The sequence below is a fragment of the Acidithiobacillus ferriphilus genome (assembly GCF_028215975.1).
GTDB lineage: Bacteria > Pseudomonadota > Gammaproteobacteria > Acidithiobacillales > Acidithiobacillaceae > Acidithiobacillus > Acidithiobacillus ferriphilus.
The window spans coordinates 799,607-856,765 of record NZ_CP116458.1 but is presented as its reverse complement, the minus strand read 5'-3'; the positions used below and the strand labels follow the sequence as shown (position 1 = coordinate 856,765).

The window sequence follows — 57,159 nt, the reverse complement described above, 5'->3', positions numbered from 1 at the left end:
AGGTGTCCGGCTTCCATGGGGCCGCCGGAGACAAATACCGTGGGCACGTCACAACGCAGCGCGCCCATGATCATGCCGGGCACGATCTTGTCGCAGTTGGGGATACAGATGAGCGCGTCCAGATGATGGGCCTGCACCACCGTTTCGATGGAGTCCGCAATCAGTTCACGGCTCGGCAGCGAGTAGCGCATACCATCATGACCCATGATGATGCCATCATCCACGCCGATGGTATTGAACTCGAAGGGCACCCCCCCCGCCGCGCGGATATTCTCCTTGACGATGCGGCCGAACTCCTGCAAATGCACATGACCGGGAATGATATCAATATAAGAATTCGCCACCCCGATGAAAGGTTTATCCATATCCTGATCGGTGACACCGCAGGCCTTGAGTAGGGCGCGGTGGGGGGTGCGTTCAAAGCCTTTTTTGATCATATCGGAGCGCATGGAATCCTCGTGGCAAGTTCAGCGGGGGATGCATCGCGTGGATAGCACCCTGATAGCGGCGCGACAGGGTGCAGAGTAAAAGCACACTGACCGTCTGGTTAGTGCCTAGAGTATAGGGCCAAGTGGGAGACAGGCCAAGAAGCGGACATTCAACCTTGCGGCGCAGCAGGCGCTGGCCGCAACCACGCATCCCATATCGCCAACAATACGGCCAGCAGCACCGGCCCCAGGAACAGCCCCAGGACACCGAAGGCGAGAATGCCGCCCAGCACCCCGAAGAACACCAGCAAAAACGGAATCCGTACCGCGCTGGAAATCACCAGCGGGCGAATCAGGTTATCAATCCAGCTCACCACCAGCGCACCCCACAGAGCCAGCCCTAATCCCGCCCAGATGTCGCCCTGGAAGAGCAGCCAGAGACTTGCGGCGCCCCAAACCAGGGGTGTACCGAAAGGAATAAAGGAAAACAGCAGGGTGATGGTGGCCAGTAATACCGGCGCCGACAGTCCTGCCACCGCGTAACCCACTCCCGCAAGGACTCCCTGCGCCACCGCAGTCGCCAGAATGCCGTAAATCACCGCACGGATGGTGCTGGCCGCCGTCCGCAGATAAGCGTCGCCCCGCTGTCCCAGCACCTGACCGACAAAACGGCGCAACTGATCCAACAGTAATTCACCATGCCGGTAGAAGAAAAAGGCGGTGATGAGAACGAGCATAAGCAAAGCGCCGAAACGCCCGATCCCGCCCGCAATACTGCCCAGCCGCCCCGCCCAGGCGGAGAGGTCGGGAGACAACGCGCCGGGCATCAGTTTCGCCTTCCAGGAGGCAGGAATCTGGGCGAGCAGATCGTGCACCCAAGGTATCCGATTCAGCCTTGCTTCCAGGGTCGTGTGTGCATCCTGGCTGGCGAGGTCGGTCAGTAGATGGTGCAACTCCGTCCCCAGAGTGATACTCAGAAAAAGTACGGGAAGAATAGCGATCAGCGCCAGCATGAGGGTAGCGCCTGCTGCTGCCAGCACGGGCGACCAATGTCGGCGCATAGGACCAGCCAGCGGCCAGGTCGCGTAAACGAGAATGGCCGCCCAACCAAGGGCCGGCAAAAAGGGAGAAAGGATTTTCCAGATCAGAGCAAAAAAAAGAACGGCGGCGAGCAATTGGCCGGAGGCGAAGCGCAGATCGCGAACCGTCAGATCCGCGAGGCGCATCGTGATCTAACGCCGCGCGACGCCGCTTTCTCGCGCGGCAACGGTCACCGCGCCAGAGACCCGCGATCGTAGGCGCGGGTCCAGCGGCTTGGGGATAATGTACTCGGGACCAAAAGCCAGACCTTGCGGCGCAGTCAGCCCGTAAGCGGCCTGCACCTCATCCGGCACATGCTCCCGCGCCAGCTTCGCCAAAGCATCCACGGCCGCCAGCAGCATGGGCTGGTTGATCTGCCGGGCCCGGCAATCCAGCGCGCCGCGGAAGAGGAAAGGAAAACCCAGCACATTGTTGACCTGATTGGGCATATCCGAGCGACCCGTGGCGACAATGGCGTCAGGACGCAGGCGCCGCGCTATGGCGGGGTCTATCTCAGGATCGGGATTGGCGAGTGCAAAAATCACTGGCTTGGGCGCCAGCATCGGTAACGCCGCTTCCGGAATAGCACCGCGCACAGAGACGCCGATGACCACATCGGCACCGCGCAACATCGCCGCCAGATCCCAGTCCTGGGGTGCCGTCGCAAAGGGTTGATGCCATTGGGTAAGGTCTCTGCGTCCGCTGTGCAGCACGCCGTGCAAGTCGCTCAGGAAGATATCAGCCACGCCCAGCGCCCGCAACATCCGCGCAATGGCAATCCCGGCGGCACCCGCACCCACAATAGCGACCTTGACGCGACCTAACTCCTTACCCTGCAACTCCAGTGCATTCTGCAATGCAGCGGCCACGATCACGGCCGTACCATGCTGATCATCGTGGAATACGGGGATGTTCAGCATGGCCTGCAAAGCTTCCTCGACCTCAAAACAGGTCGGAGCGGCGATGTCTTCCAGATTGATGCCGCCAAAACCGGGGGCGATGGCCGCCACCACGTCGATGAGATGTCCGGCATCGCGCGCCTGCACTTCGATATCAAAAGCATCGATATCCGCGAAGCGCTTGAAGAGCAGTGCTTTGCCTTCCATGACCGGCTTGCCCGCCAGCGGTCCGACGTTGCCCAGACCAAGCACCGCCGTACCATTACTGACTATGGCGACGAGGTTACCCTTCGCGGTGTAGTCGTAAGCCTTGTCCGGATCGGCAACAATCTCCCGCACCGGAGCCGCGACGCCTGGCGTGTAGGCGAGAGACAGATCTTCCTGGCTGCCGCAGGGCTTACTCGGTATGACCGAAAGCTTACCCGTTGGCGCGCGGGCGTGATACTCCAGCGCCCGTCGCCCCAAATCTGCCTGGGCATCGGTCTCCGTCATGGCGAGTTACTGACCGCCGTAACGCTTGCGGAATTTCTCTACCTGACCAGCGGCAGAAACGGCGCGCTGCTTACCAGTGTAAAAGGGATGGCATTCGGAGCAGAGGTCAATGTGCAGGTCGCGACCCGCGGTCGAGCGCGTCTTGAAGACGTTGCCGCAACTGCAGGTGACGGTAATTTCTGCGTACTTGGGATGAATATCGGTTTTCATGGTAGCTACTCTCGGGGCCTCGATACAAAGAGGCGAATTATAGGGATGGACAGGGCAGGCGTCCAGCGGGTCCGCTTAACGGTTCATGGAGTCAAAAAACTCCGCGTTTGTTTTGGTACCACGCACCTTGTCGAGCAGGAACTCCATGGACTCCACCGGATCCATGGGTGCCAGCAGCTTGCGCAGCACCCACATTTTGCTGAGCATGTCGGCCTGGACCAGCAGTTCCTCCCGACGCGTACCGGATTTATTGAGATTGATGGCCGGATAAGTGCGTTTCTCAGCAAGACGGCGGTCGAGGTGGACTTCCATATTACCGGTACCCTTGAACTCCTCGAAGATGACTTCATCCATCTTGGAACCGGTTTCCACCAGGGCCGTGGCAATAATGGTCAGACTGCCGCCCTCTTCGATATTACGTGCAGCGCCGAAGAACCGCTTGGGCTTCTGCAGCGCGTTGGCGTCCACGCCGCCAGTCAGCACCTTGCCGGAGGATGGCACCACCGTGTTGAAGGCGCGCGCCAGACGGGTAATGGAGTCGAGCAGAATGACCACATCGTGTTTGTGCTCGACCAGGCGCTTGGCCTTTTCCAGGACGATCTCTGCAACCTGGGTGTGGCGCGTCGCCGGTTCATCAAAGGTGGAGGAGACCACCTCGCCCTTCACGGAACGCTGCATTTCCGTCACTTCTTCCGGACGCTCATCAATGAGCAGCACGATCAGATAGCATTCAGGATGATTGGCGGTGATGGCGTGGGCGATCTGCTGCAGCAACACCGTCTTCCCCGTTTTAGGCGGGGCGACGATCAGACCGCGCTGGCCCTTACCGATGGGTGACACCAAGTCAATGATCCGCGGCGCCATTTCGCCGTAGGGGATATTGTCGGATTCCAGACGCAGTCGCTCTTCGGGGAACAGTGGCGTCAAATCGTCGAAGTTCACCTTGTTGCGGGTCGCTTCCGGCGCTTCGAAATTGATGCTCTCCACCTTGAGCAGCGCGAAATAGCGCTCCCCCTCTTTGGGAGGGCGAATCTGCCCGGAAACCGTGTCCCCGGTCTGCAGATGAAAGCGCCGCACCTGCGAAGGCGAGACATAGATGTCATCCGGTCCTGCCATGTAGGACCCGGAGGCTGCGCGCAGAAAACCAAAACCATCCTGCAAAATTTCCAGCACGCCCTCGCCGTAAATGGCATCCCCGTTGCGCGCGTGCGCCTTGAGAATATTGAAGATGATTTCCTGCTTCTTCTGGCGGGCGGTGCCCTCTAACCCCATTTCCTGACAGATCACGGCCAACTCAGCGGCCGTTTTGCGCTTAAGATCGGTCAGATTCATCGCCGAAGCGCCGGGTGCCGGACAAAGCGTATTATCGTCTTCGTCGTCTAGCAGAATGTCTTCGTTGGGGAAGGACTTGGGTATCCGGGGAGATTTACGGCGAGGACGTGGTGTATTCAAAGTTGGCTATCCAGGAATGTGGTCAGCTGGGCTTTACTCAGAGCACCCACCTTGGTAGCTTCAAGCTTGCCCGCCTTGAAGAGGAGCAGCGTGGGAATACCGCGAATGCCGTACTGAGGAGGAGTGGCGGGGTTTTCATCAATGTTAAATTTGGCAACCTGCAAACGGTCGGCATACTCGCCAGCGACCTCTTCCAGGATGGGGGCGATCATCTTGCAAGGTCCGCACCATTCGGCCCAGAAATCGACCAGGACCGGTTTAGAGGACTTCAGTACATCCGTTTCAAAACTGTCATCCGATACATAAAGAATAGCGTCACTCATTGGAGAGGGCTCCTCAGTCAGTTGGGTACAACGCTTTGGTGGACATTCATTGAGATTTTTATCATTTCGGGGGGGTTTAAGCCGGGACCACATGCGCCGGATGGCGCCCATAGATAAGCACTTCTTTCAGTCCATAAGGTGGTTGAAGGATAGCACGATAAAACTGGGATGCAAGAGCGATGAGCGGTCACTTTAAAGTTAGGATTTCAAGCCAGTAAGAGTGGCGGAGAGAGAGGGATTCGAACCCTCGATGGAGTGTTTAGCCCCATACTCCCTTAGCAGGGGAGCGCCTTCAGCCGCTCGGCCATCTCTCCGGTAGCACGATTCTAACCGGTGCCGGGGCTGAGGTCAAAACCTGACGCACCGATGTTAGCCCAAAGCACCCCGTAACTGGAGCAATCCCCTCCGCGTTGCTACACTGAGGACATGCTCAATGAAAGCTCCCGTCTGTTGCTGCAACAACAATTTCTGGAACGCTTCAGCGGACGCACGATCATTGTGCATCGTGGGTTCCCGGAACACTTCCTCCGCGAACTGCTTGAGCAAGCCGGCGGTGGCGGACATTTCCGAGTGGATGTCCGTATTCCCGAGAGCACGCCACCAACACCTATCGAATGGGTGGTGCATCGCTTCGTGTTACCGCTCTCCCTACCCCTGCCACTGCTCATCCGGGTCGATGCTGACGCACTCTATCTGCGTCACCTGATGCATGACAATATTGTTGGTCACCCCAGCGAAATCCTCTGGATGCTGGACACCATCCGCGAACGCCATCACGCTCGACTTGATCGCCAGCAAGGCCGCTACGCCGTCAGCATGGGCATGGCCGTGCAAGACAACGATGTCGACTACAGCTTCAACAATGACTGACACTCTCGACGACGCTGCACTGCTGCGTTACGCGCGTCAGATTCTCTTGCCGGAAATCGATATCGCCGGACAGCAGGCGCTGGCCGCCAGCCGGGTACTGATCATCGGCATGGGTGGCCTGGGCTGCCCCGCCGCCCAGTATCTCGCGGCCGCAGGCGTCGGCAACCTGACCGTCTGCGATGGGGATCAGGTCGAACTCAGCAATCTGCAACGCCAGATTCTCTATAGCGAAGCCGACCTGGGACGTCCCAAAGCGCGGGCCGCACGCGATCGGCTACGTGCCATGAACCAGCAGATCCGGGTCGGCGCCTGGACGGAATCAGCACAATCCGAGTCTCTTGCCGCGGCGCTGGACACCCACGATCTGGTGCTGGACTGCACAGACAACTTCAGCAGCCGCCACGCCATCAACCGTGCCTGCCGTAACGCTGGCAAGCCTCTGGTCAGTGCTGCGGCCGTCCGCTGGGAAGGCCAACTCGCCGTCTTTGATTTTCGTGTGCCGGAAAGCGCCTGCTATGCCTGTCTCTACCCGGACGGCATGGAGGACACCGAAGATACCTGCTCACGTAGCGGCGTCCTTGGCCCGCTCCTCGGCGTGCTCGGCGGTATGCAGGCGGCAGAAACCATCCGCCTGCTCTGCACGGGCCATTCCCCGCTAGCCGGGCAGCTCCTGCTGGTGGATGCGCAAAGCTGGCAGTGGCGGCAGATCGCCCTGCGCCGCGACCCGGCCTGCGGCGTCTGCGGGTGAAGCGCCTGAAACTGCCACGCACCCTGGCCAACGCCCTGCTTGCAGACCTGCAATCCGGTGTTGGCGAAGGACTTATCGGCGCCCTCGCCGACGTGCCCGTCTCCGTCTATCCCTGTCAGCCAGCGCACTTTGCCGCAGCGCTCGCGTTGATCCGGTCCCGTGGCGAAACATCTTTCGCACGTTACGCTCACGCCGCAGCGCCCATCGCGGACAGCGTCCCCACCGGCACGTCCTATCAGATATTACTGGCTGCGGACATCAAAGGGGTGATCATCCTCCGCGCCTTCACCCGCGCGGAGGATGGCGCGCGCTGGCAGGAACTCGACATCGAGCTCGACCATGACTGACACTTCAGAGTTTTCCGTGACATCTTTCAACATCCAGGTGGGCATCGGCTCCCATCGCGCCCGGCACATGTTCCTGCACGGCTGGAAATATGTGATGCCGCACGGCCAGAGTCTGCGCAACCTGGAGCGGATCGCCATGATTTTGGAGGAAACCGACATCGCTGGACTCAACGAGGTCGATGCCGGCTCTTTTCGCAGCCAGTATGTCAACCAGGCGGGTTTTCTCGCTGACCGCGCCCATTTCCCTTACTGGGCGCAACAACGTACCCGTGACTTTGGCGACTTCGCCCAGCACAGCAACGGCATTCTCTCCCGCTGGCCCATTGAAGAGACCATAGCGCATTCCCTGCCGAGCTTCATGAAAGGGCGCGGCATGCTGGAAAACCGGCTCAATGTTGGCGGAAGAGCACTGACAGTGATCATCACCCACCTCGGCCTCAGCCGTCACGCGCGCCTCAGTCAGATACGCGATCTCGCCCAACGCCTGCGCGGACGTCCGAATCTCATTCTCATGGGCGACCTGAACTGCACGGCACGTTCCCCGGAAATACGCCTGCTCCTCAACGAAAGTGGGCTGCAGGCGCCACCCTGGAGCCCGCCTACTTTTCCCAGTTGGTCACCGCGCTTTTCCTTCGATCACATCCTCTGCAGCCCTGACCTGGAATTTACGGCGATTGCAACCGTCACCGAACCGCTCTCCGATCATCTCGCGCTCAAGGCGAAACTGCGCTGGAGCTCGGCGGCAGCGGCAGATGCAAAGCCCCAGTGACGGTAAAAGGTACCCGCATATCGAGCATGCCGGTCACCAGATAGCCTTTGATGGTATAGGGGAGCCCGGCCCCAGCGCTGACACTGCCGAGATCCCCCAGCAATGGCAGAAAATTGCCCGTGACCGGTATACTCACCGTGGCACTGCCGTAGGCGGGCACATCGACCGGCTTATCCAGCAAACCGTAAGCCACCTGCCGATCCTGCACATACAGACGCGCCTCCCCCGCCTTGGCATGGAGCGCGCTGTCATTGGGGTTGCTGACCTTGAGCGACAGCAAAAATGTCTGCGCCACCAACCCCACCGACTCCGGCTGGATACTCAGCAACTGCAGCTCCGGATGGTGCATAGGAAACGCGCTGCAGGCGCTGAGCGGCAGCGCGACCAGCAGCAGCGTGGGCCAGCGCCGAAACCATTGGGTGAAGCCGAAGCTTCGTGCAACAATAGTCATCCGTGTACTCCTGCGAACGTCAGTCGCCGAGTATAACCTAAGGAATGACCGAGAAAAGCCCAGACCCGCCATGACGGAAAGTAACGCACAACAACCCCACTGGGAACGCGACGGTCAGACGCTGCGCCTCAGCGGGCGCTGGACTCTGCGGCGTCTCGGCGGCAATTTCGCGGCGCAAGAAGCGGCGCTGCGGAACATAAACCCGGAAATAGTGTGGGATCTCTCCGCCATTGAGGCCCTCGACAGCGCCGGGGCCATCCTGCTCTGGCAAGCCTGGGGCGGCCAGTTGCCGGGAAACATCCGGATGGAGGACCAGCATCGCAGTATCTTCGCCCGTCTGGCGCAGGTTCCGCCGGTTACCGCCCCACCCCGGCGCCCCTGGCAGTTTCTTGACCGGCTTGGTGCATTCCTGATCGAAACGGGACACGACCTCTGGGGACTTTTTCTGCTCATGGGCGCCCTTTTGCTGGAGTTCGGGCGCGGACTGCGCCACCCGCGCAGCTTTCCGTGGCGCGAAATCTCCGCCACCATCGTCAATACCGGTCCAAACTCGCTGCCCATCCTCACCCTGATCGGCTTCCTCATCGGCGTGGTGATTTCTTTTCAGTCGGCCTCGACCCTTGCCCAATACGGTGCCAATATTTATATCGTCAATATTGCCGGCCTGAGCATTCTGCGCGAGTTCGGGCCGTTGATTACCGCGATCATTCTTTCAGGGCGTTCCGGCTCCGCCTTCACCGCGCAAATCGGCGGCATGTGCGTCACCGAAGAACTGGACGCCCTACGCACTTTCGGCATCCCCCCGATCCGCCGCCTGATTCTGCCCAAGGCCATCGCCCTGGCGCTGGTCATGCCGCTGCTCGTCCTCTGGACCGACATGGTGGGACTCTTCGGGGCCATGCTCGTGGCCAAAATGGAGCTCGGCATCAGTACTGGTTTCTTTATCGAACAAATGCCTATCGTGGTCCCCAGTTTCAACCTGTGGCTGGGCATTGCCAAAGGCGCGATCTTCGGTATTTTGATTGCGTGGATCGCGGGTTTTCATGGCCTCAAGGTGAAACCCAACACCACCAGCCTGAGCCGGGAAACGACCAGCTCGGTAGTCATGTCCATCACCCTGGTGATCCTCATCGACGCAGCCCTTGCCCTGGTTTTTGCCAATACGGGAGGTGGCGGCTGATGACCCGCCCCAACGCCATTATCCTGACCGATATCGCCACTCGGTTCGGAACCCGCTGGATCCAGCGGCATCTTGATCTGACCATACATTGCAGCGAGATACTGGCCATCGTCGGCGGCAGCGGTACCGGCAAAACCACCCTGCTGCGCGCCATGATGGGCCTCGTCCCCATCGCTGAAGGGCAAATGATCATTCTTGGCAAAAATCCACACGCGCTCAATCTGCGTGAACAGATTGCTCTACGCCAGCGCTGGGGAGTGCTTTTTCAACAAGGTGCCCTGTTCAGCGCCCTGACGGTTTTTGAAAATATCGCCTTTCCTCTGCGCGAGTGGGGCCATTTGACCCGCTCCGAAATCAGCGATCTGGTAGCCCTGAAGCTGCAAATGGTAGGTCTACAGCCCAATGACGCTTGGAAATTACCTGCAGAATTATCGGGCGGAATGGTCAAGCGGGTCGCCCTCGCCCGTGCGCTGGCGATGGAGGCGGAGATTCTCTTTCTCGATGAGCCCACCTCTGGACTCGACCCCATCGCCGCTGCCGAATTTGACGCCCTGCTCCGCCAAGTCCACCGCGACATCGGTTTCACCGTTGTCATGATCAGCCATGACCTCGACAGCCTTGCCGCCACAGCGGATCGCGTCGCAGTGCTTGCCGATGGCAAGGTACTGACGGTTGGGCCGCTCACCGAGATCCAGCAGGTGGATCATCCTTACATCCGCGAGTTCTTTCACGGGGAGCGCGGCGAACGTCTGCTGACCAGTCTCCGCGCCACCGGCGAATGTTAAGTGCCAAGCCCTGATTTCAATCCGCTGCCGGAACGACCTTCCCATCTCCCCAGCGCCGTCCGATTCGGTTCGGCAGGCCCAACTGATCCAGAATCCTCGCCACAATGAAATCCACCAGATCTTCGATTTTTTGCGGGCGATGGTAAAAACCGGGGCTCGCTGGCAAAATCCGCACCCCCATCCGCGCCAACGTCAGCATATTTTCCAGATGAATCGTGGAGATGGGGCTTTCACGGGGCACTAGAATGAGTTTCAGGCCTTCCTTCAGCATCACATCCGCGGCGCGCTCAATCAGATTCCTGGACAGCCCGTGGGCGATGGCCGCCAGTGTCCCTCCGGAACAGGGACAGACCACCATGGCCTGCGCCGCGTTAGAGCCGGAGGCCACCGGGGAGAACCAGTCGTCCTGGGCATAAACGGACAGCAAGTCCGGCTCGGCGCCGAACCGTTCAGTGAGAAAACGGGTTACGGCCTCCGCCGTAGACGGGAGTTCCAGATCCAGTTCTTCACGGCAAACAATCCGCGCCGCATCCGATATCAGCAGATAGACCCGCGTCCCGGCGGTCAGCAACACCTCCACCAATCGCATCCCATAGGCCGCCCCGGAAGCACCGGTAATGGCCACACAAATCCGCTCCTGATGTCGCCAATCTTCCATTGCCGCTCCTATTGAACCGGGTTACGATTTTGCCGATGAACTTCGGCGGGCGAGACGTTCCAACAAGCGTTCGTGAATCCCACCGAAAGCGCCGTTACTCATAATGAGCACCTGATCCCCCGCGTGCAATTCTGCATCCAGCGCCCGTAAGAGTGCATCCATATCCGCGTAAAGCTGCGCGGCAGAGCCCAGTGCGGTCGCCACATCCCAACCGATATCTGCGGGGGCATAGGCAAACACCCGATCCGCGCCCTGTAGGCTATGCCCCAGCGTCTGTCGGTAGACCCCCATCTTCATGGTATTGGAGCGCGGCTCCAACACTGCTACCAGGCGGCCCTCCCCCGCCATTCGCCCACGCAGGGCCGCAATGGTAACAGCGATGGCCGTGGGGTGATGGGCAAAGTCGTCATACACCGCCACGCCGGCTGCTTCACCGCGCAGTTCCAGCCGCCGCCGCACCCCCTGAAAGCTTTGCAAGGCTGCGCAACCAACCGCCAGCGGCACCCCGGCATGACGGGCGGCCAGCAAGGCCGCCAACGCATTCTCGGCATTGAAGGCCCCGACCATCCCCCAACTGACCCGGCCGCGCTCCACGCCCTGCTCCAGCACGGTAAAACGACCGCCATCCGCGGTATCGAGCCGTACCTGCCACTCGCCTTCTCCGGCAAAACGTTGCAGGGGCGTCCAAGAACCGCGCTCCAACACCTGTTTCAGTGCCGGCGCCGCATCGTTCATGATGATCGCGCCCGTACCCGGCACGGTGCGCAGCAGATGGTGGAACTGGGTGACGATCGCCTCCAGATCCGGGAATATATCGGCATGATCGTACTCCAGATTATTGAGAATCAGCGATCGCGGGTGATAATGCACGAATTTGGAGCGCTTATCGAAAAAGGCCGTATCATACTCATCCGCCTCGATCACAAAAAAAGAACTGTTCGTCAGCCGCGCCGACACCCCAAAATTACGCGCTTCACCACCGATGAGGAAACTCGGATTGAGCCCCGCCTCCTGCAAGATCCAGGTCAGGATGGAGGTCGTCGTGGTCTTGCCGTGGGTGCCTGCCACTGCCAGTACCCAGCGGTTTTGCAGAATCTCCCGCGACAACCAGGCCGGAGCGGAGTCATAGGGAATCTGTCGGTCCAGCACGGCCTCCACGCAGGGATTACCCCGCGACAGGGCATTGCCGATGAGTACCAGGTCGGGGGCAGGGCTCAGTTGGGCGGGATCATAACCCTCATGGACTGTAATCCCTTCCCGTGCCAGCAGGTTGTTCATGGGCGGATAGGTACGGCTATCCGAACCCGTTACCTGGTGCCCAGCCGCCCGCGCCAGCAGCGCGATGCCCCCCATAAAGGTCCCGCAGATACCGAGAACGTGAATATGCATGGAGCGGCAGGCCTAGTGCATGGTGCTGCGCGCCGGCGCGCCGAGACGTTGATCCAGCGCCTGGTTGGCCAACTCGTAGAGTGCGTTGAATTTTTCCAGGAGCTCCTGATAACGGCTCATCATCTCCGTCTCCCCGGCCAGCACCGGGTGATCGTCCAGAGAGCGTGCCAGCATATCGCGGGCCATACTCAGACGTTCCACCACCTCAAAATAGGCCCAGCCGTCTGGCGGCTGGGCGCTGGCCGCCGCGATCTCCTGTTGGCAGTACCAGATCAGCGCCGCCCGCGTCACCGCCTGCGCCGCCGTCGTCTCTTCTGCCTCGGTCAACTGCCATTCGTGGCTGACCGGCTCTTGCCAGTCCATATAGACGTGCCAGCGCTGGCCGTTCTCATCCACCACGAACTCCAGACGCACTCCCACGCCCTGATCGCCAAGCCGAGCAATCAGACGCTCCGCTTCGTCCCAATCTCCCGCATAGTCGGGCAGCACACCGCCGGGCACTGCACCCATGACCAAGCGCTCCACTGTCTCGATAAATTCCTCGTCAAGAGGTGCTGTGCGCGCGTATTCCAAGGCATCGTTGCTACTCAAAGAACAGACCATCCACCGGACTGCTGGCACTGGCGTAAAGTTTGCGCGTCATGCGCCCGGCGCGGAAGGCTTTCCGCCCCGCTTCCACGCCCAGGCGCATGGCTTCCGCCATGAGAACGGGGTCCTTGGCCGCAGCAATGGCTGTATTCAAAAGAACGCCATCACAACCCAGCTCCAGGGCCACCGCCACATCAGAGGCGGTACCCACCCCCGCGTCCACCAGAATCGGTACGGTCGCCTGCTCCAGAATGATGCGCAGATTGTAAGGATTGCGAATACCCAGACCGGAACCGATCGGCGCTGCCAACGGCATCACCGCCACACAGCCCATTTCCGCAAAGGCCTTACAGGCCACTGGATCATCCACGCTGTACACCATTACCTCGAAGCCTTCAGAGATAAGGATATTGGCGGCCTCATAAGTTTGCCGCATGTCCGGGTACAGCGTTTGGGGATCACCGATCACTTCCAGCTTGACCAGCTTCCAGTCACCCAGTTCCCGGGCCAAACGGCAGGTGCGCACCGCGTCCTCTGCCGTATAGCAACCCGCCGTGTTCGGTAGAATGGTAAAGCGGTCTGTCGGCAAGAACTCCAGCAGATTGGGTTCGTCTTTATTTTGCCCCAGATTCACCCGGCGCAGTGCCACCGTCACGATCTCCGCACCGGCCGCATCTATGGCTGCCCGCGTCTCGGCAAAATCCTTATATTTCCCCGTACCCACCAGCAGGCGGGACTGGTACTCCCGCCCCGCAATCACCAAAGGATCTTTACGCATTGTGTTTATCTTTCACCTCAAAAAAGGGATTAGTGCGGAGATTCAGCCGCCGCCCACCGCCTGGATGATCTCCAGGCGGTCACCGGCCGCCAAAGTCACAGTGGCGTGCGTGCTGCGCGGCACAATTTCACCATTGCATTCAACGGCCACTCGACGCTCCGCCCAGCCGAGCTCCGCGAGCAACGCCCATACCGTCATCCGCTCCGGCACCTCGCGGGCCACACCATTTACCAGAATTTGCATGGTAGCGATGCTAGAACCTCACTGGGGGAGCGTCAAGCAAATGCCGTTCTTGCACTCCGGACACATCAATCCGCAAGGCAAACAATTCAGCCGGCGCAACCCAGTTTCCGGGCGTGATGCCGCAAATGGTCGGCCATAAAGGTCTGAATAAACCAGTAGGAGTGATCATAGCCCGGTTGCCGCCGCAAACGGAGTTGTTGTCCGGAAACCTCTGCTGCCGCCTGCAAAGCCTCAGGTTTCAGTTGCGTAGTCAGAAAAGGATCCGCGTCGCCCTGATCCACCAGTATCTCTCCAGGATAGGGGTGTTTACGCATCAGCATGCTGGCATCCCATTCCCGCCATTGCTCGCGGTCAGGCCCCAGATAATTCCCGAAAGCCTTTTCCCCCCAGGGCACCGCACCGGGGTTGCAGATCGGCGCAAATGCCGATACCGAGTGCCAGTATTCCGGGTTGCGCAACGCCAGCACCAGCGCTCCATGACCGCCCATGGAGTGCCCGAAAATACCACGGCGTTCAGCAGATGCAGGGAAATGTTCTTCAATGAAAGTTGGCAGCTCATGGTCCACATAACGGGCCATGCGGTAATTCCGGGTCCAGGGCAGCATTCTTGCGTTGAGATAAAACCCCGCCCCCACGCCGAAGTCCCAATGGTCGGAATCACCGGGGATGTTCAGTCCGCGGGGACTGGTATCACAGGCGACCAGCATCAGCCCCAGTTCGGCGGCCAGACGCTGTGCGCCAGCCTTTATCATGAACGTCTCTTCGGTACAGGTTAACCCCGCCAGATAATACAGGGCTGGGACCTGGGCGCCATCCAACGCCTGGGGCGGCTGATACACCGCGAAATTCATGGGTACCCCCGTGGCGCTGGACGCATGAATGTAATAACCCATGCGTCCAGCAAAACAGCTATGCTCCTCCCGCGTTTCTAACAGGGCCATCACGCCACCCCACGACAAATAGACTGCAGATACGTCAACTGCTCGACGTAGTCGCCGTAACGCATGTCGTCGTCGCGCAGGACGTTACAGTGGTTCCAGCGTTTTTGGACGATGCTGGCGATGTTCATGGTTTCTCCGGTCTAGTGGTCGTCATCTTTGAGCTCAGGCACGAGCGCAACGCCCAGGGCGAGAGCCGCCTCGTGGAGCCGCTTATCCAGCGTCGCAAGTCGCAGTTTCCGCCGCAAAGCCAGTTCCAGATAGGCGGCATCGTAAATCGTCAAACGGTGTTCCTCGGCAATACCCAGAGTAGCGGACCACGCTGCGGCATCCGTCTGATGATCTATCGTCTCCGGTAGCAGGCGCAGGTCGGGCACCAGTTCGCGCAATTCCAGCATGGTGATACGACCGCGCCGCGCGGCAGCCAGCAGCGCATTGCACACCTCCAACGCCCAATGCGCGGGAACGCAAATGCCCTCCCCCAGCAATCGCTCCCGCACCCGGTTGGCAGATTCGGCATCCTCATCCCGAAGATACCAAGCCAGGGTCATGGAGGCGTCGGCGACAAAAGACATCAGTATTTGCGTCCCGCGTCGATCAACTCGCGCAACGAAACACCGCCCAAGTCATGACCGGCCTGGAACGCCTTCATGCGCGCCACAGCGGCTTGCCTTTCCTCCAGCCCTTGACCCACGGGCGGGCGCAACTCAGCGACCGCCTGCCCATGTTTGGTGATAGTGAAACATTCCCCTTTGCGCACCCGCTCCAAAATCTCGGACAAATGCGTCTTCGCCTCATAGGCGCCAATCTCGGACATATCCGACACCCCTTCTTTCAACCAGCCTTAGACCAGTTTAATTGCGTATCGTTGGCGCCGTCAATATCATAAAACTCCGCGTACTCGAAGTCGTCGCGGCTCGATGCCGGGGTTGGATCATGTGAAGTTGGCGTTGACGCACTTGGGGGAAAAAGCACGCGTTCGTTATCCACTCTTTCCCTATCGCGCACTGCGCCGACGCGCTACAGTATAATCTGGATCTTGAGACATCAAAAACGCATGGAAGGTGAGGATCACCATGACTATTGGCCTGGCCCTTGGCAGTGGCGCCGCCCGCGGGTGGGCACATATAGGGGTGATAAGCGCGCTGAATGAGCATGGAATCGTACCGGATATCGTTTGTGGCACATCCATAGGCGCCCTGGTCGGTGCTTCCTATGTTTCCAATAATCTTGAGAAACTGGAAGAATGGGTGCGCTCACTGACAAAGCTTGAAATCGCCAAATTTTTTGCCTTCAACATGTCACTGAACGGTTTTGTCAACAAAGAACGGTTGCATTATTTTCTCAAAAAATATGTGGCTGATGATGCCTCGACAATAGAAGATATCGTTGCGAAAAAATATGCCTCGGTAGCAACCGATTTGCAAACCGGCAGCGAGATCTGGCTGATGACGGGTTCAATCCTGGAGGCCGTATTTGCGTCCATGTCCCTGCCCGGCCTTTTTCCGGCGGTAAAAAACGATGGTAAATGGCTTATAGATGGCGGAGTGGTGAACCCCGTTCCTGTATCTGTCTGCCGCGCACTTGGCGCCGATGTTGTTATCGCAGTAACATTGAACGACGATATCATCGGCAAGCGCCCTCAAAATAACCTGACCATAGAAACACAGGATGTCGGCGTTACCGGAAAAATATCAGACTTGGTCACGGCGTATACCGCCTCGGTATTTCCGGCGACAGGCGATAAGGAACAAGCGCCCAGCCTGTTTGAGGCCATCGCCGGTTCGGTCAATATTATGCAGGACAGGATCACCCGGAGTCGCATGGCCGGAGATCCTCCAGATATCCTGCTTTCTCCAAAACTGTCTCATATTGGCTTACTGGAATTTTATCGTGCCGGCGAAGCCATAACGGAGGGGGAGAAATGCGTGCAGAGAATGTTGCCGGAAATACAACATATACTGGGTATGCCTTAACGAGCGCGCGCGGACTATTCCGCGTTGCGAATCCAGCCCCCACCCAGCAGACGCTCACCCTGGTAACAGACGGCGGCCTGACCGGGGGTAACGGCGCGTTGCGGCTCGGGAAAGCGGAGTTCGGCCCGGGCATCGGGGAGCAGGTGCAGTATGGCCGGCTCGGCGCGGGAGCGGTAACGCAATTTTACGGTCACGGCATGGCTTTCGCCGGGCGACAAATCCACCAGCCAGTTGCACTCATCCAGACTGGCCGCACGGCGGTAGAGTTCATCCTCGCCGCCGACAATCACCCGGTTCTGCGCAGGGTCCAGCGCGAGGACATAGCGCGGCTGACCACCGCCACCGCCCAGGCCTCGCCGTTGGCCGACGGTAAAGTGCAAGGTACCCGGGTGATGGCCGATAAGCTGCCCGCGGCTGTCGACCATCTCCCCTTCCTGCGCCATGTCCAATCCGGCGTAATCCTCCAGAAAGCGGCGGTAGTCGCCGTCCGGTACAAAGCAAATGTCCTGAGAATCCTGCTTGGCGGCCACGGGCAGGCCGTGCTTGCGGGCCATGGCGCGCACCTCGTCCTTGTTCATGCCACCCACTGGAAAGCGCAGGCGGGGCAAAAGCGTCGCGCCGATGGCGAAAAGAAAATAGGATTGATCTTTGGCATCGTCGCGACCACGCAGCAGGGCGGCACCCGAGGGAGTTTCCGCCAAACGCGCGTAATGGCCTGTCGCCAGCACCGAGGCGCCCAGCTTCTCGCCTTCCGTCAACAGGGCATCAAATTTGAGAAATTGGTTGCAACGTGCGCAGGGGTTGGGTGTACGCCCGGCCTGATATTCGGCGACAAACACATCGACCACCTGACGCCGGAAGGCTGCACGGTAATCCAGCACCGTGTAGGGAATATCCAGACGGGCACAGACATCGGCGGCGTCTTCGATATCTTTTTCATCGCAGCAGCGGCTTTTCGGCCACAGGCGCATAGTCACGCCGGTGAGTTCGTAGCCCTGCTCCCGCATAAGAACGGCCGCAACAGCGGAATCGACGCCGCCGGAGAGCGCAATAAGGGCTTTTAAATCCGCCATAGCGCCACCTGACTCAGTCCTTCTCCGCCAGCCAGGCCATCTGGATGGCTTCGAGGATGCCCTCGCTGGACTTTTCTGCTTCGTCTTCAAAATCGGGGAGTTCTAATATCCAACGATGCAGATCGGTGAAACGCAGATGGGCCACATCGGCGTCCGGGTGGGCTTCATCCAGGGCAAGGGCCAGTTCCATGGTGTCGATCCAGCGCATCAGTGCCGCTCCTTTTCCAGATTGATGGTATATTTGGGGATTTCGATGACCAGTTCGGTATCGGTCACCTTCGCTTGGCAACTGAGGCGGGAGGTGGGCTCCAGACCCCAAGCCTTATCGAGGAGATCCTCTTCCTTCTCTTCCGCCGCTTCCAGACTATCGAAGCCCGCACGCAAAACCACATGGCACGTTGTGCATGCGCAGGACATTTCGCAGGCATGTTCAATATGAACATGGTTGCGCAGAGCTGCGGCAATGATGGTTTCCCCTGCTTCAGCCTCGAACTCCGCCCCTTCGGGACAGCTTTCCGGGTTAGGGAGGACGCGTATTTTAGTCATTCAATCTCCCAGATCGTCAATGGAACGGCCAGCGATACCACGGCGCAAGGCGTTATCCATACGCCGCTGTACTAGCGGTCCGGCGGCCGCCTCGACGGCTTCGGCAGCGGCTGTGATGGCATCCGCATCATTGCCGGACAAGGCAACAGCCAGCGCCGCATTGGCCTTGTCCACAGCCACGCGCTCTGTCGGCTCCAGCAGGTCCGCATCAGCAGCCAGCGCGGTCGCAAGGGCTTCACGCACGCGCGCGCCGTCCACTTTGGCCTCTGACAGGCGTCGCTTGACGACATCTTCTGCGCCATGTCTGAAAGAATCCTGCAACATGTTGGCGATTTCTTCATCATTCAGACCGTAAGACGGCTTGACGACGACTTCAGCGTGCACACCAGTACTCGCTTCTTCCGCGCTCACCGCCAACAGGCCATCGGCATCCACCTGAAAAGTGACGCGAATCCTTGCCGCACCGGCAACCATGGAAGGGATACCGCGCAGACTGAAGCGCGCCAGCGAACGGCAGTCCTGCACCAGATCGCGCTCACCCTGCAAGACGTGAATACTCATGGCCGTCTGACCATCCTTGAAGGTGGTGAACTCCTGCGCCCGCGCCACCGGTATAGGGGTGTTGCGGGGAATGATTTTTTCCACCAGCCCGCCCATGGTCTCCAGACCGAGGGACAAAGGTAACACGTCCATCAACAGCAGATCTTCGCGCTGGTTGCCCACCAGGGCATCCGCCTGAATGGCGGCACCCAGTGCCACCACCTGGTCGGGATCTATGTCCGTCAGCGGCATCTGATGAAAGAACTCCTCCACCAACGCGCGCACGGCGGGAACACGGGTGGCGCCCCCGACCAATACTACGCCGTCAATCTCATCCAGCTTCAAAGCGGCGTCCCGCAGCGCCCGCCGACAGGCCGGGAGGGTACGCTGGATAACGGGCAGAATCAGTGACTCCAACTGGCGGCGCGTCAGTTTCACCGTGAGCGCCGCGCGACCAGGCGGCGGCGGCAGCGCAACCATTGTTTCGTCAGCGCTGCTCAGCGCCTCTTTGGCGGAGCGCGCCTGCTGGAGGACCTGTCGCCGCCGGAGTGGGTCGGCGGTGTCACCTCCCCCCTCCTGCAGCAGCCATTCGGCCAGCGCATGATCCATGTCATCGCCGCCAAGAGCGGAGTCACCGGCAGTCGCGAGCACCTCAAAAACCCCCGCCTGCAGGCGCAATATGGAGATGTCGAAGGTTCCGCCGCCCAGATCGTAAATGGCAAAAACGCCTTCGCTGCCTTTGTCCAGCCCGTAGGCAACTGCGGCAGCCGTTGGCTCCGCCAGCAGGCGCAATACATTCAGTCCTGCCAGACGGGCGGCATCTTTAGTCGCCTGACGCTGGGCTTCGTCAAAATAAGCGGGCACCGTAATCACCGCGCCCTCCGGCTCGCCACCGAGGGTTTCCACTGCCCGTTCCTTGAGCACGCGCAATATTTCAGCAGACACTTCCACAGGTGACTTTTCACCGGCTATCGTGCGCAGGCGCACCATGCCTTCTCCAGAAACAAGGTCGTAAGGCAGGTGTCCGGCGAGGGTCTGCACATCGCGGTGACCACGTCCCATAAAACGCTTCACCGAAGCAATGGTATTGTGCGGATCCCGCCCGGCCGCGGCGACCGCCGGATAGCCGACACTGACCTCACCGCCACCGAGATAGCGCACCACCGAGGGCAGCAGATATTTACCCTCATGATCGCGCATAACGGTGGGCACCGCGGATAATACGGTGGCCACCAGTGAGTGGGTGGTCCCCAGGTCAATGCCAATCGCCAGCCGCCGTTGATGAGGATCAGCCGCTACGCCAGGTTCTGCAATTTGCATTAACGCCATGCCCTACCACCTTGATCTATATGTAGAAGCAGACTCAATTTAAAGCTGCTTGCCGGTTTAGGGTCGAGCAGTTCTGCCACTCAGACATTCTGTAACGACTCTTCGCTGCGGTCTATTTCGCCGATGAGTTTATCGAGAAATTGCAGTTCGCGCACCGCTGATCCCGCGGCTTCCAATTCTGTGCAAGGCAAGATGGCCAGCAACTCTTTGAGACGCTGCACCACCTTGGTCACGGCCTTATCCACTTCCTGACGCAAAGCCTCCATGCCAGGCAAATCCCTTGCCGCCATAATGTTTTCCAGGCGTTCACGATAGATCATTTGCGTCATCAGCAACTCAGGATCAGCCACCTTCACCTGCTCGCCCAGCGCATCCACACCCTGACATCGCAACAGATAATCCGCGCGCTTGAGTGGGTCCCGCAATGTGGCCAAAGCCTCGTTGAGGCGAGTACTCCATTCCAGGGAATAACGTCTTGCCGTCGGTTCCGCATGGGCGAAGCGATCGGGATGCAGGCCTTTTTGCAACGCAAACACCTGTGTACGCAGTGTCTGCATATCCAGATCATAAATTTCTGACAAGCCTGCCACCGTGAAAAGCGACAGATCAGCACGAAAAGGCTGCACGGCCCCGCAGGAAGCACAAAGTGCGGGGGGAGCGACCAGCTCTGCCCCGCACTGAAAGCAGGAATCCGCCATCAGGTCGTGAAGCTCTCGCCACAGCCACAGGCATCTTTCACGTTGGGATTATTAAAACGGAATCCCTCGTTCAGGCCTTCACGGGTAAAATCCAGTTCGGTGCCATCCAGATAAATGAGGCTTTTGGGATCCACAAAAAGACTCACATCATCATGGGAAAACACCAGATCCTCCGGGTTGGGGACGTCCACAAACTCCATGACATAGGACAGGCCGGAGCAGCCACTGGTTTTAACACCGACGCGAATACCCAGACCCTTGCCACGCTTGGCAATACTTTTGCGCACCTGCTGAGTCGCACTTTCCGATAAGGTCAGAGCCATGACGCTATCCTAGTGTGCCGCCTGGGCACTGGCCATTTCCGCAGCTGCGACCACTTGCGCGCTCCCCTGCTTGTTGCGGTAATCCTCGATCGCCGCTTTGATGGCGTCTTCGGCCAGCACGGAGCAGTGAATCTTGACCGGAGGCAGTTCCAACTCTTCGGCAATCTGACTGTTCCTGATGGTCATGGCTTCGTCGAGGGTTTTGCCCTTGACCCACTCCGTCACCAGAGAACTGGACGCGATGGCCGAACCGCAACCGTAGGTTTTAAACTTGGCATCTTCAATAATGCCCTGCCCGTTCACCTTGATCTGCAAACGCATCACATCGCCGCAGGCCGGCGCACCCACCATGCCGGTACCGACTCCGCTGTCGTCCTTGTCCATCGCCCCTACATTGCGGGGATTTTCATAATGATCAATCACTTTTTCACTGTATGCCATGACTATTCTCCTTTTGTAAGCGCCTCAATGCGCAGCCCACTGAATGCTATTGAGATCAATACCTTCCTGATGCATCTCCCAGAGGGGAGACAACTCCCGTAACTTGTCCACCTTCGCGGCGATGAGCCCAATGGCAGTGTCGATTTCCTCTTCCGTCGTGTAACGACCGATGCCGAAGCGAATGGAGCTGTGCGCCAATTCATCGGACTTACCCAACGCACGGAGCACATAAGAGGGCTCCAGACTGGCCGAGGTACAAGCCGACCCGCTGGATACGGCAATTTCCTTCAATGCCATGATCAGCGACTCGCCCTCCACAAAGGCAAAACTGATATTGAGGTTGTGCGGCACCCGATGTTCCATATTGCCATTAATATAAGTTTCTTCCACCCGTTCCTGAATACCCTTGAGCAACCGGTCGCGCAACTGGCGGATACGTTTGGCATCGCTCTCCATCGATTGTACGGCCAGTTCGGCTGCCGCACCCATGCCGACAATCTGGTGGGTAGGCAAAGTCCCGGAACGCATGCCGCGCTCGTGGCCACCACCATGCACCTGTGCCTCGACCCGCACCCGGGGCTTGCGCCGCACATAGAGAGCACCGATGCCCTTGGGACCATAAATCTTATGCCCCGACAGGCTCATCATGTCTGCCTGGATGGCTTCCACATCGACCGGAATCTTGCCCAGGGCCTGTACGGCATCCACATGGAACAATACCTTGTGCGCGCGCAGCATCTTGCCGATCGCTTCCATGGGCTGGATGACGCCGATTTCGTTGTTCACATACAGCACGGAGGCAATGATGGTATCCGGACGAATCGCCGCCGCAAAAGCCTGAAGGTCGACCAGACCATCTTCCTGCACCTCCAGATAAGTGATTTCAAAACCTTCACGCTCCAACTGGCGGCAGGTGTCCAGAGTCGCCTTGTGCTCCGTACGCAAGGTGATGAGATGTTTGCCTTTAGCGGAATAGAAATGCGCCGCGCCCTTGAGAGCCAGATTGGTTGCTTCCGTCGCGCCAGAAGTCCAAACAATTTCACGGGGATCGGCATGAATGGCATCGGCCACCTGCTGGCGCGCCTTTTCCACCGCTTTTTCCGCCGTCCAGCCGTAGGGATGGGAACGGCTGGCCGCATTACCGAAATCATGGGTCAGAAAAGGCAGCATCTGTTCCAGAACCAGCGGATCCACCGGCGTCGTCGCCTGATAATCCAGATAAATGGGACGATCCGGATTGATCAGCAAGGACTGCTCGCTGTTCAGTTCAATGATCTTGGGTTGATTCATTTCTTGCACCTCACGGTCTCAAGCGGTTTTATGCGTCGAATGCACAGATGTTTTGTCCATCATTCGAATCGGTACAAGCTGTGCCGATTCCTTATTCAGTTGCTGCTCCACCAGTTGTCCGAGGGTGATCCCAGCGAGAAATTGAGCAATACGGCCTCCCAACTCCTCCCACAGGTCATGGGTAAGGCACTGCTGCCCATCCCCTTTGCAACACTGCTGCGGGTCACCCCCACATTGGGTCGTGCTGATCGACTCATTGACCGCCTCGACAATATGCGTCAGCGGGATCTCCGAATCCGGCATGGCCAACCGATAACCACCGCCCGGCCCACGTACGCTTTCCACCAGGCCATAACGACGCAAGCGTCCAAAGAGTTGCTCCAAATAGGCCACAGAGATCTGCTGACGCTGCGCGATATCGGCTACCGTCACCACACCACCGCGCTGATTGAGCGCTAGATCCAGCATGGCGGTCACTGCGTAACGCCCTTTCGTCGTCAGTTTCATATTCGGTGCTCCTTTGCACGACATCCTACTATCTGTACTAAATTAGTCAAGTATTACCCGCCCGCGTTTCTTTCTTTTCTGGAATATCATTCTCCAGCCTGCAGACGACTTCCTCCACGGGCATCATCGCCTCTTGCGGTTGCAAACGCTGCACACCCTCCCGCAGTTGCGCAATCTCCGCATCCTGGCGATGCATGTGTTCCAGCATACACTCCACGGCCCGCGCCACCGGGTCCGGCATCGGCCCGGTCAAACCGTAGGCTTCGAAGTTATCCGTATGCTCACCCTTACTAACGACCCGCCCAGGGATACCCACCACCGTAGCCCCCTTTGGCACCGATTTAACGACCACCGCGTTCGAGCCAATCCGCGCATTATCCCCGACCGTAATAGGCCCCAGCACCTTTGCGCCGGCGCCGACAATGACACCATGCCCCAAGGTCGGATGGCGCTTGCCCGGTTGCCAGGAAGTACCACCCAGGGTCACACCGTGATAGAGGGTGCAATCATCACCGATTTCCGCCGTTTCACCGATTACGACCCCCATACCATGGTCAATAAAGAAGCGTTCACCGATCTGCGCTCCCGGATGAATCTCAATACCGGTCCAGAATCGGGAAAAAGCCGCCAGGCTGCGGGCCAGAAGACGCCAACGGCGGCACCAGAGGCCATGGGCCACGCGATGCAGGAACAGGGCATGGACGCCGGGATAGGTAAGCAACACTTCCAGACGGGTTCGCGCCGCCGGATCGCGCGCAAAGACTGCGTCGAGGTCACCCCGCCAGTGCCCACCCATCGTTAACACCTCCCACCTTAACCCGAGCCATCACCCAGCCCCGCATTAAAGACTATCCTGATCCTTTCTGTCTACTTTAGCAGCCCAGCGCTCGATTTCGGTGAGGATGCCGCGCAAAATATTCACCTCGTTCCGACTGGGTCCGGCACGATCAAAAAGACGACGCAGGCGACGCATCATGCGGGTTGCGCGCAAATCCTGAAGAAAACCGCTGCGGCGCAGCACATGCTGCAGGTGTCCGTAAAAGCCTTCCATATCCTCGACAGGGGCGGGCTGCTCCTCCGGCGGCGCTGCCGGTTGTGGCGAGCTCGTCAGAGCGGCGATATGGAGCTCATAGGCCAACACCTGCACCGCCTGCCCCAGATTCAGGGAATGATATTCTTCCGCCGTCGGGATATGCACCAGCACTTGACAACGATCCAATTCGGCATTCGTCAGGCCCGTCCGTTCCCGACCGAAGAGCAAGGCACAGTCCCCATTGCCCAGATCAGTTAAAATTTCCCCCGCGGCCTCCCGCGCGTTGCTGCTGGGCCATTGGATACGACGATCTCGGGCGCTGGTGCCATAGACTTTGTGGCAACCCTGCAAGGCCGTATCCAGATCGGCGCAGACCCGGGCAGTATCCAGAACATCTTCGGCCCCGGAAGCAAGGGCCGTGGCCTCTGGATCGGGGAAGAAACGCGGATTGATCAGCACCAGGTGGCGCAACCCCATCACCTTCATCGCTCGTGCCGCCGCGCCGATATTGCCGGGATGACTGGGTTCAACGAGGACGATACGCAAACCTTGCAAAGACGTCCCGATCACGTCCGCCGCCCGCGTCCGTGCGGCCATCGCCATTCTCCTTTATACTGATTCAACTTCGACTCCTCCTCGCACAAGGTTCCCATGCAGCATCCTATTCTCGTTACCGCCATTCGCGCGGCCCGCAAAGCTGGCGATATCATCAACCGCAGCTTCGACCGGGTCAATGAAATCAGCATCACCACTAAGGCGCACAATGACTTTGTCACTGACGTTGATCAACGCGCCGAGGCCGCCATCGTTGAAATCGTGCGTCGCGCCTATCCCGATCATGGGATTCTCGCCGAGGAAGGGGGGCGCATCTCCGATAAAGACTTCGAGTGGATCATCGATCCACTGGACGGCACCACCAACTTCATCCACGGCATGCCGCAGATCTGCGTCTCCATTGCCGTCCGCCACTTCGACCGTCTTGAGCACGCCGTCATCTACAACCCGGTGCATAACGAACTATTTACCGCCAGCCGCGGCAGTGGTGCCCACCTCAATGATCGCCGCCTGCGCATTGCCCAACGCAAGGATCTGGACGGTGCCCTGCTCGGCACCGGTTTCCCCTTCCGCGACTTTACTTACCTGGACACCTATCTCGCCACCTTCAAGGCTTTGATGTTGAAGACAGCGGGGATTCGCCGACCCGGTTCGGCGGCCCTGGACCTCGCCTATGTCGCGGCCGGACGTTATGACGGCTTCTGGGAATTCAATCTCAAGCCCTGGGACATCGCTGCCGGTGTGCTACTGGTGCAGGAGGCCGGCGGCGTCGCCACCGACTTCAGGGGTGATCAGGGCTATCTCCAAAACGGCAACATCGTCGCCGGTAATTTGCGGGTTCACGCCCAGATGCTGCACATCATCAGTCAGGAGATTAACAAAGCGGCTTCCTGATCCGGGTTGCCCGGCATTTGGACGCGAAAGTCCCGTACTCCTGGTCATCCCCCAAGGGCCTCCCTGATACGCTCCAGAAACAGCGCCGATGCCTCATCGATCATAGTCAGGTTGGGTTTTTTCGCGGCCATATCGACAGAAATAGCCGCCATCGCCTCCTGATAGCGAAAATATGCTTGCGCTATGGGGGTTATGCCTAAACCCAAACTGGCAACATGGCTGCTTACCGGGCTAACGGCGGCAATCTCTGCAAGAATGGCTGCGGGGATCATCGGAACCTGCATCAGAAGCGTTTTCATGGTGTCGCTGAAGCGTAAATGACAGGCGTATAGTCCGAGCAGTGATTTCGGTCCACGATAGGGAGCCGGGGTGTACGCCCGGAGCCAGGACAGCATTTCCGCGGCAAGCATGGGGCGCGCGATGGCGTACCCCTGCGCCTGTGATACACCGAGGGCACTCAGGGCATCCAGGATTTCCGGTGTTTCCGCACCCTCCGCCACGAAACCCACCCCCAAGCCCTGAGCGAGGCCCAGGAGGCTATGCACAAAATGCAGATTGTCCGGCCGTCGCGCCAACTCCCGCACGAAACTTTGGTCCAGTTTGATCTTGTCGATTGGTAGCTCCTTGAGCCGCAGCAGGGAGGAGTAGGCACTACCAACGTCGTCGAGGGCGAGACGCACGCCGGTCGCCTTTATTTCCAGGAGCCTTTGTCGAGCGCTGGCGATAGATAAAAAATCGCCATTCTCCAGTACCTCCAGGGTGATGCGTCCGGGATCGATCCCGGCCGGCCCGATGATTTCCGTCAGGCAATGCAAGCAGGCGTCATGGGTGAGGAGTTCCGGTTCCACATTGACGGATACGCTGAGTGGAAATCCCGCTGCTTCCCAGGTGGCCACATCCTGAACCGCTTGAGCGAGGACTGCCCGGGTAAGGGCGCGGCGCTCGTCTACCGAAAGAAACGATAGAAAACGGGCAGGAGCGAGGATTTCACCGGCGCCGTCCAGCAAGCGCACCAACGCCTCCATACCTACCACTTGACCATTTTCGAGATCAATGACGGGTTGGTAATGGACGCGCAAGCCTCCCGCAGCAAATAGGGTGCTCATGCTTCGCCGAAGGGCGGTCACGTCCTTGTCCGTATTGGCGTGATAATAGGTCCAGAATCGCTCCCGATTTCTCTTTGCTTCCTTGATGGTGTAGAGGGCTTGGTCCGCATGACGTAGCAGCTGATCAGGATCGCCGTCGTCGAAAGGGTAGAAGGTCAGCCCCAGACTCCCCCCCACGATCACACTGTCCCCGCCGGGAAGCGTAAAAGGTGCCTCGATGGCCTCCTGGATCCGGGCGAGGACCGACTCCAGGTCATCCATGTTTTTCAGGTCTTCGAAGACGAGGACGAATTCGTCACCGCCGAGGCGGGCCACGAAATCGGTCTGCCGCAGCGCTCTCTGGAGACGATCAGCAAAGGTGGTCAGCAGGACGTCGCCAGCGGCATGACCGTATTGGTCATTGATGGGTTTGAAGTTGTCAAGGTCCAACATGCCTATCGCCATTATCCGTTCATGACGAAGGGTGCGCGCCATGGCGTCCAGCAGTCGCGGAGATAGGACAGCGCGGTTGGGCAGCCCGGTCAGGGGATCGTGGTCGGCGAGCCAAGCCTGTTGGCCATGAACAGCGTCGAGGCGCGCCCGAAGATCGATCTCATCGAGGCCGTGGCTGAGGAGGCGGGCGATCCGCGCCAACAACCCCAGTATCGCCTCGTCAAAAACCCCGGTGCGATCGGTAATGACAACGAGGATGCCCCAGATCATCCCTTGTCGATAGATTGGAATAGCCGCGGAAGCACGCCAGCGGTGCCGTAGAAATAGATCGTTCAACGACGCCAGGGAAGGATCCGCCAGATAATCATTGCTAAAGTGCAGGCGTCCGCTCCGCCAGGCCCGGGCGGCAAGGCTCTGACCCTCCGGGGTGTCCGCCACGCTCAGATGGATGGAGTCGAAGGCTTGGGCACCGCGCCCCGCCGTAACGAGACATTTTATAACGCCTTCTTCATTGGGATGGCCGACCCAGGCCGCGCTGAAGAGATCGCTGATGGCAAGACGTCGACAGGTTTCCCTGAAAAGGTCCCGCTCGTTGCGCGCGCGCAGAAGGATATCCCCCTCGGCCATGAGTGCGTGATACAGGGTGTTGAGCCGCTCCAGGGTCTCCCGATGGACGGTCTCTTCCGCAATCAGATGCAAGCGTTCCAACGCGAGCCCCAGGACCACGGCGAGATGCGCGAGAATCATCTGCTGATCGGGGTGTCCAAAAAAGCCCCGCTCCCGACTCAGCAGCGCAAGGACGCTCCGGCTCCGTCCGCTGGAGTCGACCATGGGGATGGCGGCGTTGGAATTCCAGCCAAAAGGCCGGGCCTGCTCCTGCCACGGCCGCATGGAAGCGTCGCTGCCCCAGTCCGGTGTGACCTGCACCTTCTCGGTCCGCCATGCGCGCCCAGCCGGTCCCTGGCCTTGGGGCGTATCGTCGATGCTGACTGTGATGGTCGAGAGATACTCGGCCATACCTGCTCCGGCGGTCGCCATAATAACCATCTTGCCAGCGCTGTCCGGATACCCGAACCAGGCGCCGTCGACACCGTCTTCCCGAATGAGGAAATCCATGATCTGTTGGATCATCGCTGCTTCGGAATCCGCGCCGACCATCAAGTGGTCCAGGTGCAGGAGTAGGTTTCGAACATCACCGGAGCCCTCGGCATAGCCTTCAAGCTGCCAGGCCAGATCCTGCAACAGACGCGCCACCAGCAAAGAGCGCAGAAGGTGACGATCTCTCGCGGCAATTTCCGGCTGCTCTATTTGTGCCAGAAGATGGCGCCAGTACAAGGCGTAGCTGTCGGCCACCCAGGACGGCAGCACACCATGACGATAGTGGGTCCGGCCTGCCAAATGGGCGTCCGCGCGCCAGGATGCCTCCATTTCCGGGCTCAGGAGTAAACGCAGATGGCGTGCCTGCGCCGTGCGCAGGTGTTGGTAACGTTCCGGGGAAAGCCGGTTCAATACCTGCGCACGCTCGGGAATAGCCTCCAGCGTCCGATAAAAGGCCACAATGAAGGCTTCGACCCCTGCCGATAGAAACTCATAATAGCTGGCAAGAAGATCGACGGAAGGGATTGGATATTCGGTGGATGACAAAATTCACCTCGGTTACTTCGCACAGGACGACGGCTCGGTTCGTTACGGACTGAGCGGGAGCAACTCCTGGAAAGTCAGTCGGATGGCATCATGGCTGAGAGCTGCAATCATGGCAGTTTCCCCGATACTTTGGCCTATGAGAAATCACCTGCACGTCCACAATATATCACTCCCTTTTATTGTGTACATGCACTTATCCCAGAATTCCGCGCTCGCTATCGGAGAGGGGCGCGCCATGCGGTACAGAGCGGCATAAGCACAGGTGCGGATATCTGAGAAAGCCGTCCCAATCGAAAATAATCAAGGGGCAAAATCATCCGGCGGACGGCTGACGCAACCGCGTTAGAATGCTTTGCAGATCAGCCGGCAGCGGGGCCTCGATGCGCATGGGTCGGCCATCCTGCGGGTGACGGAAGGCCACCAGGGCCGCATGCAAAAAAAGTCGCCGCAGACCCAAAGCACGCAGACGCTGGTTGAAAACCGCATCGCCGTATTTCTCATCGCCTGCCACCGCATGCCCAATCGCTTGCAGGTGAACCCGAATCTGGTGCGTACGCCCGGTATCGAGATCAGCCTGCAGCAGCACCGCGCCGGGGAAATGTTCCAGTGGCAGAAAACGCGTATGTGCGGCCTTACCCTCCACCAGGTCCACCCGCACCATGCGCTCGCCGGACTGCAGGGTGTTCTTGCGCAGGGCCAGACGCACGGCACGCGCCTTCCCCTGCCAGTCACCCGCCGCCAGCGCCAGATAGCGCTTCTCCATGAGGCCTTCCCGCAGGGCTTCATGGAGCGCACGCAGCGCCGAGCGCTTTTTACTCAGTATCAGACAGCCGGAGGTGTCGCGGTCCAGGCGGTGTACCAGCTCCAGTTCACGGGCATCAGGCCGCAACTGGCGCAGCGCTTCGATGATGCCCCAACTCAGACCAGAACCACCATGCACGGCCAGCCCGCTGGGTTTGTCCAACACCAGCAGATGAGTATCTTCATAAAGGACAGCGGCTTCCAACTGGCTGCGCAGGTAGCCCGGCAGCAGGGCAGGATCGCCAGGCTCCGCCACCCGCACCGGCGGCAAACGCAGTACGTCCCCCTCAGCCAGATGGTAGTACGGTCGCGCTCGTCCCTTATTCACCCGCACTTCACCGCTGCGCAGGATTTTGTAGATGTGGGAACGCGGCACGCCTTTCATCACCCGCAAGAGAAAGTTATCCAGCCTTTGCCCCGCTTCCGCATCACTTACCAGCCATTGCCGCACCACATTTTCTGCCATGTTTACCCTGTCTCTGCGCTTTTAATTTGCGATTCTATTCTTTTATAGCTTATATTTCGACTTGGAGTGCTGCGCTTTTCGGAGCGCAACCCCAATTTCAGCAGCGCCGGGCAACCCCCGCCGGTCCCAATTACAAACGCTGCGCTCCCTGACGGGTCCCTCCGGGCTTGCGGGTTGAGCGCCGGAGAAAGAAGAACTTATGAAACGGATGTTGATTAACGCTACCCACGCAGAGGAGTTGCGGGTGGCTTTGGTAGATGGTCAAAAACTCCTTGATCTGGACATTGAACGCACTTACCGGGAACAGAAAAAAAGCAATATATACAAGGGTAGAATTACCCGTGTGGAGCCCAGCCTCGAAGCCGCCTTCGTCGATTACGGCGCCGAGCGGCACGGTTTTCTGCCCCTCAAGGAAATCGCCCGGGAATACTTCCTGCAACAGGAACAGGGCCGCAAACGCATTCAGGATCTGGTGCGGGAAGGTCAGGAAATCATCGTTCAGGTGGACAAGGAAGAGCGCTCCAGCAAAGGTGCGGCACTCACCACCTTCGTCAGTCTGGCCGGACGCTATCTGGTGTTGATGCCGAATAACCCCCGTGCCGGTGGCGTCTCCCGGCGCATCGAAGGCGAGGACCGCACCCAGATCCGCCAGCACCTGCAACTCCTGGACATCCCCGAAAACATGGGCGTCATCGCCCGCACCGCGGGGATTGGTCAGGAACTGGAGGCCTTGCAGCGCGATCTGGAGTATCTCAAACAGATCTGGCAAGCCATCCTCGATACAGCGGCACCGCGTGCCGCCCCCTTCCTGATTTATCAAGAAGGTAACGTCGTGGTACGCGCCCTGCGCGATCACTTCTCCGAAGATTTCGGGGAGGTGCTGATCGACGAGGAGGGAGCCTACCACGCCGCGGTACAATTCATGGGCTCCATGATGCCAAAAATGGTGCATCGCCTGAAGTATTACGACAATGACGTACCCCTCTTCTCCCGCTATCAAATTGAGCAGCAGATTGAATCCGCTTTCAGTCGCGAAGTGCGCCTGGAGTCAGGGGGCGCCATCGTCATCGACCATACCGAGGCGCTGGTGGCCGTGGATGTAAACTCGGGCCGCGCAACCAAGGGCCAGGATATCGCGGAGACCGCCTTCCAGACCAATCTGGAAGCTGCCGAGGAGATCGCCCGGCAGATTCGCCTGCGCGATCTGGGTGGGCTCATCGTGGTCGACTTCATCGACATGGAATCCCCCAAGCACCAACGCGAAGTGGAGAGCAAGCTCAAGGACGCCCTCAAGCTGGACCGGGCCCGGGTACAGTTGGGGCGCATTTCCCGCTTTGGTCTCATGGAAATGTCCCGACAACGTCTCGGCGCCAGCCTGGAAGAAGCTTCCTCCGAACCCTGCCCACGCTGTAACGGTACCGGTCAGATACGGGGCTGCGAAGCCACCAGTATGCACGTCCTGCGCCTGCTGTATGAGGAGTGCATGAAAGCCGGTGCCGCAGAGATAGAGTGTCGGGTGCCGGTGGATGTGGCCGTGTATCTGCTCAACGAGAAACGCCGCCCGATTCTGGAACTGGAAGCAAAGACCGATACCCGCATCCTGATCATTCCCTCGCCGGACATGGTCACGCCCCATTATCAGATTCAGCGGACGCGTGTGGAAGGCGACAGCAGTCGAGCGGCGCCAGTCGCCGGCAGCGACAACAGCACTCTGCCTGCACGCCCCAGCCGTCCGACGAACGAATCAGCGGCACTGAGCCCATTAACCGCGCCGCCGCCGCCCACGGTGTTGCCACCACTGCGCACACCACCGGCACCCAGCGGCCCGAAGGCGAAAGCGCCCGCCAAGATCGCTCCGCCGGAAGAGGGTATTCTGGCCCGCCTGGTGCGGGCACTGGTATCCCGCTATGTGCCGGTTGACGCAGCGACTTTCCTGGCGGAGACCGGTGGCGCTGAACCGCCGACGAGCACGGAGCAGGCCAACGAGATGGGCACCGGCACCCAGGAAACCAACAGCGAAGATCGCAACAGTCGGCGGCGGCGGCGTGGTGGACGCCGCGCGCGCGCCCGGCGCTCCACTCAGGGCGGGGAAAATACCGAGGGCACCTACACGACAGAGGGCCTCCAGGATACGGATCAGCTGGCGGGCCCAGCGGATGACGCCCATGTTCCGGAAGAGCTCGTCTATCCCGGCACGGTACCTGCCGCCGCCGACTGGCATCAGATGCTGGTTCCCGCCACGGCGCCGATTCCGGTCGCCGCTGCGACCATCGAAAGAGATTCGGTAGAAGAACACCCTCACCCCACCGGGCAGCCAACGGCAGCGAAGGCCGTGCCTGAAACCGTTCAGGAATCCGTCAACGCGGCCATTCCGGAAGAATCCATACTGCCCGCGGTGCAACAGGGACCCGTATCGGTTGCCGTTCCCAGCGAAGGTGGTGAGCAACAGTCTTTCCCACTGGACGAAGACTGAGGAGCCTAACTTAAGTGCCCGGGTTGAACGAGTGGCAGCGCCTTATTCCTGCCGCCATGTCGTGCCTCCGGGGCCATCTTCGAGAATGACTCCAGCGGCCGTCAATTCCTGCCGAATCCCATCGGCACCGGCGAAATCGCGGGCCAGCCGCGCCGCGGTGCGCGCGGCGATACGCTCCTCAATCCAGTGGGTATTCATCTCATCGCCGCGGAGAAAATCCTCTGCGTCTTGTTGCAGCAAGCCCAGCACTCCCGCCAGTTCCCGTAATAAGGCAGCCAGCGGTGCAGCAACTTCACTGCCCTCATCCCGCAGGCGATTAATCTCGCGGGTCAAGTCAAAGAGCACCGCCAGAGCCGCTGGTGTATGAAAGTCATCACTCATGGCAGTATGAAAACGCTCCCGCCACTCGCTACCCAGCTCCGCCACGATCTTGCGCCCGGGCATCCCGCGCAGAACGGTATAGAGCCGGGTGAGGCCGGCCTTGGCCTGCTCCAGCGCCTCTTCCCCATAGTTCAGCGGACTGCGGTAATGGCTGGACAGGATGAAAAAGCGCAGCACCTCGCCCGAATAACGGGGCAAGAGTTCCCGTACCGTGAAGAAATTATTCAGGGACTTGGACATTTTCTCGTCGTTGATGCGGACAAAACCATTGTGCATCCAGTAATGGGCAAAAGCGCAGCCCGCGCCCTGTGACTGAGCGATTTCATTCTCATGATGCGGGAATTGCAGATCCGCACCACCACCATGAATATCAAAGGCACAGCCCAGGGCATCGGCGGACATGGCGGAACATTCGATATGCCAACCGGGCCGTCCTTCTCCCCAGGGGGAGGCCCAGGACGGCTCGCCGGGCTTGGCCGCCTTCCACAGGGCAAAGTCCAGAGGATCACGCTTGTCTTCACCAATATCCACCCGCGCGCCCGACGTCAACTCGTCAATGGATTTGCCGGACAAACGCCCGTATTCCGGGAAGCTGCGCACCGCGTAGTACACATCGCCATTGGCCGCCGCATAGGCATGCCCGCTGTTGATGAGTTCGCCGATCAGGGTTTGCATGGCACCCACGTGCTCCGTCGCCCGCGGTTCCAGATCAGGGCGCCGGCAGAGCAACGCCGCCTCATCTTCGTGCATGGCGTCGATGAAGCGTGCCGTGAGAGACTGGATCGATTCGCCACACTCCAACGCCCGACGAATGATTTTATCGTCGATATCGGTGATATTGCGGACGTAAGTCACCTCGTAGTCGCGCTCACGCAGATAGCGCACCACCGTATCAAAGGTGACCATGACCCGGGCATGGCCGAGATGACAGAAGTCGTATACGGTCATCCCGCAGACGTAGAGTCCCACATGATTGGGGCGCAGCACTTCCAACGGCGTTTTACGGCGGCGCAGGGTGTCATAGAGGGTCAGTACCGGCAGGGTGGTCATATTTTCGGCCTCGACAAGCGTTCAGGAGCGTTGGGCAGCGGCATGAAGACGCGTCAACGCGCGCGCTTCACCGATGAGGGGAAGGAGCGCCGCCAGTTCCGGTCCGTGGGTGAGCCCGGTAAGCGCGGCGCGCAGGGGCATGAACAGCGCCTTACCCCGCTGCCCGCTGGCTTGCTGCAAGGCTTTGGTCCAGAGTCGGTAGTCGCCACCTGCGGCCTGCAGCGTCGTCTGGGCAGCGGACCAGAATCCAGGGCTCACACCAATGATAGCCTCAGCGGCCTCAGCGGCCATTACGGGGGTGGCAAAGCAGCGCTCAGCCCAATCCAGCGCATCGGCGGGCAGCACAATATTGGCGCGCGCCGCGGCGACAAAAGACATTTCCCGCCCCGTCGGCACTTTGTCCTGCAGATGGGGCGCCAACCAGTTCCAGACGGCGGCATCGTCCAGCGACTGTACCGCTTCGTGCTGCCAATGCTGCAACTGCACCATATCAAAATGGCTGGGCGCCCGACTGATCTGGGTCAGCGCAAAGCCCTGCGCCAGGGCGACACTATCCAGAAAGCCTGTCGCGCTGTAGTGATGCCCCAGACGGGCGAGGTAGTTAAGCACCGCCGCCGGCAAATAGCCGCGATGCTGCAGATCGCGCAGGCTGGTGGCTCCGTGGCGCTTGGACAGAGGTTGGCCGTCGGCACCCAGCAATAAGGGCAGATGGCCGTAGTCCGGCACCGGCAAGCCCAGCGCCTGCAAGATCAGAATTTGCCGGGGAGTATTGGTGAGGTGGTCCTCACCGCGCAAGACCAGATTCACCCCCATCAACGCATCGTCGATCGCGTTGGCAAAGAAAAATGCCGGGCTGCCGTCACTGCGGCGGATGACAAAGTCCCCCAGATCAGCCAATGCATAATGACGCTCGCCCCAAACCAGATCGGGCACGCTGAGGGTGCCTTGGTCGGGAATATGGAAGCGCAGCGTGGGTCGCATACCCGCCGCCTCCCGCGCGGCCCGCGCCTCGGCGCTGAGATACCGACAGCGTCCTCCATAACGTGGTGCTTTCCCCGCCGAACGCTGCACGGCGCGCTCGGCGGCCAGATCATCGGCACTGCAATAGCAGGGGTAAGCCTGTCCGGCCGCCTGCAACTGGGCATAGTACGCATCATAAAGGGCCAGACGTTCCATCTGCCGGTAGGGGCCGTGATCGCCACCACGGTCCGGGCCTTCGTCCCAGTCGATGCCGAACCACTGCAAATCTTCCAGCAAGGCCTTTTCATAGATATCGGGGGAACGCTGCTGATCCGTATCTTCCAGGCGCAAAATAAATGTACCATTCATGCCACGCGCCGCCAGCCAGGCAAAAAGGGCGGTGCGGGCATTACCGAGGTGGAGGTAACCGGTGGGGCTGGGCGCGAAGCGACTCTTGAGATTCATGGTGGTATAGTATTGCGCCATCGGCTGCGTCGCAATGTAAAAACGTGGGCAGGGTATTTCGCAAAGTGCAGACAGGCCAGCATGGACTTTGCTAAGTACTCAACCACACGGGAAGAAACGGCATGGCTCAAGCGAAGACCCCGGGTGCGCGCGCCAAGCAGCCTAAGCGCCACCACTATGGTCGCTGGATTGTACTGATCACCCTGTTGATCCTGATTAATATCGGGATCGGCATCGGCATTTACATCTACCGCATCTGGCAGACCCTACCCCCCGTTCACGAACTCAGTGAATGGCATCCCGACGAACCTCTGCGGATTTACGCCGCCAATGGCGCGCTGCTGCAAGAGGTGGGTCCACAAATGCGCTACGCCCTGCCCCTTGATCAGATTCCGACCAAATTGCAGGATGCTTTCATCTCCGCAGAAAACGCGCGTTTCTTCAGCAACAACCCGTTGTATTATCCGGTCAGCTATCCGGGAATTCTCCGTGCCGCGTTAGTGGATCTTATTCATATGGCGCCAGTGCAGGGCGCCAGCACCATCCCCGAGCAGGTGGCCCGCAACTTTTACCTGACCCCGCAAAAAACCATCTCCCGTAAAATCGCAGAAATCCTTCTGGCGTACAAGCTCGCCCACCACTTTACCCATCAGCAGATTCTTGAGCTTTATCTAAACAAGATTTACCTCGGACAGGGTGCCTACGGTGTACAGGCGGCCGCGCGGACCTACTTCGGGAAAAGCGTCAGCCATCTGACTCTGGGAGAGATGGCCACCATCGCAGGGCTCCCCCCGGCACCCTCCGTGTTGAACCCCGTGGCTAACCCTGACCTCGCCACAAAACGCCGGGCTTATGTGCTCAAGCGCCTGGAAAACCGTGGTTATATCTCCAAGGATGAAGAGGCAAAGGCCAATGCCGAACCTATATTGTCGCGTTATCATACGGCGGCCAGCAATGTTGCCCCCTACGTCACCGACTGGATCGCCAACTGGCTTACTCAGCAATTTGGCAGCGATTTCACCTACCGTTCCGGGCTCAAGGTGTATACCACCATCCTGCCAAAGGATCAGGAAGCAGCGAACAAAGCCGTTGCCATAGGACTGGAAAATTACGATATGGGTTTATCCAGTATGGACCTCAAAAGCTATCGCGGCCCCATCGCGCGCCTCAGCGGGAACGCCCTGCAGACAGCGCTCGCCGGTAAGCGGCCTGATGTATTACCCCCCCATAACCCGGCCAATCTCAAATGGGGCGTCGTGGTCGGTGCCGATGCCAAAAGCGCTACCGTTGCTCTGGAAGGCAAGAAAAATATCACACTGACCTTACGTGATGTGAACTGGGCACGCCCCCACCCTGGCGCGCCCAAACCACGCCTCGTCAACGCGGTGCTGCACAGCGGTGATCTGGTCTGGCTGCGCCCTTATGTACATTCCGTTACGGCAGGGGCAGGCCAGGAATGGGGGGTTAATGTCTGGTCCTCCGCTGGCAGAGATAGCGGTTGGCAACTCTCACAGATCCCCCGGGTACAAGGTGCTCTGGTGAGCCTGGACAGCCACAGCGGGGCAATCCACGCCCTGGTCGGCGGCTTCAGTTATGAGCTCAGCCATTTCGATCGCGCCGTTTTTGCCTATCGGCAACCGGGCTCCGGCTTCAAGCCCTTTGTCTATGCCGCGGCTATGGATGCGCCGGCGTTGCTTGCTTCAGGCAAAAGCAGCTATATGACGCCACAGACGCCGATTCCAGACACTCCCCTGTCCATTACCTTGCCGACAGGACAGGTCTATACGCCGACCAATTATAGCAATAAGTTCTCCAATACTCCGATCCCGGTATGGTCAAACCTGGCTTACTCCCATAACGTGCCCAGTGTTCGCATCCTCATGGACATCGGCATCCCCTACGCAGCGCAGTATGTGCAACGCTTCGGCTTTCCGGCCAAGCAGGTACCGCAAGTACCCTCCATGGTGCTCGGCGCGGGAGATTACAGCCCCTTACAGTTGGCTCGCGCCTATGCGGTCTTCTCCAGCGGCGGTTTTCTGCCTAATCCCTACCTCATCACCAAAATTGTGAATAACCGCGGCACACAAATCTCCCTGCTCAATTGTCCCATGGGTTATACGCCGCCCGCGCAAGAGACCGCCATCCCGCCGGGGGTCGCCTATTTGTTGACCGAGATGATGCAGCAGGTTATCAAGATCGGGACTGGCGTCGCGGCCCAGAGCTTGGGGCGCAATGACATTGCGGGCAAAACTGGCACGACCAACCACGAAAATAATGCCTGGTTTAATGGATTTAGTCCGCACATCACCACCAGTGTCTGGGTGGGTTATGATGACAACCGCACCATGGGTCGCTGGGCGGCCGGGGCCCGTGAGGCATTACCCATCTGGATTCATTTCATGCGGACCGCCATGGCAGGCAGCCCTGCTACCGGTTTCTTCCGACCGCCTTCCGTGACCGGACCTACCATCAGTGGCGGCAGCAATGTTATTGGCGTCAGCGATTATCTGGCGGGCTACCCACCCATTGCCGCGCCTACGGCTTCTACGGAAAGTGGCGCAGCAATGGACCTCGGCGACAAGCTCTTGAACACCATCAAGAACCTTTTCTAAGGTGCCACCACGGCCAGGGGTATGCCGCACCCAAACCAGTTGTCTCCCAAAGCCGCTACTGGTAGCCTGTTAAACTTCTACATCAAGGTAGAGCGATCATGGTGAACGTGTCTGACCGAGGCAATTTGCGGTTTTCACGTTCGCTACCGGAGTCCCGAGCGCATGTCGGTGCCATCATGACGGCTAACTCCCTGGGTGGCGGGGACAATTGAATTTGAAAATCATCCAGAAAATTCCCGCGTTTTTCACCCGTCCCATCACTATACCTCCCTATCGGCGGACCATATTTCTGGTTTTTTACGGGACATTCGTGGGGGTATTGGCTTTTTCCGGATGGTATACCTGGTTCTCCTGGCATCGCTACGAGCAGAACAGTCGGTATCGTCTGACGCTGGAATCCGACATGGTCGCAGCGGTCACGCAAAAGCTGCTGGACGGCCACGCCTCCGGGCTCCAGTTTTTAGGGGTGCAGTTACAGCGCGCTGACGCGCTCCAGCATCCGCGCCGCGCCCGGACGCTCCTGCTCGATTATCAGAAGGCCACCCCGGATATCGCCAGCGCGAATCTCATCGCACCGAATGGCCAGGTCATCGCCTCCACGACCGTACCGGCGGGGAAGCCGCTCCCGGATTTTCGTAACAATCCGGCCATCTGGCCGGGTTTTCAGAAAGTCTTGCAGACACATGGCATGCGGGTCTATCACCCCTTGCGTGGTCCGCTGGTGAGCGATCACTGGGTCATCCGCCTGAGTCGCACGGTGTTTTCCCCGACGGGACAACCCTTGTTTGTGGTGGCCACGCCGCTGCGCTTCAATGGTATTGAAGACTTCCTGAGCCATCTGCCCTTGCGCGCGGGAACGGCGGTCGGTCTGCTCCGGAGTGACTTTTATATTGAAGGGCGCTGGCCCATACCCCAGGGGAATCTCTCCAAGATGCTTGCCCATCCCGTATCCGCAGAAGGAGCCTTGCGGCAAGCCTTGCAGCGTGCCCCTCATGCGCGTCATGGAACTTATGCGGGCGTCGTCGCGGTGGGGGAGCAGGCCTATCGCCTTGGGGCCTTTGCGCGTTTGAGCCATTATCCGTTGACCGCTTTCGTTTCCATCCCCAGGGATCAATGGCTGGCCGCCTGGTGGCGACGACAGATTCAATATCCTCTGATCTTTCTGTTCATCGTTTTGGGATCCGGCCTGGCCGCCTATCGCCGCATCCTCTTCCTGGATCACCGATGGGAGCTGCAGCGCCAAGCCTTCGAGCAGACTCTGACCACGCAGGCTACCCACGATGTCCTGACCGGTCTGCCCAACCGCGATGGTCTGCGGCTGGTGTTTGATCAGGCCTTAGCCCGCACGAAACGGCAGGAGCGACTCCTGGCGGTGGGTTTTCTCGATCTGGATGCCTTCAAGCCGATCAATGACATATACGGCCATGATGCCGGTGACGACCTGCTAAAAGAAATGGCCCGCCGCCTGCAGGACGCCATGCGGCGGACGGATACCGTCGCGCGCCTGGGCGGCGATGAGTTTGTGCTGCTGCTGGAAGGCTTACGCGGTATGGATGAGCTGGATCAGGTCCTGGCCCGCCTCCAGGCCGCGATTGAGCGGCCCTTCAACATCAAGGGGAAGATAGTCAGTATTCAGGCGAGTCTGGGGTTGACGCTCTACCCCTTCGACGAGGGTGACGCTGACTTTCTTCTGCGCCACGCGGACCAGGCCATGTATGCCGCCAAGACGCGCCCCGGCCGGACCAAGGAGGGTTGGGTGCAACTCTATCACCCGGATCTCGGCACCCTCACCATAGGCGACGAAACGTTGCGCCAGGATTTCCTGCGCGCCTTGGCCTGCGGAGCGGTGATCCTGCGCTATCATCCCCTGGTGGCTCTGACGACAGGCCTGGTGGCGGGCATCGAGGCCCTGACCCGATGGAACCGGGAGGATCAGGAGGTCTCCCCCGAGCGGTTCCTTCCTTCCCTGGGCGTGTTGGAACGCCAGGCATTGGGGCGCTTCGTGTTGCAAACGGGGCTGCGGCAGCTTGCGCAGTGGCGGGAGATGGGCCTGGATCTCTTCCTCAGCGTCAACATCACTCCGGAAGAACTCGACAGTCCCGGATTTGCCGATTCGGTCTTTGGCATTCTGGCGGCGTATCCGGGCATCCCCCCGGAGTCCGTGGTGCTGGAGGTGCTGGAGATCGGGGAAATCCTCGAACAGGGGATCGCCCTGGAGCATCTGCAGCGGCTGCGCGGCGCGGGCGTGAAGATTGCGCTGGATGACGTGGGGAGTGCGTACGCCTCCCTCCTGCGACTCAAAAATCTGCCCATTGACGAGATCAAAATCGATCAGGGTTTCATCCGCGAACTGTCGAACAAGCCCCAGGACCTGATCTTTGTCGAGAGTCTCATCAATCTGGGTTTGGGCATGAACGTCATCATCGCGGTGGAAGGCGTGGAAACCGAAGCGCACATCGCCCTCCTGCGCGAGATGGAGGTCGACTATCTCCAGGGGTACGCCATTGCCAAACCGCTGGAGGCGGAAGCGGTGGCGGATTTTGTGCGCACCTTCGTCCTCGGCGCCGGGGATACGGACACGCCGCTGCTGGCCCTGTACCAGCATCTGGGATGGGTGCATACGGCAGAGGAGTCCGCGATGTATCACGCGGGTTACGAGAATACGGAGCTGGCCGCCTGCCCGATCACGACCTGGTTGCACGCCCACGCACTGGAGCTGCCCGGAGTGGATGCCTTGCTGGTCGAGCACGAAGCGGTGCACGCCCTAGGCCGGGAAATCCTTCAGGTACGGCAAAGCGGAACGCGTGAGGAACTCCATCGCCTGCTCGGCCAGTTGCATGAACATAGTCACCGCTTTCAGGAAGGCCTGGGGCAGGCGGTGAAAATCATGCGGGACAACGCAGCGGCCAAGACTGAAGCGCCACCCTAATCGGTAATTCGACGGCGGTGTGACTGCCGCCAGCCCAAAGCGGCCGACAGATCTGGAGACGCCGCCTTGGAAGGCGGACTGGCTGATCGAACCTGACGCCCTGCATGGCCTTGGGCAATACAGTCACCACATCAGGAGCGGATCATGGATAACATCAGCAAAGCGCCCCGCGCCACTTGGCGCCACCCCGTCTGGTCAACCGCCCAGAAGTCCTGTGTGGGCACGGCGCTGGGCAATGGGAAACTCTGGTTCACCACCGGCAAGGGTATCGTCACCGAAGTATTCTACCCGCGCATCGACATCCCCCAGATCCGCGACCTCGGCTTTATCATCGCCGATGGCCAGGGATTCTGGCAGGAATTGAAAACGCTGCCGGAATCACAACTGGAGTTGGAGGATCCCCGCATTCCCCTGCCTGTCATTCGCCATCATCATGAGCGCTTTGATTTCACCCTGAAAATCTGCGCCGATCCGGAGCGCGATGTGCTTTTGCTGGACTTCCGGCTGGAAGGCGATGCGGCGCTGCGGCCTTATCTGCTCTGCGCCGCCCGTCTCGGTGAGGATGCCGAAAACAATCGTGCCTGGGTGGATGATTGGGAGGGTCGACCGGTACTTTGGGCGGAACAGGGTCCATTTGGACTGGCCCTCGCCTGTCGCAACGCTGACGGCCATCCGGCGTTGGAACGCCGCTCGGTGGGCGAGGTTGGCGATAGCGATCTTTGGCAGGATTTTCACCAGAACGGACGGATGCGGTGGGATTATCAGGAGGCCGGCCCGGGTGAGGTCGCACTCGCCAGTCGCCTGCCCCGACAGGGCACGCTGGCCTTAGGTCTTGGCACGAGCAAAGAAGCCGCCGCCACCAACGCCTGGTCCTCCCTGGCCGAGGGCCTTCAGAGTTGCGCCGCAGGCTACGGTGCCGGTTGGAATACCTGGCACCAACGCCATCCGATCCCGCGCAGCTTCGCCAGAAAGTTGCCCGCGGCGGCCAACGCCCTCTACGTTCGCTCGGCCACCGTCCTCAAGGTGCATGAAGACCGCACCTTTCCCGGTGCCCTGGTCGCGAGCCTCTCGATACCCTGGGGCGAGGCCAGCGACAGTCGTGGAGGTTATCATCTGGTCTGGTCACGGGATTTGGTAGAAAGCGCCGGGGCATTGGTGGCCTTGGGCGCCATGAGCGAGGCGCGACAGGTACTCACTTACCTGATCAGCACCCAGCAAGCCGACGGTCACTGGTTGCAGAATCAATGGCTGGGCGGCAAACCCTTCTGGCAGGGTGTGCAGATGGATGAAACCGGATTTCCCGTGCTCCTGGCCTCTCTGCTGCGCCAGTACAAGGCGTTAAACGATATCACCGTCACCGACATGATCACCCGTGCCCTGCGCTTCATCGTCCACGAAGGACCAGTGACCGGGCAGGATCGCTGGGAAGAGGACGGTGGCGTCAATCCCTTCAGCCTGACCGTCGCCATTGCCGCGTTGGTCGAGGGCGCGAACTTCCTCGGCGGTAAAGCCAGCGACTGTGCCCTGATGCTGGCCGATTATTGGAACGCCCGACTGGAAGAGTGGACCTTCGTGCGTGGCACGGACCTTGCGGAACGCTTCCAGGTGCCCGGCTACTATGTGCGTATTACTCCGGCGGACGTCCTGGTGCAGGATGGCGCCCAAAATGAGTGGGTGCTCATCAAAAATCGCGCCCACGACCCCCATCTGCCCGCTGGTGAACAGGTGGCCAATGACTTCCTGCAACTGGTGCGCTACGGACTGCGCAGCGCCGATGATCCACATATCGTGGCGTCGGTCAAAGTCATGGACGGCGTGCTCAAGACCGATACCCCAAGCGGCCCGGTCTGGCACCGCTACAACGGAGATGGTTACGGCGAGCACGCCGATGGCAGCCCATTCGATGGCATTGGCATCGGCCGTGGTTGGCCATTGCTGGTAGGTGAACGAGGTCATTACGCCCTCGCCGCCGGGGAAGATGCCCTGCCCTACATCAACGCCATGGTGGCCATGACCGGCAAGGGCGGCTTGCTCCCGGAACAAGTCTGGGATGCGGCACCCATACCCGAAAAGGGCTTGTTTCCCGGCCACCCCAGCGGCTCGGCCATGCCTCTGATCTGGGCCCATGGCGAGTTCGTCAAACTCTGCCATAGCGCTGTGCAGGGTACGCCGATAGATCGTCCGGCGAATACCTGGAAGCGCTATCAGGGTAAGATTCCGGAAATTGACTACCGGCTCTGGCGCCTGCGCCAGCGACCGCGTCAACTGCTCGCCGGACAAGAACTGCGGGTGTTATTGCAGGCGCCTTTCACCCTGCATTGGGGCACCAATGGCTGGCAATCGGTACAGGACACAGACTCGGAAGACTGGGGCCTCGGCCATGTCGTCCTCTTGCCGGTGCAAAAATTATCGGCCGGAAACAGCGTGCAGTTCACCATCCGCTGGCGCGCCAGCGGCGACTGGCAAGGCGAGGATTTTCATATCGATATTATCGGTGACAGTGCATTGCCGGGAAGCTCTTGACGAAGCCGAGATGGCGGTCGCCGCCATCCAGAAGCAAGGCGGGAAGGCTATGGCGCCGCCTCCGGCACAGCGTTCAGACTTTCCACATAATCCCTCATCACCTGGTCTGCCACCGTCGTGCGCAATGCCACAAGAAGTATAACCAGACTAAATGCAGCAAGTACCGCCATATCCCAGAAAAAAGGTAAAAGGCCTCTGCCACCAAGATTTTGCGGACCAAGGTAGCTACAGATCCACAGACCCGCAAAATAGGGTAACACCCACCACGCATAGCGCCATCCCAGGCTTTGGGCTCGGCGCTCTTTGGCGAGGACGTAATGGTAAACCAAAAAAACCACCATCAAGATGGTCAGCGCGCTGAAGGTGAAACTCAGGGTGTCGAGCCCGGCCCAGAAGATAATCCAATTAGCCACCACAAAAGCTGCCGGGGCGAGAATTTCCGCACCGCGAAGACGAAAAGGACGCACGGCATCGGGCATGGCGCGACGCAACTGCAAGAGTACGATCGGTCCCAGACTATAAGAAAGCACGGTCACCGAAGAAATATATCCCACCAGCTTTTGCCAGGAAGGAAAGGGGAAGAAAAAGAGCGCACCAACCGCATATACTGTCAACAGAGCGATCCAGGGCACACCACGATCGTTAATCCGCGCCAGCCCTCGCGGCGCACTGCCCATTTCTCCTACCGCCATGGTAATACGCGCCGATGAAGTGGTGTAAATGAAGGCTGTACCCGCTGGCGACACCAGGGCATCCACATAGAGGATGACACCCCACCAAGCGGCGCCCACGGCTGCGGCCAATGCCGCAAAGGGTCCAGTAAGCCCGGCGAAAGCCAGGTGCGACCATCCCCCATGCGCCAGATCAGCAGGATTCACCGCCATCAGGAACGCAAACTGCAAGCCCTCATACAGCATGGTGCCAATCAGCACCGAACCGATGACCGCTATGGGAATACTGCGCCCGGGATTCCGGCTCTCCCCCGCCAGATCGATCGCCTGCCGGAATCCGAAAAAAGAAAAGATAATCCCAGCACTGGCCACGGCAGTGAACATGCCCTCCAGGCTCCCCTGGGAATGATGCAATTGCAGGTTCTCGGGATGCCAGGAAAAACTCAACAAGACGCAGACAGTGGCAGCCGGGATAATCAGCTTCCACCAGGTCGCGGCACTATTAAGCAACAGCACCCAGCGAATCACCAGAAAATTGAGAAAGACAAAAACACCCAGCAGCAAAATGGCGACGACAAAACCCCGGTCGCTGAGCACGCCCGCTTCACCGGCGAGAAAACCCGGCAAATAATTATTTGCGTAAGTGAGCACCGCCGTCACTTCGACCGGCGCGATGGAGACGTAGGAAAAAAACAGAATCCAACTCCAGATGCGGCCTAACAACGGCCCATTGCCCAGATGACTGATATGGACAACAGAACCGCTGCGCGGAATCATTGGCCCCAATTCGGCGTACACCAACGCCAACAATAAGATAGCCGTCGCCCCCACCGCCCAGGACCCCAGGCTCAAGGGCCCCGCCTGCTGCGCCGCATGCAGTGGCCCAAACAACCAGCCGGAACCCACTATGGCCCCCAGGCTCGCATAAAGCAGCCCGATCGTCCCCCCTTCCCGCCGCAAATGGCCTGCCGCCATGCCAGAGCTCCCTTTTGAATAGTCTGTGTAAATACCGGTTCTCAGAGGAAGTGTAATGCAATCCTGCAAATCGCCCAATGGCACCACGTTTGTTGTGTCGGCCTGCCCATGGTACAACTAAAACATATTGAACCAATAAACGCTGCTTACCTAGCAAAGGAGAAACGGAGATTGGCAGCCCGTAAAAAAAAGCAAGCCAAATCCGGGCGTGGTCGGTGGGTGATCTTCGGCATCCTGGCGGTCTTGCTCGCCGCCGTCGCCGCGGGTATTGCCCTTAATCTGCCGGTTCATCTGCGCAGAATCAGCCCGCCAGCTGTGACACCGAACCCGGCAGCACCAACGCCTACCCGACGCAACATCGACCTTGGGTCTTATGGCGTCACCGTCACAGACCATGCAGGAAAAATCAAAGCCCTCACTATTCACCCAGTGGCTATCATGCAGGGCAATGGTCCCTGGCAGAACCTTCACCCTTTACAGCGCCAGCTTGACGCACGTATCGCCAACCCCTTCATGGCTTTTCCGGATTTGGCCAGGGTCACCACTTCCACCACCGCCCAGTCCGCACTGGAGCAACAAATTCTGCAAAGCATTGCACCGCTGCTGAAGAGCGCGGAACCAGGCTGGAAAATCATCGGAATACAGTTACGCCCGGCGCTGCAATCTCCACCCCCTGGAGATGCGTGACAAGGCAAAAGGGTTGAAATGAAATATCTGGGTCGCCTGAATCCCCATGATCCGCTTTACACATATCTGCAAGAGCAAATATATCCACAGCTACTCACAGAAGAACGCGCCCATCAGTTTCGGGTATTTCAGCTTCCGGCATCCAATGAGGTTTTTCTCTACGAGGAAACCCATTCACAGCGGAAAGTCATCGGTAAGTTTTTCAACCGAATCGGGAAAGATCCACAACAGGCCTGGGAGCTGGCTCATAACGAATGGCAGCATATGCATACGTTGCGCGACTTAGGCCTCAAAATCGAGCGGCTGTATATTCCGCAACCCCTGGGGATTTCACAGGCTATGAACAGCGTCCTCATCGAGGAATACTGTCCTGGGCAATCGCTCTCCAGCGTCATTGAAGAGAGCATTGAACGCAACGACGCAAAATTATTATATGCACGGCTGACGGATCTTGCCTATTTCCTTGCCAAATTACATAACTGGACTGCGCGCTCTGAAACAGTGCGTTTTGATGCTCACTTTGCTTATTTCGACAAGATCATGGGACGCTTGCAAAGACGCCACCGGATAGCTGCCCGTCAGACCGACGAACTTTATCATTGCCGGGAGCGCTGGCAGCAGATGGGCAGCATGTGGGCAGATCGGCAAGTCCTGATCCATGGCGATGCCACGCCCTCCAATTTTCTCTTCGCCCCGCACCGGCGCACCATCGCCATTGATCTTGAACGTATGCAGTTTGCCGATCGCGCGTATGACCTCGGCATGATTGCCGGGGAAATAAAACATCATTTCATGCGCACCACCCATCATGGAGAACATGCCGAACCATTTATCGGTCATTTTCTCTGGGAATACAGCACCCACTTTCCGGATCGCCATGCGGCTTTTGCATCGATTACTGAGCGAACACCCTTTTATATGGGCATGACCCTGTTACGCATCGCCCGTAATTCCTGGCTTGACTGGCGCTACAGCCAAGTCCTGGTCCACGAAGCCGTTCACATTTTGCGGAGGTAACACCATGTCCATACGCGCCGTCTGTTTAGATCTTTATGGCACCATGATCAACATTGAAACCAATGAGGAAATGGAAGAGGTTTATCGCGGCATTTCCCATTATCTCACGTATCACCGGGTCTTTATGAATCGGCGAGAGGTCCGGGAACGCTACTTCGCCATCATGAAGGAGAAAAAACGCCAATCCACTGAACGATATCCGGAAATAGACGTCGAGGCGATCTGGCACACCTTGCTCATCCAGGAGAACAGCAAACCTGTCAAGGGTCGGGAAAGGCTGGCGAAAGAGTTGGCACGCCTGCACCGTGGCCTCTCCCGCACCCGCCTGGAGCGTTACGATGGCATCAAGCGCACACTGAAAAGTCTGCAGGAAACCTACCGGCTGGCCACCATTTCTGACGCGCAACGCTGCTTCGCCCTCCCCGAAATGCGCGCGATGGGTATTAAGAAATATTTTGATATACGGATTATTTCTGGTGACTATGGTTATCGCAAACCAGACTCCCGATTATTCACCATGGCCGCAGAGCAATTGGAAGTGGCGCCCCATGAAGCCATTTATGTCGGCAATGACATGTATCGGGATATTTACGGCGCCCAGCAGGCGGGGATGAAAACCATCTTTGTGGATTCCAATCAGGGCAGCAAATCCTATAACGATGTGGCGCCCGATTATTATGCGCGGGACTTTTATCAAGTGCTGGATGGCGTCGGGTTTCTCGCGCAAAAGCATGCGGATGACGATGACTGAATTACCGTTTTATCCGCGCCGCAAAAGCGCGTGGCATCTTCCCTTGAGTATGGTCATTTTGACACTTCCAGATCGCCAAATCGGTATCCAATCCCCTTTTCGGTCACCAGATATTGTGGCATTCCGGGGTCATCCTCAATCTTTTCCCGCAATCGTTTGATATATAACCTTACATAATGGGCCTGATCGCTGCTGTGCTCTCCCCACACTGCACCGAGGATTCGTCGATACGACAATATCCGTCCCTGATTCATCACAAAAAGGTGAAACAGTTGATATTCCTTGGGCGTCATTGGAACGGGCACCCCGCCCTTGCGCACTGTATGGGTGAGATCATCCAGTTCCAAAACGCCAATGACCCAATGGGAAGACTCCGCGGATGAACCTGCCGGACGTCGCCGCAAATGCGCACGCAAGCGTGCGAATAGTTCGCCAATGGTAAACGGCTTGGTCAGATAGTCGTCGGCACCACCGTCGAGGGCCAGCACCTTGTCAGCCTCGCTGCCGCGCGCCGAGATGACGATGATCAACGTCTGTTCCCCTCCATGGTCGCGTAATCGATGGATCAATCCCTGCCCATCCCCATCAGGCAAAGCAAGGTCCAGCAGAATCAGGGCAAACGGCCGACCTTCCTGGATTTGCCGTTTTTCCCAAGCCTTCCAGGCATCTTTCAGCGTGGTTGCCCAGTGCAAGCGATACCCCGGTTCGCGGTCCATCGCCGCCTGTAGAAACCCGCCAATACTTGGGTCATCCTCCACCAGCAGGATATCCATATCGCCTTCGTGTATGGTCGTCATGGCTTAGTCTCCGTCAGGCGGCATAGGTGGCTCAGTCTCCCGAGGTACGGAAAAACAAAACACCGCACCGCGCACTGCGACCCGGTTACGCACCCAAATGCGTCCACCATGCAGTTCAATAATCGCAGCGCAAATCGCTAAACCTAGTCCGCTTCCACCCAACCCGACAGGGGGTTTAATCTGGCTGAAACGGGTGAATATTTCCTCTTCGCGACCGGGTGGTACGCCAAAGCCGTGGTCAATGACGCAAACGATAATCTCGGCATCGTTCGCATAGGCTTCTAATTCGATAGCGCGGTCGCTCGGGCTATATTTACAAGCATTTTCCAAGAGATTAGTGAGCACTTGCACCATGAGTTGCGGATCCACGCGGAACAACGGCAAGTCTTTGGATATCCGCGTCTGAAAAGGACGATCGGCACATACTGCCTTAACCTGATCGCGCGCGCTGACCAACAGGTCTTCCAGAGGAACCCATTCTTTTTTGATGTTGAGTCGCCCGGACTGCAATGCGGCCATGTGTAGAATGCGGTCCACGGTGTGTTCCATCTTTTGGGTTTGCTCACGGATGTTCTCCAAAAGATCGTGCTCATCGGCAGTCAAACCCTGCGCATTGCGCTGCAGCGTCGTCGCCGTACCCAGCACGCCGGCCAAAGGCGTCCGGAGGTCATGGGAAACGGCGCCTAGAAGTGCATTTTGCAATTGTTCGACCCGCAAACGGACATCCGCCTCAGTACGTTGCAGAGAGGCTTGCGCCGAATCAAGCGCCACCGCGATGAGTCGCGCCACCGTTTCGAGAAAGCGCAACCAGTCTGCAGGAGCCCGACGCAGGTCGAGATCCGACAGCATCATGACCCCCAGCGCACGCTCGCCGGACAGCATGGGCATAAACAGTGCCGGGATATCCGCCAACGTGTCGGTGCTCATCCCGGCATTTTTCTTATTCAAAAAGCTCCACCGGGCAGCGGCCCGCAGGTTGCGTTGTGGGGCCTCCAGTTCGGTGGACGCTGGAAACATCTGCAAAGGACTCCCCGCGTTGTCCGCCAGTGGTAACCAGAATGCGACTACAATACCCAGGGTCTGGTGCAATTTCTCGATGCTGGCGTTGAGAATCCCTTCGACACCACGGGCACTGCTGAGCGCCTGAACCAATTGATAGAGATTGCGGGCGCGTCGCTCGCGGATCCGGGCCATGAGCTCCTGTTCGCGGGATCGCGCCACCAGTTGACTGATGAGCAGGATCAGAGAGAGGATCAGCGCGAAGTAAGCAAGCGAGCCCACCGTGGTTGGCAAACCGCGATCCAGTCCAAACGAGTAGTAACTGACCACGGCGGCAATGAATGTGATGAGGGAGGGCCAGCGGCCGTACATCAGGGCGCTACCCACCGCGCCCAGCATGTAGAGCATGAAGATCCCGGCAAAACCCAGGTAAGCCCCCAGAGACCAGGCTAGGCCACTTAAAGCGAGACCAGTTACCCCGCTGATCACAAAAGCGCGATTCCGGGTGCGACGTCGCAAGGGCGTATCCACGATGCCGAGATATTGTTGATTCCGCAGGCGGCGATCTTCGGTAACGGCTTTTTTAACCGGTAACGGGTGAATCACCACATCAATGTCGCGCTCGCTGTTCAATAGATGCGCCGTCAAGGAACCGGGCCACCACCAAAGGAATTTACGCAAGCCCTGCGTCTGTCCGAGTACAACCTGGGTGACATCGCGCAGCCGCGCATAAGCCAAGACCTCCGCGCCGATATTTACTCCGGTCAAGCGTGCGGTTTCAGCACCCAAGCTTTCCGCAAGATGCAGGTGGTTCCATATCCATGCCTGGGTCTGAGGTTTCTGTAGCAAGCCGTGTGGGGTGTCCACATGAATCACCAGCCAGTCGGCCCGTTGAGCGGTCGCCAGATGATAAGCCGCGCGCACCAGATGCTCATCTTCCGGGCGGCCACTCACGGCTACCAATAAACGATCCCGGCTACCGCCACGCCGCCCCTCTTCCGGATTCTGTTGATGAAACTGTCGCAACTCCAGATCAACCCGGTCCGCTGCCAGTCGCAGTGCCAATTGCCTCAGGGCGATAAGGTTACCCTTACGAAAAAAATGCGTCATCGCGCGCTGACCGCGTTCGCCCAGGTACACCTTGCCCTCCTTGAGCCGTTGCAAGAGATCCTCGTCACTGATATCTACCAGAATCACTTCATCGGCCTGCTGGATGATCCGATCCGGCAGGGTCTCCTGAACCTGTACCCCGGTAATCTGCCGGACGACTTCGTGAACGCTCTCCAGGTGCTGAACATTCACGGTGGTCGCCACGGAAAGACCCGCGTCCAGCAGTTCTTCCAAATCCTGCCAGCGCTTCTTGTGGCGGGAGCCGGGAGCGTTGCTGTGGGCCAACTCGTCCAGCAGGAGCAGGCTAGGACGGCGGGCTAGGGCCGCATCCAGATCAAACTCTTCAAGCACAACATTTTTATATGGAATATGCACTCGTGGTAACACTGGCAGGGCATCGGCCAACGCCTGGGTTTCACTGCGCTGATGGGTTTCGACGACGCCCACTAAAACGTCCACCCCCTTGGCCATCTCCTGCTGCCCGTAACGTAGCATGGCGTAGGTCTTCCCGACGCCCGGGGCGGCACCCAAAAAAACCTTGAAACGTCCACGCTGGCACGTCCGTTCCTCCATCTGCACCTGTGCCAACAGGGCATCCGGATCAGGTCGTCCGTCTTCGCGATCTTCAGTGGACATCTGTCATTACCAAGTACCGGATACCACCGTCCATAACGCTCCCCCTTTGCCCGCGTTTGAGCATAGGCCAAAGCCCGGCCATTACCAAGCGGGTTAACGCCATCGTTACCCGTAATGCGTGATATTTACTCATAACTGTACATTTTATACATAATTTATAGATGATTTATATGGAATTTATAGATGCAATATTGCTAGGTTTTCATGCGGGCATATTATGATTGTGTGCGAGCTCTGGGCCCGTGTTCACGCAGGAGGTTGGCATGGAACTTGTGTACTTATTTATTATTATCGGTTTTTTCCTGACATCCATAGGGCTTGTTGAACTATTGGATCGCCTGAGGAGGATAAAATGAACGCGTTCGTGTGGATAGGCCTCGGATTGGGCATCATGCTCTTCATCTATCTTTTGGTATTTCTGATCAATCCGGAGCGGTTCCTATGATATTCACCATCATACTGACGGCTGCAGTTCTGTCGTTGACCATTCTGCTGGCATTACCTCTAGGTCGCTATATGCATCGCGTTTACTCTGGCGATCGGTTCTGGGCGACACGCCTGATGGGTCCCGTGGAGCAGGGACTGTACCGTATCACCGGAGTTTCTGCGAGCGAGGAAATGGGTTGGAAGCGCTACGCCATCGCCCTGTTGATCTTTAACCTGATCGGTGGCGTTTTTCTCTATGCATTGTTGTCGACGCAAGGTGCGCTGCCCCTCGATCCTTTACATTTCGGTGGCGTCCCAAGTGCTTCCGCATTCAATACTGCAGTCAGCTTTACCACCAATACCAATTGGCAGGATTACTCCGGTGGCTCCACGATGAGTTACCTCTCGCAGATGCTGGGTCTGACCGTGCAGAATTTCCTCTCGGCGGCGACGGGAATCACCATCGTCCTGCCCATCATTCGCGCCATCGTCCGCCATAAAACCAAGGATCTCGGAAATTTTTGGGTCGACATGACCCGCACCGTTCTCTACGTACTGCTTCCCCTCTCTGCGCTCTTTGCATTGATTCTTATGGAACAGGGTGTGGTCCAAACTCTCACCGGCGAGGTGCGGGCAGATCTTGTTGCACCCTTTGTATCCGGCGGTAAAACCATTCTTCATCAGATAATGCATGTGGGACCAGTGGCCTCGCAAGAAGCCATCATGATGCTCGGCAACAATGGCGGAGGCTTTTTCAACATGAACGATGCCCATCCTTTCGAAAATCCCACCGCTCTTACCAACTTTCTAGAATCCCTGGCCATGATTCTCATCCCCTCCGCACTCGTGTTCATGTTTGGGCATATGGCCAAGGCCAGGCGCACGGCATGGGCCATCCTGATTTCCATGCTGGTGCTCTTTGTCCCCCTGACCCTCGTAAGTCAGCACTATGAACTGGCCGGAAACCCCGTCCTGACCCAGTTGGGGATCACCCAGGCCGACACCGCGAGCCTTGCCGGTGGTGGCAATATGGAGGGGGTAGAAGACCGTATCGGTGCCGGCGCGACCGCGCTGTTTGCAACGCTGGCTACCGCGACCTCGACGGGGGCCGCTAACGGCGCCTACGACTCTCTCATGCCGCTGTCAGGGGGGGTAAACCTTTTCATGATGCAATTGGGTGAGGTCGTGTTTGGCGGCGTTGGCTCAGGGCTCGCCACTTTTCTCGCCTTCATGATTTTTGCCGTTTTTCTGGGCGGCCTCATGGTGGGACGCACACCGGAGTTTCTCGGCAAGAAGATTGAATCCTTTGAAATAAAAATGGCCTCATTATCCATTCTGGTCATGCCGTTGCTGGTGCTGATCGGCACTGCCCTTGCCGTCACCACGGCAGCGGGGCGAGCAGGTGTATTCAATCCCGGCGCGCACGGCTTCAGCGAGGTGCTCTATGCCGTAACGAGTCCGGCCAACAACAATGGCAGCGCATTCGGCGGTCTGAGCAGCGACACCCGATTCTACAACCTGCTCACCGGCATGTGCATATTGCTGGGCCGGTACTGGACCTATCTGCCGTTGCTGGCACTGGCAGGTGCCCTGGTCGAGAAAAAGAAAATCCCCGCTGGATCGGGAACATTGACGACTTACACGCCTATTTTCATCGGTCTGACGGTTGGCGTCATTCTTCTGGTTGGCGCGCTCAACTTCTTTCCGGCTCTGGCGCTGGGGCCAGTTGCGGAGCAGCTGGCACCCCCCTTGGCACCCTGACTCACTAAGGAATCATATCCATGGAATCTACCCACCATAAACATGCGACATCTCCAATCAACTGGAAGAACCAGAGTCGGGATGCGCTGTGGGACAGCTTCAGCATGCTCTCCCCGCGTCGCCAGTGGCACAATCCAGTGATGTTCGTCGTCTACATCGGCTCCTGGCTGCTGCTGGCCCTCTTTTTTCATGATCTGATCGTGCATAACCGGGAAGCGCCGTTTACCGGCGTGATCGACCTCTGGCTCTGGCTCACACTGATTTTTGCCAATTATGCGGAAGCACTGGCCGAGCGTCAGGGCGAGGCTCAGGCCAATAGCCTGCGGCAGAGCCGACAGGAAATTACGGCCAAAAAGCTGCCAAAACCGTTACACGAGGCGAGTTATAAGGAGGTTCCCGGCGCGAGTCTGCGCAGCGGTGACTTTGTCCTGATAGAAGCAGGAGACCTCGTGCCCACGGACGGCGAGGCTGTGCTAGGGGTCGCGGCCGTCGATGAAAGCGCCATCACGGGCGAAAGCGCGCCCGTCATCCGCGAAAGCGGTGGTGATCGTAGCGCGGTCACCGGTGGCACCAGGGTGATCTCGGACTGGCTCATCATCCGGGTGACGCAGGAGGCCGGTAACACCTTCCTCGACAAAATGATCGCCATGGTGGAGGGCGCGGCGCGGCGCAAAACCCCCAACGAAATCGCCCTGAGCATTCTGCTGGTGGTATTGACGCTGGTCTTTCTGACGGTCACGGTTACCCTGTATCCCTTTTCCTGGTATAGCGTGCATTATGCCAGCCACTCTGGATCAGTGATCAGCTTGACGGCGCTGGTCGCCTTGCTGGTCTGTCTGATTCCCACCACCATCGGAGCGCTGTTACCCGCCATCGGCATCGCCGGCATCGTGCGGTTGTTGCAATCCAATGTGGTGGCGACTTCCGGACGCGCCATCGAGGCGGCGGGTGACGTGGATGTGCTGCTCCTCGATAAAACCGGCACCATTACCTACGGCAACCGATCCGCGGTGGCGTTTTACCCGGTTTTGGCGGTCACTCAGGAAAGCCTCGCGCAGGCGGCCCGCCGCGCCTCTTTGGCCGATGAGACGCCGGAGGGCAAAAGTATCGTGACCCTTGCCGAAAAACATTACCCGCAAAGCCGGGAGATATTGCCGCCCGATGCCAAGCTGATTGCCTTTAGCGCCGAGACGCGCATGAGTGGGGTGGACTGGGATGGGCAGCAGTTGCGTAAGGGATCTCCCGACGCCATGAAGCTATGGGTTCAGTCGCTGGAAGGAACCTGGCCATCGGAACTGGATGCCGAGGTGCAGAAAATCGCCAGTGGCGGTGCGACACCACTGGCCGTATGTTCTGGCGCCGAGGTGTTGGGGGCCATCGAGTTGCGGGACATTGTCAAAGCCGACATCAAATCGCGCTTTGCCGAATTGCGGGAGATGGGTATCCGCACGGTCATGGTGACCGGCGACAATCCGTTGACCGCCGCCGCCATTGCCGCCGAAGCCGGGGTCGATGACTATCTCGCGGAGGCCAAACCCGAAACCAAACTCGCCCGCATCCGCGAGTATCAGAATGAGGGCTACATGGTCGCGATGACCGGGGACGGCACCAATGACTCGCCGGCCCTGGCCCAGGCCGATGTCGGTCTCTGCATGGCCAGTGGTACTCAGGCGGCGCGCGAAGCCTCCAACATGGTCGACCTGGACTCCAACCCCACCAAACTGCTGGAGATCGTCCAGATCGGCAAACAACTGCTGATGACCCGCGGCGCCCTCACCACCTTTAGCGTGGCGAACGATGTGGCCAAATACTTCGCCATCATCCCGGCAGCGTTTGTATCGACTTATCCCCAATTAGGCGCGCTGAACATCATGGGCTTGAGCTCGCCTGCCCATGCCATCATGGCTGCGGTCATTTTTAACGCCCTCATCATCCCCTTTTTGATTCCGCTGGCCCTCAAGGGCATCAAGTTCCGCGCGGACTCGGCGCAGCACATTCTTCGCCGCAACGTGTGGATCTATGGATTGGGCGGCATTATTGCGCCATTTATCTTTATCAAACTGATCGACATGCTACTGGTTGTACTGTAGGAGGATGACGCCATGATCAAAGACATCAAAACTGCGCTGTTGCTGTTCCTGGTTCTGGCCGTGATGACCGGTCTGATCTATCCCATGGCGATGACAGGCATCGGCCAGATCGTGTTTCCCCATCAGGCCAACGGCTCTCTCATTCGTCAGCATGGACGGGTCGTGGGTTCCAGCCTCATTGGTCAGTATTTCCGCGAACCGCGGTACTTCTGGAGCCGCCCTTCGGCGACTTCACCGGTGCCATACAACGGGGCGGGGTCCGGTGCCTCCAATCTGGGGCCGAACAATCCTGTTCTGGCACAGCACGTGGCGGCGCGGATCAAGGCCCTTAAAGCCGCGGACCCTGCCGAGAAAGGCCCGGTTCCGGTGGATCTCGTGACGTCTTCCGCGAGTGGTCTGGACCCGGATATCAGCGTTGCTGCGGCGCTCTATCAAATCTCGCGCATTGCGCAGGCTGGCGGTATCAACACCGTGACCTTGCGCCATCTGGTCCAGCAAAACACGACGGAACCATTGCTGGGCTTCATCGGCGAACCAGTGGTCAATGTCGTGAAACTCAACCTCGCGTTGCATGAGCGATATGTCACCGCGCAGGTGGCAACGGGCTCCCTCACGAAAGGAGCAAAATCATGACGACTCCCTTTCTATTCTATTGGCCCAACGCAGAAACCATACCGGGGATGGCCTTCGCCAAAGGACGCGTATCCGTATCCGCTGAGAGTACCAGCATCAGGAGCGCATCCGCTCCCACTGGCACAAAGAGTGCCGTATGCCTGCCACAGCGAATGCTGATCTCTTGTGCCGGGCAATCGGCAAGACCAGAACTGATATGCTCCGCAAGACGCATAACGGCAGCCCCGGCGATACCAATAAGACTCTGGTCCGCTATCGTTTCTCCCTTCTGAAAAATCACCGCCCCTTCGTTGGAGATCAGCGCGGCACCTTGTATTTCTGGCGACATGGCGTCTAGCTGCGCATTGAGATCGTCAAACATGTCCTGATTCAAGATGCACCTCCTTCAGAGATTCTCGGGAATAGGAAACTGAAAGTCCTTCTGGGTCAACAGATCAGGTCCCGATTCCAACCCCTCGAACCAGTCGAGGAAAGCCGTGACCGTCTCCCGTCCTTTAAAGGATGCGCCGTGCTGCGGCACAATCCACTCGATATCCATACCCCGTACCATATTGGTCCAGAGTCTGCAGACTTTCTGGCCTCCCATATAACGACGGTGGAAACCATCCATGCCAGACGCAGCGCGATGCGCCTGGAAGGCCTCTGCACCTTCGATCACCTTGGAGGCATCATGCCCACTGACCAGGTTGGCACCCAGATCTCCGGAGAACAGAATCTTGCTCACCGGATCGTAAACCTGGAAATTGCCCACCGAATGCATGTAATGCGCGGGCACAACAAAGAGTTCCTGCCCCGCCAGATTGACCCTCATGCCCTGCGGCGGGATGCCGATGACCCGCCCTGCGGTCATCCCCTTCGAGCAAAAATGCGGCAGGAAACGGGTCCATTCATTGGCGATGAGAATCTTCGCGTCGGTGATCAGCAACCAGCC

The 57,159-nt window shown here is 58.8% G+C and carries 55 protein-coding genes and 1 tRNA gene (2 of these 56 only partly in view); 19 read left to right on the top strand and 37 right to left on the bottom strand.

Annotated features, from left to right (window positions below):
* The 7 genes from ilvD to PJU76_RS04180 all read right to left on the bottom strand — a co-directional run.
* Positions 1–449, bottom strand: the beginning of a protein-coding gene (gene ilvD, locus PJU76_RS04210) for a dihydroxy-acid dehydratase (protein WP_271780611.1). It extends 1,228 nt beyond the left edge of the window; the window shows 449 of its 1,677 coding nt (coding positions 1–449); its start codon is at positions 447–449; the stop codon falls past the left edge of the window.
* Positions 450–598: 149 nt separating this feature from the next.
* Complete coding sequence (locus PJU76_RS04205; RefSeq protein WP_271780610.1) at positions 599–1,654, bottom strand: AI-2E family transporter; 1,056 nt, start codon at positions 1,652–1,654, stop codon at positions 599–601.
* Between the two features lie 6 nt (positions 1,655–1,660).
* A complete protein-coding gene (locus tag PJU76_RS04200; protein ID WP_271780609.1) occupies positions 1,661–2,899 on the bottom strand; it encodes a malic enzyme-like NAD(P)-binding protein in 1,239 nt (412 codons plus the stop codon).
* Positions 2,900–2,905: 6 nt separating this feature from the next.
* Positions 2,906–3,109: a 50S ribosomal protein L31 gene (gene rpmE / locus PJU76_RS04195; protein ID WP_064218811.1), complete on the bottom strand. Its 204-nt coding sequence runs from the start codon at positions 3,107–3,109 to the stop codon at positions 2,906–2,908.
* A 75-nt stretch (positions 3,110–3,184) separates the two neighbouring features.
* Positions 3,185–4,561, bottom strand: a complete 1,377-nt coding sequence (gene rho / locus PJU76_RS04190; protein ID WP_436396000.1) for a transcription termination factor Rho — start codon at positions 4,559–4,561, stop codon at positions 3,185–3,187.
* Positions 4,558–4,884 carry a thioredoxin TrxA gene (trxA, locus tag PJU76_RS04185; RefSeq protein WP_014028549.1) on the bottom strand — a complete coding sequence of 109 codons (327 nt, stop codon included), beginning with the start codon at positions 4,882–4,884 and terminating at the stop codon, positions 4,558–4,560. The genes rho and trxA overlap by 4 nt, the downstream gene beginning before the upstream one ends.
* 221 nt (positions 4,885–5,105) lie before the next feature.
* Positions 5,106–5,198 (bottom strand) — tRNA-Ser (locus PJU76_RS04180).
* 112 nt (positions 5,199–5,310) lie between these two features.
* Between PJU76_RS04180 and PJU76_RS04175 the strand changes: the two genes are divergently transcribed.
* From PJU76_RS04175 to PJU76_RS04160, 4 genes are read left to right on the top strand one after another with little or no spacing between them, the layout of a single operon-like run.
* Complete coding sequence (locus PJU76_RS04175) at positions 5,311–5,754, top strand: hypothetical protein (RefSeq protein WP_271780608.1); 444 nt, start codon at positions 5,311–5,313, stop codon at positions 5,752–5,754.
* Positions 5,747–6,502 carry a HesA/MoeB/ThiF family protein gene (locus PJU76_RS04170; RefSeq protein ID WP_271780607.1) on the top strand — a complete coding sequence of 252 codons (756 nt, stop codon included), beginning with the start codon at positions 5,747–5,749 and terminating at the stop codon, positions 6,500–6,502. Before PJU76_RS04175 ends, PJU76_RS04170 begins: the two co-directional genes overlap by 8 nt.
* Entirely contained in the window at positions 6,499–6,849 is a 351-nt protein-coding gene (locus PJU76_RS04165; protein ID WP_271780606.1) for a hypothetical protein, read from the top strand. Before PJU76_RS04170 ends, PJU76_RS04165 begins: the two co-directional genes overlap by 4 nt.
* Positions 6,842–7,618 (top strand): endonuclease/exonuclease/phosphatase family protein, encoded by a 777-nt coding sequence (locus PJU76_RS04160; RefSeq protein WP_271780605.1) that lies wholly within the window; start codon positions 6,842–6,844, stop codon positions 7,616–7,618. Before PJU76_RS04165 ends, PJU76_RS04160 begins: the two co-directional genes overlap by 8 nt.
* Here PJU76_RS04160 and PJU76_RS04155 read toward each other — a convergent pair.
* Positions 7,563–8,069, bottom strand: a complete 507-nt coding sequence (locus PJU76_RS04155) for an LEA type 2 family protein (protein WP_271780604.1) — start codon at positions 8,067–8,069, stop codon at positions 7,563–7,565. The two genes, PJU76_RS04160 and PJU76_RS04155, sit on opposite strands and share 56 nt — an antisense overlap.
* Before the next feature lie 70 nt (positions 8,070–8,139).
* Here PJU76_RS04155 and PJU76_RS04150 point away from each other — a divergent pair, with 70 nt between their 5' ends.
* Together PJU76_RS04150 and PJU76_RS04145 are read left to right on the top strand one after the other, a co-directional pair.
* The gene (locus tag PJU76_RS04150; protein WP_271780603.1) at positions 8,140–9,249 is read left to right on the top strand and encodes an ABC transporter permease; all 1,110 of its coding nucleotides are present in this window, start codon (positions 8,140–8,142) and stop codon (positions 9,247–9,249) included.
* On the top strand, positions 9,249–10,034 hold the full coding sequence (locus PJU76_RS04145) for an ABC transporter ATP-binding protein (protein ID WP_271780602.1): 786 nt from the start codon (positions 9,249–9,251) through the stop codon (positions 10,032–10,034). Before PJU76_RS04150 ends, PJU76_RS04145 begins: the two co-directional genes overlap by 1 nt.
* A 16-nt stretch (positions 10,035–10,050) precedes the next feature.
* Here the strand turns inward: PJU76_RS04145 and PJU76_RS04140 are convergent, their stop codons facing one another.
* From PJU76_RS04140 to PJU76_RS04100, 9 genes are all read right to left on the bottom strand, one after another.
* Positions 10,051–10,692, bottom strand: coding sequence for a flavin prenyltransferase UbiX (locus tag PJU76_RS04140; RefSeq protein WP_271780601.1), 642 nt, complete (start codon positions 10,690–10,692; stop codon positions 10,051–10,053).
* Positions 10,693–10,713: 21 nt separating this feature from the next.
* Positions 10,714–12,081 (bottom strand): UDP-N-acetylmuramate:L-alanyl-gamma-D-glutamyl-meso-diaminopimelate ligase, encoded by a 1,368-nt coding sequence (gene mpl / locus PJU76_RS04135; RefSeq protein WP_271780600.1) that lies wholly within the window; start codon positions 12,079–12,081, stop codon positions 10,714–10,716.
* Between the two features lie 12 nt (positions 12,082–12,093).
* Positions 12,094–12,672: a hypothetical protein gene (locus PJU76_RS04130; protein WP_226825472.1), complete on the bottom strand. Its 579-nt coding sequence runs from the start codon at positions 12,670–12,672 to the stop codon at positions 12,094–12,096.
* Positions 12,665–13,447: a thiazole synthase gene (locus PJU76_RS04125; RefSeq protein ID WP_215861081.1), complete on the bottom strand. Its 783-nt coding sequence runs from the start codon at positions 13,445–13,447 to the stop codon at positions 12,665–12,667. The genes PJU76_RS04130 and PJU76_RS04125 overlap by 8 nt, the downstream gene beginning before the upstream one ends.
* A gap of 42 nt (positions 13,448–13,489) precedes the next feature.
* Positions 13,490–13,690 (bottom strand): sulfur carrier protein ThiS, encoded by a 201-nt coding sequence (thiS, locus tag PJU76_RS04120; RefSeq protein ID WP_271780599.1) that lies wholly within the window; start codon positions 13,688–13,690, stop codon positions 13,490–13,492.
* 86 nt (positions 13,691–13,776) lie between these two features.
* Entirely contained in the window at positions 13,777–14,631 is an 855-nt protein-coding gene (gene fghA / locus PJU76_RS04115) for an S-formylglutathione hydrolase (RefSeq protein ID WP_271780598.1), read from the bottom strand.
* Positions 14,631–14,759, bottom strand: a complete 129-nt coding sequence (locus PJU76_RS04110) for a DNA methyltransferase family protein (protein WP_271780597.1) — start codon at positions 14,757–14,759, stop codon at positions 14,631–14,633. Before PJU76_RS04110 ends, fghA begins: the two co-directional genes overlap by 1 nt.
* A 12-nt stretch (positions 14,760–14,771) precedes the next feature.
* A complete protein-coding gene (locus PJU76_RS04105) occupies positions 14,772–15,203 on the bottom strand; it encodes a type II toxin-antitoxin system VapC family toxin (protein WP_064218794.1) in 432 nt (143 codons plus the stop codon).
* Positions 15,203–15,445, bottom strand: a complete 243-nt coding sequence (locus tag PJU76_RS04100) for a type II toxin-antitoxin system Phd/YefM family antitoxin (RefSeq protein WP_271780596.1) — start codon at positions 15,443–15,445, stop codon at positions 15,203–15,205. Before PJU76_RS04100 ends, PJU76_RS04105 begins: the two co-directional genes overlap by 1 nt.
* Positions 15,446–15,704: 259 nt before the next feature.
* On the opposite strand from PJU76_RS04100, the gene PJU76_RS04095 reads away from it, so the two are divergent.
* Positions 15,705–16,604, top strand: coding sequence for a patatin-like phospholipase family protein (locus PJU76_RS04095; RefSeq protein ID WP_271780595.1), 900 nt, complete (start codon positions 15,705–15,707; stop codon positions 16,602–16,604).
* Positions 16,605–16,618: 14 nt separating this feature from the next.
* Here the strand turns inward: PJU76_RS04095 and mnmA are convergent, their stop codons facing one another.
* From mnmA to PJU76_RS04040, 11 genes are all read right to left on the bottom strand, one after another.
* Positions 16,619–17,677: a tRNA 2-thiouridine(34) synthase MnmA gene (mnmA, locus tag PJU76_RS04090; protein WP_271780594.1), complete on the bottom strand. Its 1,059-nt coding sequence runs from the start codon at positions 17,675–17,677 to the stop codon at positions 16,619–16,621.
* 13 nt (positions 17,678–17,690) lie between these two features.
* Positions 17,691–17,885 (bottom strand): Fe-S cluster assembly protein IscX, encoded by a 195-nt coding sequence (gene iscX / locus PJU76_RS04085; RefSeq protein ID WP_271780593.1) that lies wholly within the window; start codon positions 17,883–17,885, stop codon positions 17,691–17,693.
* Positions 17,885–18,223 (bottom strand): ISC system 2Fe-2S type ferredoxin, encoded by a 339-nt coding sequence (gene fdx, locus PJU76_RS04080; protein ID WP_064218790.1) that lies wholly within the window; start codon positions 18,221–18,223, stop codon positions 17,885–17,887. Before fdx ends, iscX begins: the two co-directional genes overlap by 1 nt.
* The gene (hscA, locus tag PJU76_RS04075) at positions 18,224–20,092 is read right to left on the bottom strand and encodes a Fe-S protein assembly chaperone HscA (protein ID WP_271780592.1); all 1,869 of its coding nucleotides are present in this window, start codon (positions 20,090–20,092) and stop codon (positions 18,224–18,226) included.
* 80 nt (positions 20,093–20,172) lie between these two features.
* Positions 20,173–20,790, bottom strand: coding sequence for a Fe-S protein assembly co-chaperone HscB (hscB, locus tag PJU76_RS04070; protein ID WP_271780591.1), 618 nt, complete (start codon positions 20,788–20,790; stop codon positions 20,173–20,175).
* Positions 20,790–21,113, bottom strand: coding sequence for an iron-sulfur cluster assembly protein IscA (iscA, locus tag PJU76_RS04065; RefSeq protein ID WP_271780590.1), 324 nt, complete (start codon positions 21,111–21,113; stop codon positions 20,790–20,792). Before iscA ends, hscB begins: the two co-directional genes overlap by 1 nt.
* 9 nt (positions 21,114–21,122) lie before the next feature.
* Complete coding sequence (iscU, locus tag PJU76_RS04060; protein ID WP_271780589.1) at positions 21,123–21,554, bottom strand: Fe-S cluster assembly scaffold IscU; 432 nt, start codon at positions 21,552–21,554, stop codon at positions 21,123–21,125.
* 24 nt (positions 21,555–21,578) lie between these two features.
* Complete coding sequence (locus tag PJU76_RS04055) at positions 21,579–22,844, bottom strand: IscS subfamily cysteine desulfurase (protein WP_271780588.1); 1,266 nt, start codon at positions 22,842–22,844, stop codon at positions 21,579–21,581.
* 18 nt (positions 22,845–22,862) lie between these two features.
* A complete protein-coding gene (locus PJU76_RS04050) occupies positions 22,863–23,351 on the bottom strand; it encodes an Rrf2 family transcriptional regulator (RefSeq protein ID WP_271780587.1) in 489 nt (162 codons plus the stop codon).
* Positions 23,352–23,397: 46 nt separating this feature from the next.
* Positions 23,398–24,147 (bottom strand): serine O-acetyltransferase, encoded by a 750-nt coding sequence (gene cysE, locus PJU76_RS04045; RefSeq protein ID WP_271780586.1) that lies wholly within the window; start codon positions 24,145–24,147, stop codon positions 23,398–23,400.
* A gap of 45 nt (positions 24,148–24,192) precedes the next feature.
* Positions 24,193–24,981, bottom strand: coding sequence for an RNA methyltransferase (locus PJU76_RS04040; RefSeq protein ID WP_271780585.1), 789 nt, complete (start codon positions 24,979–24,981; stop codon positions 24,193–24,195).
* 54 nt (positions 24,982–25,035) lie between these two features.
* On the opposite strand from PJU76_RS04040, the gene PJU76_RS04035 reads away from it, so the two are divergent.
* Positions 25,036–25,833 carry an inositol monophosphatase family protein gene (locus tag PJU76_RS04035; protein WP_271780584.1) on the top strand — a complete coding sequence of 266 codons (798 nt, stop codon included), beginning with the start codon at positions 25,036–25,038 and terminating at the stop codon, positions 25,831–25,833.
* A 44-nt stretch (positions 25,834–25,877) separates the two neighbouring features.
* Here PJU76_RS04035 and PJU76_RS04030 read toward each other — a convergent pair whose 3' ends face one another.
* Complete coding sequence (locus PJU76_RS04030; protein WP_271780583.1) at positions 25,878–29,015, bottom strand: EAL domain-containing protein; 3,138 nt, start codon at positions 29,013–29,015, stop codon at positions 25,878–25,880.
* Positions 29,016–29,328: 313 nt separating this feature from the next.
* Entirely contained in the window at positions 29,329–30,282 is a 954-nt protein-coding gene (rluC, locus tag PJU76_RS04025; RefSeq protein WP_271780582.1) for a 23S rRNA pseudouridine(955/2504/2580) synthase RluC, read from the bottom strand.
* A 199-nt stretch (positions 30,283–30,481) separates the two neighbouring features.
* Here rluC and PJU76_RS04020 point away from each other — a divergent pair, with 199 nt between their 5' ends.
* Positions 30,482–32,755 carry an Rne/Rng family ribonuclease gene (locus PJU76_RS04020; protein WP_271780581.1) on the top strand — a complete coding sequence of 758 codons (2,274 nt, stop codon included), beginning with the start codon at positions 30,482–30,484 and terminating at the stop codon, positions 32,753–32,755.
* Between the two features lie 42 nt (positions 32,756–32,797).
* On the opposite strand, the gene cysS is transcribed toward PJU76_RS04020, so the two are convergent.
* Together cysS and gltX are read right to left on the bottom strand one after the other, a co-directional pair.
* On the bottom strand, positions 32,798–34,186 hold the full coding sequence (cysS, locus tag PJU76_RS04015) for a cysteine--tRNA ligase (protein ID WP_271780580.1): 1,389 nt from the start codon (positions 34,184–34,186) through the stop codon (positions 32,798–32,800).
* Positions 34,187–34,207: 21 nt separating this feature from the next.
* Positions 34,208–35,632: a glutamate--tRNA ligase gene (gltX, locus tag PJU76_RS04010; protein WP_271780579.1), complete on the bottom strand. Its 1,425-nt coding sequence runs from the start codon at positions 35,630–35,632 to the stop codon at positions 34,208–34,210.
* Between the two features lie 101 nt (positions 35,633–35,733).
* On the opposite strand from gltX, the gene PJU76_RS04005 reads away from it, so the two are divergent.
* The 3 genes from PJU76_RS04005 to PJU76_RS03995 all read left to right on the top strand — a co-directional run bounded on the left by PJU76_RS04005 (position 35,734) and on the right by PJU76_RS03995 (position 43,675).
* Positions 35,734–38,223: a penicillin-binding protein 1A gene (locus PJU76_RS04005; RefSeq protein WP_271780578.1), complete on the top strand. Its 2,490-nt coding sequence runs from the start codon at positions 35,734–35,736 to the stop codon at positions 38,221–38,223.
* Positions 38,224–38,431: 208 nt separating this feature from the next.
* Positions 38,432–41,152: a bifunctional diguanylate cyclase/phosphodiesterase gene (locus PJU76_RS04000; protein WP_271780577.1), complete on the top strand. Its 2,721-nt coding sequence runs from the start codon at positions 38,432–38,434 to the stop codon at positions 41,150–41,152.
* Between the two features lie 144 nt (positions 41,153–41,296).
* The gene (locus PJU76_RS03995; RefSeq protein ID WP_271780576.1) at positions 41,297–43,675 is read left to right on the top strand and encodes a glycoside hydrolase family 15 protein; all 2,379 of its coding nucleotides are present in this window, start codon (positions 41,297–41,299) and stop codon (positions 43,673–43,675) included.
* Between the two features lie 47 nt (positions 43,676–43,722).
* On the opposite strand, the gene PJU76_RS03990 is transcribed toward PJU76_RS03995, so the two are convergent.
* The gene (locus PJU76_RS03990) at positions 43,723–45,321 is read right to left on the bottom strand and encodes an APC family permease (protein ID WP_271780575.1); all 1,599 of its coding nucleotides are present in this window, start codon (positions 45,319–45,321) and stop codon (positions 43,723–43,725) included.
* Positions 45,322–45,492: 171 nt separating this feature from the next.
* On the opposite strand from PJU76_RS03990, the gene PJU76_RS03985 reads away from it, so the two are divergent.
* Genes PJU76_RS03985 through PJU76_RS03975 form a run of 3 tightly spaced genes read left to right on the top strand, consistent with a single transcriptional unit; the run spans position 45,493 to position 47,776 of the window.
* The gene (locus tag PJU76_RS03985) at positions 45,493–46,008 is read left to right on the top strand and encodes a hypothetical protein (RefSeq protein ID WP_271780574.1); all 516 of its coding nucleotides are present in this window, start codon (positions 45,493–45,495) and stop codon (positions 46,006–46,008) included.
* 18 nt (positions 46,009–46,026) lie between these two features.
* On the top strand, positions 46,027–47,025 hold the full coding sequence (locus PJU76_RS03980; RefSeq protein ID WP_064218565.1) for an aminoglycoside phosphotransferase family protein: 999 nt from the start codon (positions 46,027–46,029) through the stop codon (positions 47,023–47,025).
* Positions 47,026–47,029: 4 nt separating this feature from the next.
* A complete protein-coding gene (locus tag PJU76_RS03975; protein WP_064218564.1) occupies positions 47,030–47,776 on the top strand; it encodes an HAD family hydrolase in 747 nt (248 codons plus the stop codon).
* Positions 47,777–47,829: 53 nt separating this feature from the next.
* On the opposite strand, the gene PJU76_RS03970 is transcribed toward PJU76_RS03975, so the two are convergent.
* Together PJU76_RS03970 and PJU76_RS03965 are read right to left on the bottom strand one after the other, a co-directional pair.
* The gene (locus PJU76_RS03970; protein ID WP_215860914.1) at positions 47,830–48,573 is read right to left on the bottom strand and encodes a winged helix-turn-helix domain-containing protein; all 744 of its coding nucleotides are present in this window, start codon (positions 48,571–48,573) and stop codon (positions 47,830–47,832) included.
* 3 nt (positions 48,574–48,576) lie between these two features.
* Positions 48,577–51,318 (bottom strand): sensor histidine kinase, encoded by a 2,742-nt coding sequence (locus tag PJU76_RS03965; RefSeq protein ID WP_271780573.1) that lies wholly within the window; start codon positions 51,316–51,318, stop codon positions 48,577–48,579.
* Between the two features lie 352 nt (positions 51,319–51,670).
* Here PJU76_RS03965 and kdpF point away from each other — a divergent pair, with 352 nt between their 5' ends.
* The 4 genes from kdpF to kdpC are packed head-to-tail and all read left to right on the top strand — an operon-like array spanning position 51,671 to position 56,228.
* On the top strand, positions 51,671–51,763 hold the full coding sequence (gene kdpF, locus PJU76_RS03960; protein ID WP_215850130.1) for a K(+)-transporting ATPase subunit F: 93 nt from the start codon (positions 51,671–51,673) through the stop codon (positions 51,761–51,763).
* Positions 51,760–53,505 (top strand): potassium-transporting ATPase subunit KdpA, encoded by a 1,746-nt coding sequence (gene kdpA / locus PJU76_RS03955; protein ID WP_271780572.1) that lies wholly within the window; start codon positions 51,760–51,762, stop codon positions 53,503–53,505. Before kdpF ends, kdpA begins: the two co-directional genes overlap by 4 nt.
* Positions 53,506–53,525: 20 nt before the next feature.
* A complete protein-coding gene (gene kdpB, locus PJU76_RS03950; protein ID WP_271780571.1) occupies positions 53,526–55,595 on the top strand; it encodes a potassium-transporting ATPase subunit KdpB in 2,070 nt (689 codons plus the stop codon).
* Between the two features lie 12 nt (positions 55,596–55,607).
* Entirely contained in the window at positions 55,608–56,228 is a 621-nt protein-coding gene (gene kdpC / locus PJU76_RS03945) for a potassium-transporting ATPase subunit KdpC (RefSeq protein WP_271780570.1), read from the top strand.
* 16 nt (positions 56,229–56,244) lie between these two features.
* Here the strand turns inward: kdpC and PJU76_RS03940 are convergent, their stop codons facing one another.
* Together PJU76_RS03940 and PJU76_RS03935 are read right to left on the bottom strand one after the other, a co-directional pair.
* Positions 56,245–56,601, bottom strand: coding sequence for a roadblock/LC7 domain-containing protein (locus tag PJU76_RS03940; RefSeq protein WP_271780569.1), 357 nt, complete (start codon positions 56,599–56,601; stop codon positions 56,245–56,247).
* A 12-nt stretch (positions 56,602–56,613) separates the two neighbouring features.
* A protein-coding gene (locus PJU76_RS03935) for an oxygen-binding di-iron domain-containing protein (RefSeq protein WP_271780568.1) crosses the window boundary here: on the bottom strand, positions 56,614–57,159 show its 3' portion. The gene runs 246 nt beyond the window's last position; the window shows 546 of its 792 coding nt (coding positions 247–792); the start codon falls outside the window, past its right edge; it ends in the stop codon at positions 56,614–56,616.

Coding starts and splice junctions, on each gene's coding strand:
- PJU76_RS04205 (WP_271780610.1), bottom strand. CDS start 1,654: ATGCGCCTCGCGGATCTGACGGTTCGCGATCTGCGCTTCGCCTCCGGC.
- PJU76_RS04200 (WP_271780609.1), bottom strand. CDS start 2,899: ATGACGGAGACCGATGCCCAGGCAGATTTGGGGCGACGGGCGCTGGAG.
- rpmE (WP_064218811.1), bottom strand. CDS start 3,109: ATGAAAACCGATATTCATCCCAAGTACGCAGAAATTACCGTCACCTGC.
- trxA (WP_014028549.1), bottom strand. CDS start 4,884: ATGAGTGACGCTATTCTTTATGTATCGGATGACAGTTTTGAAACGGAT.
- PJU76_RS04175 (WP_271780608.1), top strand. CDS start 5,311: ATGCTCAATGAAAGCTCCCGTCTGTTGCTGCAACAACAATTTCTGGAA.
- PJU76_RS04170 (WP_271780607.1), top strand. CDS start 5,747: ATGACTGACACTCTCGACGACGCTGCACTGCTGCGTTACGCGCGTCAG.
- PJU76_RS04160 (WP_271780605.1), top strand. CDS start 6,842: ATGACTGACACTTCAGAGTTTTCCGTGACATCTTTCAACATCCAGGTG.
- PJU76_RS04155 (WP_271780604.1), bottom strand. CDS start 8,069: ATGACTATTGTTGCACGAAGCTTCGGCTTCACCCAATGGTTTCGGCGC.
- PJU76_RS04150 (WP_271780603.1), top strand. CDS start 8,140: ATGACGGAAAGTAACGCACAACAACCCCACTGGGAACGCGACGGTCAG.
- PJU76_RS04145 (WP_271780602.1), top strand. CDS start 9,249: ATGACCCGCCCCAACGCCATTATCCTGACCGATATCGCCACTCGGTTC.
- PJU76_RS04140 (WP_271780601.1), bottom strand. CDS start 10,692: ATGGAAGATTGGCGACATCAGGAGCGGATTTGTGTGGCCATTACCGGT.
- mpl (WP_271780600.1), bottom strand. CDS start 12,081: ATGCATATTCACGTTCTCGGTATCTGCGGGACCTTTATGGGGGGCATC.
- PJU76_RS04125 (WP_215861081.1), bottom strand. CDS start 13,447: ATGCGTAAAGATCCTTTGGTGATTGCGGGGCGGGAGTACCAGTCCCGC.
- thiS (WP_271780599.1), bottom strand. CDS start 13,690: ATGCAAATTCTGGTAAATGGTGTGGCCCGCGAGGTGCCGGAGCGGATG.
- fghA (WP_271780598.1), bottom strand. CDS start 14,631: ATGGCCCTGTTAGAAACGCGGGAGGAGCATAGCTGTTTTGCTGGACGC.
- PJU76_RS04110 (WP_271780597.1), bottom strand. CDS start 14,759: ATGAACATCGCCAGCATCGTCCAAAAACGCTGGAACCACTGTAACGTC.
- PJU76_RS04105 (WP_064218794.1), bottom strand. CDS start 15,203: ATGTCTTTTGTCGCCGACGCCTCCATGACCCTGGCTTGGTATCTTCGG.
- PJU76_RS04100 (WP_271780596.1), bottom strand. CDS start 15,445: ATGTCCGAGATTGGCGCCTATGAGGCGAAGACGCATTTGTCCGAGATT.
- PJU76_RS04095 (WP_271780595.1), top strand. CDS start 15,705: ATGACTATTGGCCTGGCCCTTGGCAGTGGCGCCGCCCGCGGGTGGGCA.
- mnmA (WP_271780594.1), bottom strand. CDS start 17,677: ATGGCGGATTTAAAAGCCCTTATTGCGCTCTCCGGCGGCGTCGATTCC.
- iscX (WP_271780593.1), bottom strand. CDS start 17,885: ATGCGCTGGATCGACACCATGGAACTGGCCCTTGCCCTGGATGAAGCC.
- fdx (WP_064218790.1), bottom strand. CDS start 18,223: ATGACTAAAATACGCGTCCTCCCTAACCCGGAAAGCTGTCCCGAAGGG.
- hscA (WP_271780592.1), bottom strand. CDS start 20,092: ATGGCGTTAATGCAAATTGCAGAACCTGGCGTAGCGGCTGATCCTCAT.
- hscB (WP_271780591.1), bottom strand. CDS start 20,790: ATGGCGGATTCCTGCTTTCAGTGCGGGGCAGAGCTGGTCGCTCCCCCC.
- iscA (WP_271780590.1), bottom strand. CDS start 21,113: ATGGCTCTGACCTTATCGGAAAGTGCGACTCAGCAGGTGCGCAAAAGT.
- iscU (WP_271780589.1), bottom strand. CDS start 21,554: ATGGCATACAGTGAAAAAGTGATTGATCATTATGAAAATCCCCGCAAT.
- PJU76_RS04055 (WP_271780588.1), bottom strand. CDS start 22,844: ATGAATCAACCCAAGATCATTGAACTGAACAGCGAGCAGTCCTTGCTG.
- PJU76_RS04050 (WP_271780587.1), bottom strand. CDS start 23,351: ATGAAACTGACGACGAAAGGGCGTTACGCAGTGACCGCCATGCTGGAT.
- cysE (WP_271780586.1), bottom strand. CDS start 24,147: ATGGGTGGGCACTGGCGGGGTGACCTCGACGCAGTCTTTGCGCGCGAT.
- PJU76_RS04040 (WP_271780585.1), bottom strand. CDS start 24,981: ATGGCCGCACGGACGCGGGCGGCGGACGTGATCGGGACGTCTTTGCAA.
- PJU76_RS04035 (WP_271780584.1), top strand. CDS start 25,036: ATGCAGCATCCTATTCTCGTTACCGCCATTCGCGCGGCCCGCAAAGCT.
- rluC (WP_271780582.1), bottom strand. CDS start 30,282: ATGGCAGAAAATGTGGTGCGGCAATGGCTGGTAAGTGATGCGGAAGCG.
- PJU76_RS04020 (WP_271780581.1), top strand. CDS start 30,482: ATGAAACGGATGTTGATTAACGCTACCCACGCAGAGGAGTTGCGGGTG.
- cysS (WP_271780580.1), bottom strand. CDS start 34,186: ATGACCACCCTGCCGGTACTGACCCTCTATGACACCCTGCGCCGCCGT.
- gltX (WP_271780579.1), bottom strand. CDS start 35,632: ATGGCGCAATACTATACCACCATGAATCTCAAGAGTCGCTTCGCGCCC.
- PJU76_RS04005 (WP_271780578.1), top strand. CDS start 35,734: ATGGCTCAAGCGAAGACCCCGGGTGCGCGCGCCAAGCAGCCTAAGCGC.
- PJU76_RS03995 (WP_271780576.1), top strand. CDS start 41,297: ATGGATAACATCAGCAAAGCGCCCCGCGCCACTTGGCGCCACCCCGTC.
- PJU76_RS03990 (WP_271780575.1), bottom strand. CDS start 45,321: ATGGCGGCAGGCCATTTGCGGCGGGAAGGGGGGACGATCGGGCTGCTT.
- PJU76_RS03980 (WP_064218565.1), top strand. CDS start 46,027: ATGAAATATCTGGGTCGCCTGAATCCCCATGATCCGCTTTACACATAT.
- PJU76_RS03975 (WP_064218564.1), top strand. CDS start 47,030: ATGTCCATACGCGCCGTCTGTTTAGATCTTTATGGCACCATGATCAAC.
- PJU76_RS03970 (WP_215860914.1), bottom strand. CDS start 48,573: ATGACGACCATACACGAAGGCGATATGGATATCCTGCTGGTGGAGGAT.
- PJU76_RS03965 (WP_271780573.1), bottom strand. CDS start 51,318: ATGTCCACTGAAGATCGCGAAGACGGACGACCTGATCCGGATGCCCTG.
- kdpF (WP_215850130.1), top strand. CDS start 51,671: ATGAACGCGTTCGTGTGGATAGGCCTCGGATTGGGCATCATGCTCTTC.
- kdpA (WP_271780572.1), top strand. CDS start 51,760: ATGATATTCACCATCATACTGACGGCTGCAGTTCTGTCGTTGACCATT.
- kdpB (WP_271780571.1), top strand. CDS start 53,526: ATGGAATCTACCCACCATAAACATGCGACATCTCCAATCAACTGGAAG.
- kdpC (WP_271780570.1), top strand. CDS start 55,608: ATGATCAAAGACATCAAAACTGCGCTGTTGCTGTTCCTGGTTCTGGCC.